24 protein-coding genes and 2 pseudogenes are annotated in these 47032 nt (G+C 38.4%); 3 read left to right on the plus strand and 23 right to left on the minus strand.

Annotated features, from left to right (window positions below):
• The 15 genes from F6K54_RS07200 to F6K54_RS07270 form a co-directional block, all read right to left on the minus strand.
• On the minus strand, window positions 1-586 hold a 586-nt coding region (locus F6K54_RS07200), incomplete at its 3' end, for a hypothetical protein (protein ID WP_293076032.1).
• 40 nt (window positions 587-626) lie between these two features.
• Window positions 627-1124, minus strand: a complete 498-nt coding sequence (locus F6K54_RS07205; protein WP_293076033.1) for a hypothetical protein — start codon at window positions 1122-1124, stop codon at window positions 627-629.
• Between the two features lie 57 nt (window positions 1125-1181).
• Window positions 1182-2108, minus strand: coding sequence for an isopenicillin N synthase family oxygenase (locus F6K54_RS07210; protein WP_293076034.1), 927 nt, complete (start codon window positions 2106-2108; stop codon window positions 1182-1184).
• Between the two features lie 54 nt (window positions 2109-2162).
• Window positions 2163-3686: a hypothetical protein gene (locus tag F6K54_RS07215; protein WP_293076035.1), complete on the minus strand. Its 1524-nt coding sequence runs from the start codon at window positions 3684-3686 to the stop codon at window positions 2163-2165.
• Window positions 3687-3725: 39 nt separating this feature from the next.
• On the minus strand, window positions 3726-4787 hold the full coding sequence (locus F6K54_RS07220; RefSeq protein WP_293076036.1) for an alcohol dehydrogenase family protein: 1062 nt from the start codon (window positions 4785-4787) through the stop codon (window positions 3726-3728).
• A 10-nt stretch (window positions 4788-4797) separates the two neighbouring features.
• Complete coding sequence (locus F6K54_RS07225) at window positions 4798-4950, minus strand: hypothetical protein (protein WP_293076037.1); 153 nt, start codon at window positions 4948-4950, stop codon at window positions 4798-4800.
• Between the two features lie 179 nt (window positions 4951-5129).
• Window positions 5130-6086: an RNA-guided endonuclease TnpB family protein gene (locus tag F6K54_RS07230; RefSeq protein ID WP_293076038.1), complete on the minus strand. Its 957-nt coding sequence runs from the start codon at window positions 6084-6086 to the stop codon at window positions 5130-5132.
• Between the two features lie 58 nt (window positions 6087-6144).
• The gene (locus tag F6K54_RS07235; protein ID WP_293076039.1) at window positions 6145-6285 is read right to left on the minus strand and encodes a helix-turn-helix domain-containing protein; all 141 of its coding nucleotides are present in this window, start codon (window positions 6283-6285) and stop codon (window positions 6145-6147) included.
• 50 nt (window positions 6286-6335) lie between these two features.
• The gene (locus tag F6K54_RS07240; RefSeq protein ID WP_293076040.1) at window positions 6336-6776 is read right to left on the minus strand and encodes a bifunctional 2-polyprenyl-6-hydroxyphenol methylase/3-demethylubiquinol 3-O-methyltransferase UbiG; all 441 of its coding nucleotides are present in this window, start codon (window positions 6774-6776) and stop codon (window positions 6336-6338) included.
• A gap of 1018 nt (window positions 6777-7794) precedes the next feature.
• Window positions 7795-8532, minus strand: a complete 738-nt coding sequence (locus F6K54_RS07245; protein ID WP_293076041.1) for a sulfotransferase family protein — start codon at window positions 8530-8532, stop codon at window positions 7795-7797.
• A gap of 383 nt (window positions 8533-8915) precedes the next feature.
• Complete coding sequence (locus F6K54_RS07250; RefSeq protein ID WP_293076042.1) at window positions 8916-9842, minus strand: isopenicillin N synthase family oxygenase; 927 nt, start codon at window positions 9840-9842, stop codon at window positions 8916-8918.
• Between the two features lie 742 nt (window positions 9843-10584).
• Entirely contained in the window at window positions 10585-11265 is a 681-nt protein-coding gene (locus F6K54_RS07255) for a class I SAM-dependent methyltransferase (RefSeq protein ID WP_293076043.1), read from the minus strand.
• A gap of 1146 nt (window positions 11266-12411) precedes the next feature.
• Entirely contained in the window at window positions 12412-12579 is a 168-nt protein-coding gene (locus tag F6K54_RS07260) for a hypothetical protein (protein WP_293076044.1), read from the minus strand.
• Between the two features lie 195 nt (window positions 12580-12774).
• On the minus strand, window positions 12775-14061 hold the full coding sequence (gene eno, locus F6K54_RS07265; protein ID WP_293076045.1) for a phosphopyruvate hydratase: 1287 nt from the start codon (window positions 14059-14061) through the stop codon (window positions 12775-12777).
• Between the two features lie 346 nt (window positions 14062-14407).
• The gene (locus tag F6K54_RS07270; RefSeq protein WP_293076046.1) at window positions 14408-14863 is read right to left on the minus strand and encodes a hypothetical protein; all 456 of its coding nucleotides are present in this window, start codon (window positions 14861-14863) and stop codon (window positions 14408-14410) included.
• Between the two features lie 1685 nt (window positions 14864-16548).
• Between F6K54_RS07270 and F6K54_RS07275 the strand changes: the two are divergent.
• Window positions 16549-16692, plus strand: a pseudogene (locus F6K54_RS07275) (zinc ribbon domain-containing protein); the annotation flags it as partial.
• Between the two features lie 385 nt (window positions 16693-17077).
• On the opposite strand, the gene F6K54_RS07280 reads toward F6K54_RS07275, so the two are convergent.
• From F6K54_RS07280 to F6K54_RS07300, 5 genes and pseudogenes are all read right to left on the minus strand, one after another.
• On the minus strand, window positions 17078-18325 hold the full coding sequence (locus F6K54_RS07280) for an FtsX-like permease family protein (protein ID WP_293076047.1): 1248 nt from the start codon (window positions 18323-18325) through the stop codon (window positions 17078-17080).
• Between the two features lie 493 nt (window positions 18326-18818).
• Window positions 18819-19832: a polysaccharide deacetylase family protein gene (locus F6K54_RS07285; protein WP_293076048.1), complete on the minus strand. Its 1014-nt coding sequence runs from the start codon at window positions 19830-19832 to the stop codon at window positions 18819-18821.
• 192 nt (window positions 19833-20024) lie between these two features.
• Window positions 20025-21593, minus strand: coding sequence for a bifunctional pantoate--beta-alanine ligase/(d)CMP kinase (locus tag F6K54_RS07290; RefSeq protein WP_293076049.1), 1569 nt, complete (start codon window positions 21591-21593; stop codon window positions 20025-20027).
• Window positions 21594-22398: 805 nt separating this feature from the next.
• A pseudogene (ltrA, locus tag F6K54_RS07295) lies at window positions 22399-24344 on the minus strand (group II intron reverse transcriptase/maturase).
• 576 nt (window positions 24345-24920) lie between these two features.
• Window positions 24921-25976: a septal ring lytic transglycosylase RlpA family protein gene (locus F6K54_RS07300; protein ID WP_293076050.1), complete on the minus strand. Its 1056-nt coding sequence runs from the start codon at window positions 25974-25976 to the stop codon at window positions 24921-24923.
• Window positions 25977-26708: 732 nt separating this feature from the next.
• Here F6K54_RS07300 and purM point away from each other — a divergent pair.
• Entirely contained in the window at window positions 26709-27704 is a 996-nt protein-coding gene (purM, locus tag F6K54_RS07305; protein WP_293076055.1) for a phosphoribosylformylglycinamidine cyclo-ligase, read from the plus strand.
• Window positions 27705-29170: 1466 nt separating this feature from the next.
• Window positions 29171-30946: an AarF/ABC1/UbiB kinase family protein gene (locus F6K54_RS07310; protein ID WP_293076051.1), complete on the plus strand. Its 1776-nt coding sequence runs from the start codon at window positions 29171-29173 to the stop codon at window positions 30944-30946.
• A 66-nt stretch (window positions 30947-31012) separates the two neighbouring features.
• Here F6K54_RS07310 and F6K54_RS07315 read toward each other — a convergent pair whose 3' ends face one another.
• Genes F6K54_RS07315 through F6K54_RS07325 form a run of 3 tightly spaced genes read right to left on the minus strand, consistent with a single transcriptional unit; the run spans window position 31013 to window position 46976 of the window.
• Window positions 31013-37354, minus strand: coding sequence for a non-ribosomal peptide synthetase (locus tag F6K54_RS07315; protein WP_293076052.1), 6342 nt, complete (start codon window positions 37352-37354; stop codon window positions 31013-31015).
• Window positions 37351-42033, minus strand: a complete 4683-nt coding sequence (locus F6K54_RS07320; protein ID WP_293076053.1) for a non-ribosomal peptide synthetase — start codon at window positions 42031-42033, stop codon at window positions 37351-37353. Before F6K54_RS07320 ends, F6K54_RS07315 begins: the two co-directional genes overlap by 4 nt.
• Entirely contained in the window at window positions 42030-46976 is a 4947-nt protein-coding gene (locus F6K54_RS07325; protein WP_293076054.1) for a non-ribosomal peptide synthetase, read from the minus strand. The genes F6K54_RS07320 and F6K54_RS07325 overlap by 4 nt, the downstream gene beginning before the upstream one ends.
• Window positions 46977-47032 lie beyond the last annotated feature (56 nt).

Here is a 47032-nt window from a genome sequence, read left to right on the forward strand (position 1 = left end):
CAGCAAAAACATAGCAGCATTTTTCACAACGACAACACCAAGGTTTTTGGATATTACAAGAATTTGTGGCGTAAGGTAGTTGGTCTCCTAATTTAAAAACTAAGTCAAATATTTTCACATCGTGAATGGCTTTGATTAAACTGGTATAATTAATATTAGTAAACATTCTCGCCATTTGTTTTTCTGTTTTTTCACTAGCTTCTAAGCTTTTTTCCCATTGATGTGTGATTGCTTCTCCTGAGTATTTATCAATTAAATTATGAGCATCAGCACTTTTTTCGTGACCAACTAGCAGAATAGGAATTTTATGAATTGCCTGAATAGGTGCCAGAATAAAAGGTAAGACGATACATTCTCCACTAGGAATAGTCCTAAAAGGTTTTTTGTACTCAAAATATCCTTGGGTGCGAGCAACTATGTTAGAAGACTCAACCCTTTGTTTAAGCCAAGGGTAATAAGAGTCCTCAAAGTAGATATAATGCTGTTTCCTATAGTTTAAATGTTGGCTAGCTTGAGTAAAAAGTTCTTTTTGTTCTTCAATATTGCCATAGGAATTATATAAGCAAGTTAGAATATCGTAATTCATTCCAGCTTTTTGTAAAATTAGACTACATAGTAAGCTATCTTTAACCTGAACCTGAACCTATAATTGTATCTACAGTCTTTTCTTCAGTTTTTAATTTGAAAAGAGGATAGGTAATATCTTGACCAAGTACTGATGTGTTAACTTTTATTTCTGGACCTTGGTATACAATTTTCCCAACTTGATAGCGATTTTCACTCCAGCATTTGAGGATCATCGTTTCCAAGAAATTGAGTAATTCTTGGTCAATGAATTGGCTATATTTGCTGAAGTCAATTTTTTGGGGAAGTACACTAGAAAAGCGTAGGCTAAATAATACGGCAATAACTACAGCAAAACATTTTACCCGAGCAGGAGAGGCTAAATTTGTATCTTCTAAACTGATTGAGTCATACTTGATAGAACAATCAATTTTTTCTCCATCTAGGAGATAGCGAAACCATATTTCATTTGATTTAACTAAAACATTTTCTAGGTAAACTTCCTCAACCAGAAAGTCTTCAAATTCTTCGCAGTTGAAATGATTTTTTGTTTCTAACATTTCTAACATTTGGTTATGGTTCTTATTTTATACAAACCTTAAATGAATCTTTAAACTTTAAGTTAATTCTTTTGCTCGACCTGCCCCTTCATGGGTTTCCCAAATTGATCGGTAATCTGTTAGCATTACGTCCATGGTGCTAATTTTTTCATCTGTGCCAAAAGGTTCAATAATTGAATCAATATTCGGATACAAAAATAGAGGAATTGATATGCGACTTACGGGAAGATTGTGAACAACTTCATGGGGTGTGCTGACAAATTTACCTTTCGTCCACATTTGCAATATATCACCTAAATTAATGACAAAAGCATCCTCTAGACATGGAACGCTGATCCAACGACTATCGGTTTTCACCCGCAATGATTCCCCAGGAAGGTTTTCTTGAATCAATATGGTAAACATTCCACTGTCAGTGTGCTTCCCAGCTTTTCCTGTTTCTGGGGGATAATAAGCAGCACGATGAATTAAAATCGGATCGGTAAAGAAGCGATCGAACCATCTTGCTTCTAGTCCCAATGCTAAAGCAATTCCCTTTAATAAAGGTGGAACCACTTTCGTCATAATCTCGTTTTGCAACCGATAATTACAAGAAGCAAAACCAGGTGCAACGGTGTCATCTGGAAAAATAGTCTTTCCTGTAAAAGGTTTCTCAGAATGAGGACGTTCTAAACCAAAGTTAAAAGATTCTTTCGGGTCAAAACCAGCTGTTCCATTAACAGCTTCACCGTATAGGGGAATGTAACCCCGAGAAGTTTTAGGAGAGACAGTCTGAATATCCTGTCGATACTCCTTTTTAATGGCCTCGGGTAGTTTAAAAAATTGCCTAGAAGCAGCGATCGTTTCTTCTATGACTTCTTTGGCAATACCATAATCATTCAAATAGAAAAAACCGCTATCGTCGCAAGCAAGATACAATCGCTCGATTTCCTGCGCATCTTCTTGTGCTAACTTTTTGAGGGAAATAATTGGCAAATTTTCCATATTGCTCCTGAGATTTTTGTTGTTAATTAAAATAGTTGTTTGTCAGGACTAGAATTATTGCTGGGAAGAGTTCCTTAGAACTGGACTAATTTTTTGCCACAACCATTCTGGCATAGTATGATGATTTTCATACACTTGACCGAATTGATTCTGAATTTGCTGAAAATAATTTTCTACAGACTTACCACTATTTTGCAACGGTGTCAAAATTTCCTGTTCAAACAGAGCGATACAGCTGACGCCACGCTCCGCGATCGCCTGATTTCTCACACCTTGTTGATAAACCTTGTAAAAATAAAGTTGAGTTTCCTCAGGCATTCCTACACATTCCCAAGGAATATAACCTTTTAATCCTAGTAATTCTGACCATATATATAAATTTTCTTCCATGGCGAAGAGGTCTTTACCAAAAGCTTTAATTACCTTTTCTCTATCTCCATAAGCGCAAAAACCAGCAAAAACATAGCAGCATTTTTCACAACGACAACACCAAGGTTTTTGGATATTACAAGAATTTGTGGCGTAAGGTAGTTGGTCTCCTAATTTAAAAACTAAGTCAAATATTTTCACATCGTGAATAGGTTTGATTAAACTAGCATGATGAATATTATTAAACATTCTTGCCATCTGGTCTTCTATTTTTTCATTAGCTTCTAAGCTTTTTACCCATTGATGTGCGACTGTTTCTCCTGAATATTTATCGATTAAATTAGGAGCATCAGCACTTTTTTCGTTACCAACTAGCAGCAGAGTAATTTTATGAATTGCCTGAATGGGTGCTAGAAGAAAAGGAAGGATGATATTTTCTCCAGCAATATTATGAAAAGGTTTTTTGTACTCAAAATACTCTTGGGTGCGAGCGACTATGTTATAACGATCGAACCTTTGTTGAAGCCAAGGATAATAAGAGTCCTGGAAGTAGATATAATGTTGCTTTCTATAGTTTAAATGTTCGCTGGTTTGAGTAAAAAGTTCTTTTTGTTCTTCAATATTGCCATAGGAATTATATAAGCAAGTTAAAATATCGTAATTAACTCCAGCTTTTTGTAATATTAGACTGCATAGCAAACTATCTTTACCTGAACCTGAACCTATAATTACATCTACAGTATTTTGTTCGGTTTTTAACTCGAAAATAGGATAGGTAACATCTTGACCAAGTAATGATTCGTTAACTTTTATTTCTGGACTTTGGTACACAAGTTTACCTACTTGATACCGATTTTCACTCCAGCATTTGGGTATCGTAGTTTGCAAGAAATTCAGTAATTCTCGATCGATGAATTGGCTGTATTTGCTGAAATCAAATTTTTGGGGAAGTACACTAGAAAAGCGTAGGCTAAATAATACGGCAATAACTACAGCAAAACATTTTACCCCAGCAGGAGAGGCTAAATTTGTATCTTCTAAACTGATTGAGTCATACTTGACAGAACAATCAATTTCTTCTCCATCTAAGAGATAGCGAAACCATATTTCATTGACTTTAACTAAAACATTTTCTAGGTAAACTTCCTCAATTAGAAAGTCTTCAAATTCTTGACAGTTGAAATGATTTTTTGTTTCTAAAATTTGCATTTTTTCCTGATTTTTATTTACTTAATATGTGAGTAGTTATTATGGTGTAATTACAACTTTACCAAAGAAGCTTTTGCTTTGAAAAAATTTCTGAGCTTCCTTAATTTCATTCAGGGGAAAAACTTTAGCTACTTGCGGTTTCAAGAGACCTTTTTCAATATACTGAAGCAAGTTTTGAAACACTTGAGGTTCAAAGCGAGTTGCTCCGATCATTTCTGTATCTTTGTAAATCAAATCTCGCAAGTCTAGCTCAACTATGGGAGAAGCGATCGCTCCTGCTGTCACATACCGCCCCCCAATACTCAGCGCTTTGAAAATTATCTCAAAATATTCTCCACCTACCACATCCACGGAAACAGTAATTTCATGCTGCGCCAAATTTGATGCTAATTCATCGTTGCGAGGATAAATATAATCAGCACCTAATTCCTTAACTAAATGTTCTTTATTTTTGCCGACAATTGCAATAACTGTTGCTCCTCTTATTTTAGCTAACTGAACAGCGGAACTCCCCACACCACCAGAAGCTCCCATAATTACAACAGTGTCTTGATAGCTAACTCTTCCTTTTGTTAAGAGATTTTCTGCCGTAGAATAAGAACAAGGTACAGTAGCTAGCTCAACATCTGACAGGGATGAATTAATCGGATAAACATTGGTGGCAGGAATAGCAACATATTCGGCAAAACCTCCATTCAATTCACTGCCCACATATTGATATTTTTCCCGATTTTCTAACCTGATCCACGGATCAACAATTACCCTTTGATTGAGAAATTTAGGTTCCACATCCGCGCCTATTTCTACAACTTCACCGACAATATCTGCACCTTGAATTCTGGGAAATTTTATCCCAGTCTGAGACCAACCTGTAGATTTTTCCTCATCATTTTTCTTAGTATCTTGGAGAATTTCTTGAAACCCTTCATCTGCTGCATACCATCCAGTACGGGTATTTATGTCTGTATTATTAACAGAACAAGCACCCACTTTAATTAAGACTTCTCCCTGCTGAGGAATAGGTTTTGCTACTTGGGTATATTCTAATTTTTCCAGTCCTCCATACCCAGTTAGCAGAACAGCATTCATTAATTGTGTCATAGTTGCTCTATTATTTGTAGCTTACCAAAAATTTGCCATCAATAATCTGATATCCTTGCTTAAATCCAGCATCAGTCAGCGCTTGAGTTGTCTGTCGTCCATCAAAAAAATAAAAACGGCAAAATTGTTCGCCGAGAATTTCTCCATTAGCTTGAGAAAACACATACCACTTATCAAGATAATTTCCCTCTTTCTTGATTTTCTGCTCATAAAAAATCTCTTCTTTGATTTCCTTTTTATAGTTGGTATGACCTCCCTGAATTCCTAATGCTAATAATCCACCGTTCTTAGAAACCTACGATAATCTATAAAAATCTATGATTATCTGTTCCATTCCTGCTTCTACCTGGCAACGTCGGCGTTATCCAGTCCACAGGCTGACACGGACGAACTGCCCGCCATAGCTAAATTTAACGCTGCATTTCCTACGGAATGCTTCGCAAACAAGTCTCGATCGCAACTGAAATTGCAGTGTTCACAATTGAATACACGCTCCGATAAAGACAGAGACTGTTTCACCTGACCACAGTGAGAGCAAGTCTTAGAGCTAGGAAACCATCTATTAACAACGATTAACTCAGAACCGTATAACTCACACTTGTACTCTAACTGTCTTCTGAATTCATAAAAACCCATCTCGCCAACAGCCTTAGCTAGCTTATGGTTAGCCATCATGCCTGATACATTTAAATCTTCTATTACTATCTGGCTGTGGTTTTTAGCCAAGTAAGTAGTTAGCTTGTGCAATGTATCTTTTCTGATGTTAGCTATCCTTTTGTGTAACTGAGCTATCTTAAGTTGAGCCTTTTTCCAGTTCTTAGAGAATTTAGTTTTATGTCTGTTGAGGTATTGCAACCGAGAGAGTTTAGCTTCTAACTTTCTTAAAGATTTAGCACCAACAAAAACTTCACCAGTAGATAACGTAGCTAGAGATTTTATACCTAAGTCTACACCAACTACATCTACTGATTTATCACTAATTTGGGGTATCCTTTCCATTTTGAAACTAATAAACCATCTATCAGCTTTTCTGCTAATAGTTACAGATTTAGGAGTTACATTACCTGGCAAAATTTCATAAGTTTTAATCCATCCAATTCGAGGTAGTTTTATCTGATTAAAACCTACCGATATTGAGCCATCTAGAGTAAAACTATCATCCCTACCTTTTTTCTTGAATTTAGGTTGACCAGACACTCTGTTAAAGCAGCGCTTCCAAGCTTCTGATAAATACCTTAAAGCATATTGAGGTGCTGTTTTAGATACTTCATAATACCAATAGTTTTTAGGTTTGACCATTGCTACTAATAGTTTATGCAAATCAATAGCAGTAGGAAATTTCAGCTTACTCTCAGGATTATTGGAATTGTGCTATACGGATGTTTCTAGTTAGCCATAACCCCCAATTCCAGGCGTGACGAGCTACACCAGAGTGTTTAGCCAGTAATGTTTTTTGTTGGTTATTCGGATGTAGTTCAGTATGATATCCAAGTAGCATAAACAGATAATCCCAGATTTTTATAGATAATACCAGATTTTAGCCAACAGTTACAAACCCTCGTCTAACTGACTGTGTAACTTTGCTAGCAACTGCTTATTTTTCTCTGGATCGCTTATGTGACTACAAATTCTATATTCTCCATTTTCTTCCACTACACAAATAACGCCTCCAGTTGAAACTATAGCTTCAAACTTTTCCTTACTTTCAAATTTTATAATATCTTCACAAATCAACCTAACATCTGAATTCCCTAATCTCTCCTTAGCAATTTCCAACATTCGGGGAGAAAAATCAACGCCAACAATGTTATAGTTTGCCAAAGAAAGCATTTTTTCAGTAAGTAATCCAGTTCCTATACCAATATCTAAAACTTTTCTTCTAGTGCCAAGTAAGTTGTACAAGATATTGCTAAGGGAATCATAGTTAAAGTATCCACTTGTCAATAGATTGTCATAATAATTTACTATCTCAACGTACTCGTTAATCATTTATTTTTATAGTAGGGAGTAGGGAGTAGGGAGAGTAGGGAATAGGGAAGATTTTTTTAGAAAAAAAACACGGAAAATGATTTTTTGAGTTATTATAGCGCTGTGCGCAGGCAACAGGCAACAGGCAACAGGCAACAGGGGGAATAAAAAGCTTATCATATAACACTTTCAGCTATTGGACACCTCCAGCAATTTGTAAATATGCCAGCGCTCATTGCTATACACTCTAGTTTATAGAACCCCTAAGCGTATCTTTTAGCTCTCTCCACCAAATGAGGGAGTAGGGAGTAGGGAGTAGGGGGGAAATAATTGATGACACGCTCTACAATAAAAGAGCATGATTTTTGATGATTGGAAATATCTTTCTCCGAAAAGATATATGCTTAAGTTAAGTATAAAGAGCGTACACCTAAATTTTTAGAGATGCCACTCAGGGGTTCTATAGGAAATAAAGGGCAAGTTTATTTTCTGGAGATGTCTAATACCAAGCGTTAAAAAAGAATGTTATATCATGTCCGGATAATTAGTTATAAAAAAACTTTCTCCTTCAACTCCAGTTCTTCTTCTTTCTTCCCTCTTTCCTCCTGACTCCTGACTCCTGACTCCTGACTCCTCCGTAGTTATTTATTTATCACTGTTCAACCGGACATGATATTACGAATAGTTTGGTCAACAAAAATGGTTAAAGTCAGATGTATATTTGGCACAATAGAACTATTTCAGGGTCAAAAATGATAATAACAGCCCTTTATACTGACTATTGACTATTGACTACTAGAAACAGTTCCAGTATTTGTAGCAAACATTTATCACGCTTGGTATAATAGACATAGCTGTAAAAATCAAAAATAAAATCAATTCTTATACATAAATTATCAATTATTTCTTTCTGTTGCCTGTTGCCTGTTGCCTGTTGCCTCTTTTCTGGAGATGTCTAATCAAAAATCTCAAATCACTCGTTATTGTACAACGCCATTTTTATAATATCTATCGCGATACATAAATAATGCGCAACAGCTTATTCAATACGCAACCGATATTCATAAAGTTTTTGGTAATAAGGTAAACAATACTCGTATGCTTGTTTTAAGTGAGCGTTATCTTCTATCTTCGCATAATTTTTTGGCTTTGGTTCATGGAAATAGGAACTTGAGAGTGCATAAGTATGCCATCCACCCTCCCATTCTTTGATTTGAGTTTGAGACTCAGCTTTCCATTCTAAAGCTTCTTTAATGAACGGTATGTCTACAGCTTTGCAATAAGCCTTAATAGTTGCTTCTGGCTTTTTTACTAAATCGTCCGAATCAATTAAGGTTGGTACTTTTCCACCGATTTCCTTAACCTGATGAAATAGCTGATAAACTCCTTCATATCCAGCTTCTTTTAAAGTAAAATCAGGTCTCAACTCAAAAAGTGATGGGAGCATTTTGATTGGATTTCTAATCAGAAAAGTATTCTCAAAATTAGATAAAAACTCTTGGTTAGCTATATGCATGACATAGTAGCTCATGTCTTTAATAAAAACTGGTTGCTTTTCAGTTTCTTGCTTTAACTTTTCCAAAATAGAGCTGAAATTATATTCAGAGCTTGGCTCTATGTCTGGATAACGAGTAGTATTACAACGTTCTTTACTGTAGTAATAAGATAGCCCAAAAGGTTCGTCATGTACCTCAAAATCTCCCCGTTCCTGCATCATGCACTCAAATGCAGTGGAAGTAGCTCGTGGCGTTGTCCACAATGCTAATATTTTTTCCATTTTTTATAATCCAGTTTAAGCAATTTGATCGCAATTCTCTAATCTGTGAGGTACAGGTATTGGCTCCCTTTTTTAAGAGGGAGCATAGGGGGTAGCTATACCTCGTTTAACAGAGAAAGGCTACATCTATAAAGATGGGAATCGCATTTTGACATTTTTCCGTGGTATTTCAAGTTGCGATTCATGACTTTTTTTGAAAATACAAAAAGCCTTTCTTTTTCTAAACAAATTCGTCAGCATTCAGCTCTTATAAGGGAATTTTAATATACAATGTTTCAGCCAGCTAGAGAGCGTAAAATTTAATTCTCACTCAATTAGTAAAGCTTTTATTTAGAACTAAAAAGAAGCAATAGCTGAAGTGCTGAATGCTGACGGCTGAATGCTTATACTAATTCTTTGGCTCTACCTGCCCCTTCGTAGGTTTCCCAAATTCCCACAAAATTCTTGATCATTACTTCCTGAGAAATAATTTTTTCTTCAGTGCCAAAGGGTTGGATTACTGTATCAATATTCGGATAAACAAACAATGGTATGGAAATCCGAGTTGTATCAGGATTATTATGAATTACTTCATGGGCAGTGCTGACAAATAACCCATTTGTCCATGTTTGTAACAGATCCCCTAAATTAATTACAAACGCATCTTCTTGACAGGCAGCATCTATCCATTCTTCTTTAGCATAAACTCTTAAAGAAGGTTGAGGAAAGTATTCTTGGATTAAGACTGTGAAAATTCCGTTATCGGTATGTTTTCCTGCTTTCCCTACCCCTGCTGGATAATAAATGGCACGATGAATTAATACTGGATCGGTAAAAAAGCGATCGAACCAATTTGCTTCTAATCCTAAAGCTAACGCTAATCCTTTTAATAATTTAGGAACCACATTTGTCATTATTTCATTTTGTAACTGAAAATGAGAACTAGCAAAACCTGGGGCTACACTATCGTCGGGAATAACATTGGGACCGGTGAACGGTTTATCAGACAGAGGTTTCTCTATACCTAAATCGAAAAATTCTTTTAAATCTCCTTGTACTCCATCCAAAAATTCTCCATACAAAGGAGAGTAACCCCTACAAGTTTTGGGATAAACTTTTTGGAGTTCTTGACGGTAGTTTAATTTAACATCTTCAGGTAGTTTAAAAAAATTCCGAGATGCCTCAATAGTTTGATTGATTATTTCTGGGGAAACTCCATGTTCTTTAAGATAGAAAAAACCATGTTCGTAGCAAACATCGTACAATTTTTTAATTTCTTGAGGGCTAGCTTTTTCTAATTCTGATAAGGAGATAATTGGCAGACTTTTCATAGTATCAATTTTATTTACCTATACAGTTCAATTTACCATCTAAATTTCCGCAATAAAGATCATAGAGTTAGCTAATCTTTGCTTTCTTCTATTGCTAGAAAATAGTTAAAGTTTTGGTAAAACCTAGGGAGTTGATTCTATCAGGTTTTCTCTTTGACTTTTTTGCCGTCCTTAGAAACCTACGATAATCTATATAAATCTATGATTATCTGTTCTATTCTTGCTTCTACCTGGCAACGTCGGCGCCTGTCCAGTCCACAAGCTGAAACGGTCGTTCGCGTTAGCGTTGCGGAGCAATCGCAGCTAAGAATTATAGATTATACCAGATTATGGGCAACAGTTACTAGCCCTATAGCGAAATAACAAGGGCTATCTTAAAAAGACTATAGCGCTGCGCGCAGGCAACAGGCAACAGGCAACAGGCAACCCACCCCTAACCCCTCCCAGGAGGGGAATAAATTGCCGATAATATAAGACTTTTAGCTATTAGACAGTTCCTGTAATTTTTAAATATGCCAGCGCACATTGCTATCAGACTAATTCAAAAACAGTACCCGAGCGACACTTTTAATATCCTGTTCCTAGAGAAAAGCAGGAGTAGTGCTGCATAACTTTTCGGGGTAGAAAAATTATCAGAATCAACATCCTAGGTAACACTAGCTATACGCGATCGCTAAAGCTGTATATATGGTTAGCTTTTTTCTTGGCTAGTTTTCATTCTTCACTTACAGCAGCTTGTGGATTAACAAACTGCAAATGCCCAATAGTGCGCCCCTTCTTCGGCAATATATGGACCATCCTTAACATGGTTGACCAATTTGACTTTACCTTCTTGTTGGTAGCGGTTGCAAATCTCTTGGAAATTAGTGCTATCGTAATAGCTCTTGCGGGTACTTACTACCACCCAACCACCTGGTTTGGTAATTCGGATTAGTTCTGATAAAGCAGTTGGTGGCACATGACCTAAAGTGAACACGCCACAACAAATTGTCGCATCATATTGGTTGTCCTCATAAGCTTCATTTTGTTTGGTGAGGTCAATTCCACTTTCCAGAAAATTATAAGCACCTGTCGAACGAGCTTGTTCTACCATTCCTTCAGACAAATCAGCTCCATCTACACCATGATAACCTTTTTGCTTGAGGACAGTACCCACTAAACCTGTACCGCACCCTGCATCTAGAATTTTGATCTGACGATCGCTCGAGTCTACTGTTTTTAAGCCATTATTGCTTTTCAGTGTTGTCAATAAGTTGACAATATATTCTGGTCCTATATACTGTTCATTGGACACATCGCTGTTATATGCGACCGCCCATTTGTCGTAGTATGTTTGGATCTTTTCAGCATCACCAGACAGAGTATGAGCTTCTTTTATTGCGTCAAAACTCTCGTTTTCTTTACTCTTTACTGCTTGATTCATTGTTTTTATTCCTGACTACACTACTTTTGTATAATTTACTGTTTTCATGTTAAGTTTCTAGTTTGTGTTGTACTAAGAACCCATAACTAGATAATGTTTGAGGTGTTTTCGAGCTTGTGCTAAATTAAACTCTCCCTCAACATTTTTAACGCTTTACTTGGCCTAATAAACTCACTCAAACCTAGCCAAAACTGATTTTTTGGGAGACTAGCTTTGGTCTTTTTTTGAAGAGTACTAAGATACTTTTTTTACCGAATTATTAATTATTAATTATTAATAATTAAATAATTCGCGCCTTGAAGCCTCCCCTTTTAAGGGGAAAAAGCGGTCGTTAGCGGAGCTTCCCGTAGGGTGGGATGGCGTTTTGCTCCGCAACATATAAAGCGGAGCGGCTCTGTCAAGAGCGGGTCTCCTCGCCATATCCATGAGACCAAGAGAAAAGAAATAATATCTCCTGATATTCAATTCAGTAACGGTTAAAACCCGAGGTAATTATCAATTATCCATTATCCATTATCCATTAATGAAACCCCCTAGTTGCTTTCTACATGAGGCAGAAATAGTTTAACTAGCTAGTCATCAATTCTGAGGATTCAGCTATCAACTAAAATCACTCGCGCTCAATATCCTCACTATATTTTCCTCCATTAGTGAGTGGTACTGGTGGTAGCGACAGGGATGTAATATCTACGATTTCGTTCTACTAAACTTACCCAAACTATCCCAAAATTACCCAAAATAATATCTTGAACTTTGGCAGATCAGTTCATGCGCGTGCTGACGCAATGCTCCGCAAACACCGAAGAACGCTGACCGCAGTCTGTAACTCATCTTCTCCAAAGGCTTCAAATCCCTTGGAAATCAAGCTACTTACGCACAGAGTTTTCTAGTTACCTAGCTTTACTTGCTGAATGCTATCTTGTTATTCCATATCTTAATTGTATTGAGTACTCAATACTTTGCTGAGGAGATAGCATAAGGCAAGCAGGTTGTCAACAGAGAACTTTTTCATCACTAATTTTCCCTATTTAATATGACAAAGGGCTTCGTCTCGATCATTTTTTGGTGATTTCAAGTATTACATTAGTTTAGATTAATTTTCGCCTTCTATTATATGTGTACAGATAATATATGTATAGCAGGATATCATACTTTCTCGATTACGGTTTTTACGCCTGCCGCAGTCGCTGCTTCTGTTGTTTTTTGATCTCTTTCATTTACTCTATTCCACTCGCTTTTGTCCAGTAATTGAAATATGATTGGACAGCCCATTGTCCCTGTGCCAATGAATGAAACGTTAATTTGATTTTCCATCAAAAATATTCCTGATTGACGATATAACAGGTTTAACAGTTTCAAGTTTAGTTGAGAAAATCACTATAGTCAACAGTCAACTTTTGGCTTAATTGCTAATAAATGGGAAGAAACTCTGGTATTGCGCCATTTGAGTTTCTATCCCTCATAGTTTTCCTATTGTTGCTTAGTTTTTTATGGTATTAAACCACTAACCTAATTTCGGCCTTTTGGTCCTAAACCTACTGTACCCGCATAGATGGCACGATCGCCTAACTCATCCTCGATCCGTAACAGTCGATTATACTTAGCTACTCGTTCGCTACGACAGAGAGAACCTGTTTTGATTTGACCTGCCCGTGTTCCTACTGCCAAGTCAGCAATAGTTGTATCTTCTGTTTCTCCTGAACGGTGACTGATAACGGAGCGGAAACCATTACGAGTTGCTAAGTCAATAGTTTCTAGAGTTTCAGTTAGGGAACCGATCTGGTTAAGTTTAATTAAAATTGAGTTACCAGCACTCATATCAATGCCTTTTTGTAAACGAGAAGGGTTCGTAACAAATAAGTCATCTCCCACTAATTGAATTTTGCTACTTAATTTTTGAGTGAGCTGTACCCAACTGTCCCAGTCGTCTTCATGTAGGCCATCTTCTATGGAGACGATGGGATATCGATCGACTAAACTAGCTAAATAATCAATTAATTCAGTAGGAGAATGAGTTGCGCCGTCGTAAATATAGTTACCATCTTTGTAAAATTCGCTAGCAGCTACGTCTAATGCTAGAGCGACTTGTTCTCCTGGTTTGTAACCAGCTTTCTCTATAGCTGCAATTAATATATCTAATGCTTCTTGGTTTGAACCTAAGTTGGGAGCATAACCACCTTCGTCTCCTACTCCACCTAGTAAACCTTTGTCTTTTAGAACTCCACTGAGGGTAGCGAAGACTTCTGCACCCCAGCGCAGTGCTTCTTTAAATGAGGGCGCACCCACAGGTACAATCATAAATTCTTGAATGTCTACGTTATTAGCAGCGTGGGCACCACCATTAATTACATTCATTAAAGGTACTGGTAGCAGACTGGCTTGTGGTCCACCTAAATAGCGGTATAGTGGCATACCTACAGCATTAGCGGCTGCTTTAGCGGTGGCTAGGGAAACAGCGAGGATAGCATTAGCACCTAAATTACTTTTATTGGGGGAGCCGTCTATTTCAAGCATTTTGCTATCAACTGAGGTTTGGTTGAGAGCATTGATTTTTAGTAGGGCAGGGGTAATTTTTTCTTCAACGTTTTTTACTGCTGTGAGTACCCCTTTACCGCTGTAGCGTCCTTTATCTCCATCCCGCAGTTCGTGGGCTTCAAAGCTACCTGTAGATGCACCACTGGGCACTTGGGCTAGTCCAATTATACCATTGGCTAGGTGGACTTCCGCTTCTATTGTTGGACGACCACGGGAGTCGAGAATTTCTCTAGCGTGGATTGATTCAATACCTGTCTCCATATTTTTTCTTCCTTATTCTGTTAAGTTTGATGGTGTTTGCTAAATACTAATTATGGGTTTCTGACGCTATGGGGAATCGTCTTTGTCAACCCAAATTAGCAAAATTTAGCATTTCCACTGACACAATAGAAGGTTAATCCGGCTTTTGAGCTAGATATCAAAAATGTTTAATAATTTTATTAATTCCCTTGACGTACCACTAATTTTCACTAAATGTGTGATTTTTAATTTTTTTTTAATCATTTTTTGAAAAAAAATATTTCATATGGATATTCTAGAATTTTGACGATTCATAAGTTTTAATTATTTTAAATTATACGAATCATTGAAAATTTTAAAGTTAGGCTTAGGCAGATTTGGGATTAAAGCTAATTGCCGATGACCAACTTTGAAAATCTGGTGCTACACGAATTAATTTTTTATGAATTTCGTCTGTCACCCACAATACCAATGGAAAGTGAAAGTTTTGGAATTTATTTCTGAGTAGGTTAGCTGCTATTAATAATCTATCTAGAGTATTAACTGATTCTAAACTCTTGACCATCAAAGCTTTTGGAGAAATAGGGCCTAAATTTTGGTTGATACTAGAGTAAAGGGTATCAGTAGAGTAGTCTAATGCTAACTCTTGGTATTCTACAGGGTATTCTTGTTTAAGTTTTTCGAGAATCTGTTCTCTTAATTCTGGAGAATTACAACGGACTAGAATTAGGGAAAAATCACCCTCAGACATAGTTAAAGCCCTCGCTAATTTTCTGAGCGATCGCTCATCATATTCAATTTTACTTTTGCTGATGTTAGACATTTTGAGTCTGTCCTCAATTTTATATTTAGATGATCGGCGATCTAAAGTTATTTGATTATTTATATATAACAGTAATTGTATTGTAAGAATATTGATTTGTATCTATGAGTGTTAGTGAGAATTATGGCGTAAATTTTGTTCTGTATCACTAGGTCATAGTGACTCAGCTCAAGGCCAACAACAACCTTTGTAACATTTAATTTTAAAATTAGTTGTATTTATTGATTTATTGTCAATAAATATAACCTAAATAATACATTTAATTATAAGTAATATTACTTATTTTTCAAGTGAATACAAAATCATGAGTTATAGTTGAATATTAATGATGAGTTAATTCTCCAAAATATACTGTTTTTTACTATACAAAAAAAAATTAATTGTTTTATCTAGACTATCTCTATTTGTATAAACAACTAGAAAAATTCATATGATAGCTTTACTGAAAATCAAGAAAAATAAATGTATTTTTAGCTTTTTTTGATTAAAAATTATCCAATTTACCTGAGATTATATATTTTTTATAGGAATATAATAAAGAGAATATTTGTTGGTTTAGCTAGGTAAAAATTGTCAAATATAGTAAAGATTAGATTGATAGTTTAAAAACTACTTTTTGATCGTTAGATTTGATATCAGGAAGATTTAAGCGCTCTTTAATTCAAAGTGTAGAAACTTAATACCAAATGAATATAAAGTTGCATAGAATAATATCTTAATCAGAGTTAACTGTAGATCGAAACAGACAAGTTAATAAATTTAATCATTTTGTGGAGTATCACATCAAATTGGTATAACACCTAATAGGTAACACCTAACTCTGTAGGATTTACGCAAATTTACTTTTAATATCAAATTCGGTTAAACAGTTATATATTGCTTATAGCAGTTTTCATTAACTAGGGTTTGCTGAATTTGTAGGGAGTAGGGAGTAGTTAGGAGGTAGAAGAAATGGGAATTACAGAGTCAGTGGCCAAAACAATAGTCATATCATGTCCGGTTGAATAATTAGACAATGGTTGTCCGAAGGCAGGAGGCAGGAGGCAGGAGGCAGAAGGTTTTCTCAAGAGTGTCACCTTTGGTAGAAGTAAGAAAGAAGGAAGAAGGGATAAATATTGAAAAAAAGGGAAAAATGATATAAATAACTATCTAAAATGAGCTGAATTAGCTATTTTTAAGCATATCCGATCAAGGTCTACCTTTTTGTAGCATTCTTTTTTCAAATTGGTATTAGACCGAAAACAGGCGCACTTTTTTCGACAAAAAAAAGCTGAAACCAATATCAGTCAATGCGCGCGATATTTTTTCAGCCAACCCTAGTTATATCATGTCCGGTAGCATCGGAGCGTGTATAAAATTAAGGTGACACTCTTGAGAAAACCTTCTGCTTCCAGCATAGCTGCCTTCTGCCTTCCTTCCACCAAAGTCTAATTATTCAACCGGACATGATATTATGTCTATCTTTTTTCCCTTTTTTTCAATATTTACCCCTTCTTCCTTCTTCCCTCTTCCTTCTTTCGTACGGACGTTGCATGCAACGTCCCTACCATCTGTAACAAACATTTATCACGCTTGGTATAAGTGGAATGCTCAAAAAGCGGTGCGATCCCGCGACGATGTCAGCTCGCTTGCGGAACGCGCACCAAGACATCACAAATTAGCAAGTGCTATTGCTGCCATACAGATTTTATGAATTTAAGCGTCAGCTTAGATACAAGTGTGAATGGTACGGCAGTGAATTAGTTATAACTTCGAGATTTTATCCAACTTCTCAAATATGTTCAAACTGTGAGCATCAACAGAAAATGCCGTTAAACTTGAGAACTTACAGCGCTTTTCATTTGAGTAGACCACAAAATTATTTTTGGCGCTTAGAGTAGGGAGTAGGGAGTAGGGAGTAGGGAGTAGAAAAATGCTTTTGGGTTGCCCATACTAACTGTAGTCTATCCATGTGAAAAGCGCTATATGAGTGTAGTGATATCATGTCCGGTAGCATCGGAGCGTGTATAAAATTAAGGTGACACTCTTGAGAAAACCTTCTGCCTCCTGCCTCCTGCCTCCTGCCTTCCTTCCGCCAAAGTCTAACTATTCAACCGGACATGATATGAATGCGGTTTTCATGTTGACAGCAGCGTTAAAATCTCTGTCAGCTTGAAAACCCTACTACCTACAACCTTCTTCAAATCGACTTGCGACCAATAATTGAAATTATTTCTAAGCTTTAAATACAATTGCAGGATCGATACGAGTTACTTTTTGAATAGCAAAGAAAGCTGAACCGACACACATAAAAACAGTTACACCTAATACTCCAAGTGCAGACAAAGGTGTAATCAAAATAATAATTCCTTTGCTTGCCACCCAACCACTCAACCCTAAACACACCAACATCCCAGGGAGATAACCTAAAACTGCCATCCAAATTGCCTGCTCCACAATTACTGCATACAATTCCTTATCAGATGCACCCATTGCCTTGAGAGTACCAAATTCTTTCAGGTGATCGGACACAGATGAATACAAAATTTGTGCAACCACTACTATGCCTACAATTATACCCACTACTGCACCCATTCCCAAAACTAAACCAATATTTGTTCGTGCCAACCAAAAAAATCTGGTTTTTTGAGATAATTCATTTTTAGTGTAAGCATTGGTATCTGGCATCGCCTCTTCTATTCTTTGTTTTAATACTTGTAAATCTTCACCTGGTTTAGCTTTGACTAATATATAGGCGATCGGATCTGCTACTTCTAATTCTTTTGGTGCTGGTGTTTCTTCCAACTTTTGAGTGAGGTCTTTTTGTTCTACTACTTTTGTACATTGAAAATTTCCTGCTCCTACAAGTTTGCACTTAAATTCGGCGTTAATACCTGCATTAATATATGTATTCGCGTTTTCTAGGGATGTAAATAATAAGGTACTTGATACAATTGACTGGGTACCTTTTGTCACTGCGACTAATTTTGCTGGTAGGGAACCTGCCTTCGCTGTTGTTCCTACTCCTTCTGCAAGCATACTGGATAATCTACTTTGGTCGGCCATCACTGCGAATGGTTGTTTCAGGTCGCTGACTTTACCCTCAATGACATTTCCTGGGTTGAACAGTTGTCCATCTTGGTTAAATCCCACCACCATTAATGGACTCATTTCTCCATTCTGAGGCCGCCATCTGACTGATCCTAAAATTAAAGCTTCTGCTTGCTGGACACCTTCTATAGTTTTAGCTTGATTCAATTGACCGTAAATTAGGGGGTCTGTCAGCTCGAAGTTGACCATTTCATTAGAGGCGATCCAAATATCTGCATTGGATTTATCTATTAGTAAGGTTGTGGAACGAGCAAACCCATTTAATATGCCTGTTTGAATTGTCACTAAGCTGACTGCAAATAATATTCCTGCTTGGGCTACGATAAACCGAGGAATATCTTCTAATAAATTTTTGCGAGCTATGGAAGCCATTTTGTTTTAGCCAAAAGTCCTAATAGATAGGTTTACCAACAATATAACAATATCAATTTGCGCTACGCGCTAGGGAATAGGGAATAGGGAACAGGGAATAGCAAACTTTCAACAATTAATAATTAACAATTACCTCTCCTTGAAAAGAAGAGGATTGACTCAAAAGACAATTTTTTCTTGTTTCTCCTTTAAAGGAGAGGCTTTAAACCTTAATTATTCGGTAAGTAGGAAATCAAAAATAAAATCTTTCTCTTTCGTCGTTGGATTTACAGCGTATTTCATATTATTCAGGTACACAAGTCTAACACTTCACCATTCATAATTTTTACAACTAATAACTAATAACTGATAACTGAAAAGGGAGAGGGTTGAAGCTCAAGGAAAAAAAGAAATTTTTTCCCCTTGAAAGAGGAGGGTCTTAACCTGAATTATTTAATTATTAATTATTAATTATTAATTATTAATTATTAATTATTCGGTAATATCTTATAGTCTACTCCTTGTCCTCTTGTGCATTTGTTTCTTGCTTTTTCACTTCTCTTTTTTTTGCTAATTCTGCTTGATGTAGCTCTCTATCTTTAATTGTTAGTAATTCTGGTATAGTAACAAACTCATAACCTTGTTTTTTCAAGCCAGCAATAATATTGGGCAGAGCTTCAACAACGTGACCTCTTGGGCCACCTCCATCATGTAGTAAGACAATTCCGCCATTACTGGCTTTATTCAAAACTTTTTTCGTAATTTTTTGGGCCGATCTATAATACCAGTCTACAGAATCAGCAGACCATAAGACTACAGTGTGTTTCCGTTCTTTGGCGTAGTCGGCTAAACCATTAACGAGGACACCTCCAGGAGGACGAAATAGGTTAGTAGTCCTACCTGTTATTTTATATATCAGGTCTGCTGTACGTCCAATTTCGCTTTTGATCCGGTCTGGACTCATTTTACTACTTTTAGAAGGGTGGTTCCATGTGTGGTTAGCAATAACGTGACCTTCTTCTACAATTTTTTTGCCTATTTCTTGACGTACATTTAAATGTTGGCCGACTACGAAAAAAGTTGCTCGAATATTATGTTTTTTGAGAATATCTAATATTTGTTCTGTAGTATTGTTCCACGGGCCGTCGTCAAAGGTTAAGGATATTACTTTTTGTTTGCTATTGAGAGTAACATTTTTAACTGTTTGACTTTGGAATCTTTTGGGGACACTAAAATTAAAGGTTTTTAATTCTAATTCCCTCAGTTCTTGCTTAGTATTATTAATTTTTTTAGCAACAACAGAACTAATTTTAATTACTTCTAATGGAGTTTCTTTGTTATTTGTTGATTGATTTATTTGCTTTGTATTTGTACTTGTTGCTGTTTTTACTGTAGTTGCTTTTGTTGTTGTTTGTTGATTTGTCCAGATTTCCATGGGCAATAACATCCCGATTAAGAAACTTCCACTAGCAGCTATCAGTGTTGCTAAAGATTTTCCTTGTCTGGATAGTGAACCTAAGTTTGTCATATTTTTCCTACACACCTTTATAGTTATAGTTGCTTGAAATTATTCAGTGATTTTTTCAAAGTTTTTCTATTTTTTAGGTAATTTAACTATTGTTTTAACTCTGGAATAATCACTATTATTCAAAATATTTTTATTTAGATTGATAAAATACTTAATTCTCCTCCTGAGTTTCATGTAACTAATCTTAATCTACTAAGTACTTTCCGGATTTTTTTGTGTGTAAAGATCTACAATTTTCTGAGTAACTTCAGCTATGCTTAAACCATCGGTGCTAATTTCTATAGCATCTGGAGCTTTTCGTAAGGGAGAAATTTTCCGGTTAGCATCTTTTTGGTCTCGTTGAATAATATCTTTTTTTACCTGTTCTAAGCTGATATTAGTTTGACCTTTTTGTTCTAACTCTAGCAGTCGTCGTCGCGATCGCTCTTCGGCAGAAGCTGTTAAAAAAATCTTTAGTTCAGCATTGGGAAATACATGGGTTCCAATATCTCGTCCTTCTGCTACTATTCCTCCTTTAGTTCCAAATTTTTGTTGTTGCTCTACCATAAAATACCTGACAGTTGCCTGAGCTGCAATAGCTGAAACATTATTTGTAACTTCTCTGCTCCGAATTGTTTCTGTAACATCCTGGCCATTAATCAGGACATGGTTATGTTCAGGGCCATTGAAGCTAATCTGACATTGACTTACTAATTCTGCTACTTGAGGTTCATCTTCTACTGGGATATTAGCTTGTAAAACCATCCATGTTACGGCTCGATACATTGCCCCGGTGTCTAAGTACAAAAGTCCTAATTTTTGTGCTACTAATTTGGTTACTGTTGATTTGCCAGCTCCAGCGGGGCCATCAATGGCAATTATTGGTTTACGGTTTCTCAAAAGTATATTATCTATTAAACGGCAAGATCCAATATGAGCAGCGATCGCTAATAAACCTATATCTTGAATATTTTCTAAAGGTTGTAAACTTTCTGGATCTACTATTTCTACATACTCTAGTTTTATAAATGGTAAAGTTGCTAATTGTTCCTGCACAGCATTTTTAATTTTTTCGACAATATTTGCTGCATTTCGATTTTCTAAAAATACTTTTCTACCATGACAAAGAGAACTATATAATATGGCAGCTTGCTGTTTTTGTTCGACAGTTAAATATTGATTGCGAGAACTAATAGCTAATCCTGAAGCTTCACGAACTATTGGACAAGAAATAATATTAACTGACAAACTGAGGTCTTTTACCAACCTTTGAATAATTGCTAATTGTTGAGCATCTTTTTGCCCAAAATAAGCATTATTTGGCTGAACTAAACTCAATAATTTAGTTACAATAGTAGCAATTCCCTGAAAAAAATCAGGTCTAGAAAGACTACACATAATTGATGTCATGCTAGATGGGGGAATAACTGTAGTTGTCTGATTTTGAGCGTTAGTAGACAACTCATTTTCCATGCCCATCGTTTCAGGACTGGGAGCAAAAATAATATCTACTCCTTCTTGTTCGCATAGTTTTTTATCTGTTTCTAACTGCCGAGGATATTGTTGGAAATCTTCAGTAGGAGAAAACTGTAAAGGATTAACAAAAATAGTTACAACAGTAATTTTATTCTCTTCTCTAGCACGTTTAATTAAGCTTAAATGTCCTTCGTGTAAAGCTCCCATTGTTGGTACTAAACCAACAGTATGTGGAGATTTTTGTAGATCATTTTTCAATAAATTTAAGTAGCATTGCAAAGCTGCAATAGTGGTAAATAGACGCATTTTTTAATAAGTATAATATTGATAATTGGCAATTGATAATAGGAACAGAAAGATTAAGTAGTAGCGTGACATACCTAAAATTTTGCAATAGTAGGGGCGGGTTCCACGTTAAATTAATAAGTCTTAACCAATTAGATTAACCCGCCCCCACCCCAATAATCTAATGCTCTTTTAAATAAGTAAGGAAATTTATTTTTAGACCGACTGCTCAAACATAAGCATATTTTATTTCTTATTCCCTATTCCCTATTTCCTAATGACAAATGTTAAATTAATTTTGCACAGGTACTTACTTAACCAACAGAAAAAAGGAGGGAAAAGATAGACTTTTCCCCCTAGCTATTTCTATCAAAAATGGAGCGAGTGAAGACTCCCGGTATAATCTCCGATTTACCGGGATATGAATCGCGACCAAACAGACAATAAGCACTCCATTGAGATAGACTTATGATGCAATAGAAACATGACAATACTGAGGTCTCACTGCGACCTTTGCAGATCGTAGAGTAAATTGACAATCGTTGGCGTACTGTCGGAGACTGGCAAAAGTCTAGATAAGTGCCACTCAAGCATTAAACCGCGCCGATGTGAGGTTTGGCAATCTCCCATTATAATCTTTGATTTAACGGAAGAGGATACCAATAGAGTCACTACTCATGTAGTCATGTAGAGTGAAAAATTAAATAAATAAATTAGGACTTACGCAGAAACTCTACTTATGGCTAGGGCGAATGCCATTCGCCCCTACAGATGGTGCTTCAAAGGTCAATTTGCGTAAGTCCAGTAAATGCCAAAATTAGTTAAACTAAGCCAGTTTGTTACCAAACCGACTCGTCTTCAGAACCGGACGTGAGACTTTCACCTCCAAATCGGCTCCTCTCTTAAACGTCCCTTGTCATGGGTACACCCCTAACTTAAAATCAACATATCGTCAACCCATAAATAACCTTCAGGTAAGTCCTGTAACTTTGGCGCATGAATATGTCTTTTTATCTAAGGCAGTTTTAGTATCGTGGCAATGTCGGTGCAACAATTGTTTATTCTTATATGTGTTGTCACCACCCTTAGACCTTGGTATTATATGGTCAACTTCCAGTAGGTCAGTCGGTCTAAAGGTTAGTCCACAAAATGCGCATTTATTATTTTGCCGTTTTAACAGCGTTGTAACTTCTTTCCTTACGCCCGGATATTTACCAATTCTATTACTCCAATAAGTCCAGTCGCCGTCATAAGGGGATTTATTACCTTTAACTTTTATGTGCCTTATGATAGGTACATCAGAGTGTAGGTTTAGTATATATTTGCCGTCATTAAGTACCCAATCTCGGATTTCTTTGCAGCAAGGATAATACTTTTCTTTCACCCATTGAGCTGACTTATTTGGATGCCTTCTACTTGACCATCTCCATAATCTTTTCCATAAGAGATTGTCTAAGTTATAGAATATCTCTTTACTGACTGTTGCTGAGTAGTAGTTAGCCCATCCTCTGATTATCGGATTTAACTTAGCTATTAAAGCTTTAGCAGGAGCGGTTTTGTGAGAATCACATATACCCGCCAATTTCCGATAATGAGTTTTTATACTTTTAGATGATGGCTTAATCAGCGTTTTATACCCCCGTTTGGTTGACTTTATCTTCCATTGCCTGATTGTGAATCCCAGAAAGTCAAATCCGGGTTTATTTCCCTCGTACTCTTCCAAGGTGTGGGCAATTTTGGTTTTTTCTGGTTTTAGTTCTAATCCTACCTGGCTTAACCATTCCTGTATTACGGTTTTTGCTTTTAACACTACTTTGATGTCTTCATGTAGGATAACAAAGTCGAGACTCATAGCGTACTAAGCTGAGGCTATTACGTTTTTCCTTTTTATTCTTTTTGCTCCCAGATGGGTGCTTGAGTTCAAGTTTTTCTGCAAACTTTTTAAGTCTTTCCTCCATACCGTGCAGGGAGATGTTTGCGCTTTTGGGGACTTATTACCCCTCCCTGTGGTGTACCTTCCACAGATTTTAGGAATTGATTATTATCGAACACTCCAGACTTTAACCATTGTTTGATTAATCGTCTGTAAGGAGATTGTCCTATCTTTCCTAAGAGTGCATCGTGGTTAATTCGGTCAAAACATTTGGATATGTCAGCATCTAACACATATTTTGGTTTTTTATTGATGCTGCTAAAGATGGCCTCTATGGCATCATGTGTTGACCACCGGAAAAGACCATAGCTATTAGGCTCAATACGTGCCTCCCACTCTGGTTCCATACCCAACTTAACCAAAGCTTGTAACGCTCTGTCGTACATCGTAGGGATGCCTAATGGACGTTTTTCATTTTTACCTGGTTTTGGTATATAGACCCTGCGGGTGGGACTTGCTTTGATGTGGCGTGATGAAAGTAGGTCCACCAAGTTTAGTCGCTGCATAGGAGGTAGGTTTTTGATGCCATCTATCCCCGCAGTTTTCTTACCTTGGTTATCCTGTGTCACGCGTCTGACAGCCAGCAACCTTGCGTAATAACTTTTTAAAAGAAGTTTTTGGTATCTGCGCATCTTGCGGAGTTCGCCACGGCTGGATGCAATGTATATCAATTTTTGTAATCGAAACACAGATTTCTCTACCTTCTTCCAATTAATATCCTTCCATTTAAAGTTAGGATTGATTGAAACTTGTGAGGGTATATCCTCTGTATCCCATGCTACGCTTAAAAATGGCTTAGGGTTTCCTAATCTTCTTTTTAGTGTCTGAGCTTTATTCATTACTATTCATTGCCTTACATTACGTCTAACAGTGGATAAGTCTGCAAATAAAGCTTTTTACCCAATCCTACTCTCCCTTTGACCTGCAACCGTTGTGCAAATTGACTTTGAATAGCGCACCTTCGTTCTCGACCTATATTCTTAGGTGTCAAAGAGAGGTTTCTTCGTTCCCTTATACCTTTAATTACGACTGATTTAGTGGGGCAAATTCTCCCGGAGGGTGCGATATGATTGTTGATGATTCCAGATCTATAGAATCACCCATAGACCCTCTGACTTACGTCCTACATTCTATAGCTGCCTTGAGAATGGATTTCACTAACGAGAGTTTAATTGCCTTCCTGTTCGTCCACTTGTCAGTCTCTGTTAGGAGTCTCACTTATTTGGTAGTTAAAGCTTTAACCCCATTTAGACCAGCTTCACAGATTGATGTTCATTCGCTACCGTGTGGTCTACACTGTCAACCCAACAACAGGGCGGATGGAATTTCACCACCAAGGTAATAAGAGTTATTCACAAGTCGAGGTTATCCTCATGTGTTGACTTGGAACGGCCATTTATATCTAGTTTCCTAGTTTAGTGACCAACGAGTCGCACAGATCCACGAGAATCAATAACCTCAACTTTCACAGGAGCAACTCCACTATGAACCATACCTAAAATACGAGCCGCCGCAGCGGATAAATCAATAACTCTGCCTCGAATAAATGGGCCACGATCGTTAATTCTGACAACGACTGAACTACCATTATTGAGATTGGTTACTCGTACCTTTGTCCCAAAAGGCAAAGTTTTATGGGCTGCTGTCATGGCATATTGATTGTAACGTTCGCCACTGGCACTTAAGTTACCATGAAATCCAGGGCCGTACCAAGAAGCCCAACCTTGATATTGGAAAGTAATAGGTCCAACAGCTATTTTTTGTGGTTCTGGCTGTGGTTTTGGTTTTGGTTTGCCCGTTATTTCTTTTAAAGGAGGAGCGTTATTAACTTGTCGTCTTAGACGGTTAGTTGCTTGTAGAGTATCTGTTGCTAAATCGTTAGTAGTATCTGGCAGAATAGTCTGCTCATCTATTTCTACTAATTTTTGGTCATTGACCAGAATCATGTAGCTTTCAGTATCTGTGTCCCACTTAGCTGTAATATCCAGATTAGGGTTTTCCTGCATTAGCTGATTTAGTTGAGAGGCAACTATTGATGCTCGCCACACAGGATCTTTTTGTTGGTTTGAATTAGAAGATTGAATAGTAGCTACTTTCACCGAAGAGTCTGAGTTAGACTCTGGACTAATATTATTTACCTTCTTACTCTGAGAGTCAAGAAAAGTCAGAACTGGAATATTACGAACATAGAGAGTTGCAGCTTGACGACCAGTTAGTTCATGGGCAAAAATTTCAGTAACAGTATCTTCTCCCTGTTGTCTGTTTAACTGGTATTCTCCAACTTTCAGCACGTCTGCCTGTCTATTGGCAAGAGTTTTCTGTAAGTTATCATTTGTTTCTAAGCTTTTATCTGTTGGTTCGTTTTTTTTATAAAAGTTGTCTTCTTGAAGAGTATCTGCATAAGAGTAACCTACACCTACACTAGAAAATATCAAGAAAGTAGTCAGAAAAGTCCAAATTTTGTACTTCATAAACCTATTTTTTTTAAGCTCTTTTTTTTAAGAAGCACCCATTGAGTTGAACTTATCTGGGCATAGTCCAGCTAAGACTATTCCAGATAACCCAAACTCTTCGATGTTTAAGTATTATTAAGAGACTGGAATAGAGTATCACAAACTTTTAAGATTGGGAATCAAATTAGAAAAAAAATTTGGTTAATTTCATCGTAAAAATTTAGGGATGTGGGAAACTAGTGCAGGATGGCAGAAATAACTAACCAGTTACAAAATCCTAAAAGCCTTACCAATCAATACTTTTGACTTTTGACTTTTGAATGCATGACTTCCGCGTAGCGGCACTAGGCCGTTTTAACCCCTGGATGAAAACTAACTGACAGGTTTTAACCAGTCGTCTAAATATTGCCTTTCATAATTATTTTCGCTATACTTATACTATATGGCGATAATAGTTGAAATGTATCTGACCCAAAAGAACAAAATCAGGAACTTGTCCGCGGCTATGCCATTAAGGGTTAAATTTGACGTGGATTTATCCCGGCAAATTTATTCTGCTTAAGAATCCGCGTGGATTTATCCTGCGGAGTGTCAAAGAGACAATACAGATGGTAAACTTCTAAAGGCTAGACATCCTGACAAAAATAGGGATTTATGAAATTGCCTTTGCCAGATCGAGAATCTTTCAGAAATTGGTTTCTTAATCTTTATGTTGTCTAGCGCACAATCAAAGTTTTGGCCTAAGACATGATGGATTATAAACAAGCTGGTGTTGATGTTGAAGCGGGTCGTGAATTTGTAGATAATATCCGCAATATGGTTATTAGTACCCACCGACCAGAGGTTTTAGGAGCATTAGGTGGGTTTAGCGGTTTATTTGCTTTGCCAAGTGGTTATACAGAACCTGTTTTGGTTTCTGGTACTGATGGTGTGGGCACAAAATTAAAACTAGCAAATATTCTTAATTGTCATCATACTGTTGGTATTGATTTGGTTGCTATGTGTGTCAATGATGTGTTGACATCGGGGGCGGAACCTCTATTTTTTTTGGATTATTTAGCAACTGGAAAATTGGATCAGCAACAGTTAACTGAAGTGGTTTCTGGTATTGCTGAAGGATGTCGTTTAGCGGGGTGTGCTTTAATTGGAGGAGAGACTGCTGAAATGCCTGGTTTTTATCCACCTGGTGAGTACGATCTGGCTGGTTTTTCTGTGGGAATTGTAGAAAAAAGTTTAATTTTGGATGGGTCTCAGGTAAAAGTAGGTGATGTGGCAATTGGATTAGAAAGTAGTGGAATTCATAGTAATGGTTTTAGTTTGGTTAGAAAAATTATTGATGAATGCAATATTTCTCTACAAGATAGCCCAGATTTTTTGGAGCAAAAAAGTTTAGGAGAAGCGTTATTAACTCCAACAAAAATTTATGTCAAGCCAATTTTAGCAGCGCAAAAATCTGGTTTAGAAATTCATGGTATGGCTCATATTACTGGGGGTGGTTTACCAGAAAATTTACCTCGTTGTTTGCCAAAGGGAATGTATATTGATATAGATAAAAGTAGTTGGGATATTCCTCCTATTTTTAGGTGGATTTCCGAAGTTGGAAATGTTGAAGAAGAAGCAATGTTTAATACTTTTAATATGGGGATTGGTTTTGTGGTTTTAGTGTCACAGAGTCAGGCAGAAATAACGATTAATTGGTTTGCTTCTCAGGGAATAAAAGGTTATTTTATTGGTGAAGTTAGTTAGTTTTTGAGTAAGCATTTCCTGCGGAATGCTGCGCAAACAGCTATTAGCTGTCAGCTAGCCTCCTGCGGAGGAACTGCGGACTTCAGCAACAAGACTCTCTCTTATGGGACAGTGTTTAAATTAACAACTGACTTTAAGGACAAGAAAGCTAACTTTTGTAGTAAGACAATTAATAAAGCTTTTATCTTATAACTAAAAGCAATAGCTGATGGCTGATAACGCAGTTCCTCCCATAGGAGGCTGGCTGACGGCTGACGGCTGACGGCTGAATGCTTACGTTTTTGATCATGGGTTTAGCAAAAAAATAGGGAGGGATTTATTGATGAGAGAGTAGGCGTTTTGCTAGCGCACAACTACGTTAACGGCTGTCGCTGATATGTTTGCGCAGCATGACCTAGGAAAACGCGGAGCGTTGCGTCAGTAGTATTGCCAAAGTAATTTATTCAATTATCAATCTTTATTTATTGTCCTCACACCTATAATTTTAAATTACCTAAATCACCGAAATATATTTAAGTTTTTTATGAAAAAAAGATAAAAATCAGCAAGCAATTAGTATTATATTTGCATCATATAAATTGATGCAAAGAGTTGATTTTGTTATTGATATCATGTCCGCTGGTATCGTTTGTGTAAACCCAAGGGTGAATATCTGCAGGAAATTTAAGTTTTTTTTTATTGCTCTTAAGTATTCCTTCCTGTTCCCTGTTCCCTGTTCCCTACCTTTGCTATACAATACTGATGCTACCAGACATGATATGAACTATAAATCCAAACCTAATTAAAATGAGACTTTAATATTGCGACCGCAATATTTCATCTTAGATTTGCTAAATTTACGATGGTTAATGATGATTTATTTGAATAAAAATTTCCTTGATTTGAAACCTAAGTAAATAAGTATGAAATGAAAAACTGGTTAGCGATAATTGTTGCATACAATATCTGATATCCAGCAATTTTTCCCAAATTATTAAATAGTTTTCACTATCTAGTTAATTAAATATTAATCATTATAATAATTTCATGGCCAATACTTAGTTTAAAAGTGTAATTTATCTATGATTTTATCTCTAAAAAATTGTATTTTTAAGAAATTGAGGTATTTAAAATTCTGAGTGTTTTTAAGATGAATTCCGAGTAATTTTCTAGGATTTAATTAAAAGTAAATCTAAAGTTAAATGAAATATAGCAATCCGCGCAGAGGTTGCGGGTAATCAAAAACGTAGATAAAAAAACTGAAACTCCCGCCTGTTTCCTGTTCCCTCTCTTGGTCAGCATTCCCTCTCTTGGTCGGCATTCCCTTGCGACTGGCGTCGTCGCGGAGTCCGACCGCTTGCGCCTGACGGCGACGCGGGGTCTGACCGCTGTTCCCTAAAAGCGGTAAGATTTTTATACACAAATAAAATAGGATTGCTATAGTAAAGTACACAATTAATTAATAATTTATTTTTCTAGTTTAAAAGATGATAAAGAAGAAGTATATTCCTACCCCTATAATTGAGAAAAAAGACCGAAAAACAGTCAAAATTGTGGATAAACTAGAAACTCGTCGGTTATCAACCCCCTACATTATTTGGCGATTCATAGTTTATTTTTTAGGAATACAATACCGCAAGTTTACTGGTAAGTCAGATGTGCAAAAAACAGCCACTCAATTACGAGAAATCTTTGAACAGTTTGGTGGTTTTTGGGTAAAAGCAGGTCAGCTATTAGCATTGCGAAGCGACTTATTTCCAGATGAAGTATGTGATGAACTACTCAAGTTACAGTATGAAGCTATTGGATTTCCTTTTGATATAGCACAGTCAACTATTGAATCAGAATTAGGCAAGCCAATAGATCAGATATTTGCAGCCTTTGATGAACAACCTTTGGCTGCTGCATCTATTGGTCAAATTCATAGAGCAGTTTTGCGGAAGAAGAAAAAACTAATTCCTGTGGTTGTTAAGGTTCAACGCCCTGGTTTAGCAGAGTCTTTTAAGCGAGATTTGGATGTGATTAAGCTTTTTGTCAATGTGTTGATCACCTTGAATATTGGTAGTTATTTACGTTTAGATGAAGCTATTGCAGAACTGGAGAAAACTTTTAGAGAAGAGTTAGACTTCCGCTATGAAGCAACAAATGCTCGTAGGATGAAAAAAACGTTAAAAGAGCACAAGATATATGCTCCGAAAATTTACGATAAATATTCTAAACGTCGAGTTTTGGTAATGGAATTTATCGATGGTGTATTAATGGCGGATTATATTAAGACCTATCAACGCGATCGCGCTAAAGCTAGAAGATGGGAGGACGAAAACGATGTAGACCCCAAAAAGGTAGGTGAAGGCTTATACTTATCATTGTTGCGACAAATCTTTGAAGATAATCTCTATCATGGTGACCTACATCCGGGTAACATTATTTTGCTGCGTAAGAACAAGTTTGTATTGATTGACTTAGGAAGCACGGGTTCTCTAGACAAAGAATCAAGAGATACCTATATGAAGTATAATAATGCCTTGGGAGAAGGGGATTTTGCCAAAGCTGCTGACTACACTATACGATTTGGTGTAGATGTACCGAAGGCTAATATTCCCAGAGTACGGGTAGAAATGGCACGGGCAGTAGTGAATTGGGCAGCTCAGTCAGGGCTTAAGGGCTTATCATACAAAGAAAAATCCTTGGGTGGAGCTACCGCTGAGCTTTCTCAAGTTCTAATTAACTATGGTATCCCCACTAACTGGTCATTTCTGAAAGTTAGTCGGTCTCTTTTAACATTAGATGGTTCGCTTCAGTATTTGTTACCAGAGTTCGATTATTTCAAGATTAGTAAAAAGTATAATAAAGAATCGGGGCGCCGTGCTTTAACTCAAAGTCTACGCCCTGAGAGTATTATGGCATCAATGAATAAGTTATCAGAAACTGTTGCTGAGTATAACGATCTGATTCTGCCTCAAGTCCGACAGCGAACTATACCTTTTGAGTTAACAGTTAACAAGTTTGCTTTATCGTTGGCAGTGATTTTGCGTACTTTGTCATCTGTATTGCTGATAGGTGGGTTTGGAACACTGTATGTATTCCTCTATCAGCAATATTTTGGGGTTATTCAACCTATTAATGTTGAAGTTGTTGATGAAGTTGTGAGACAGTTGCCATATATACCATATTTAGAGTGGGTAGGGATATTAATTGGTGGGGGATTGACTTTCAGAATTTTATTAGCTTGTGCAAATATTTTAGAGCGTAAGGAGTTTTGAAACAAACCCGGTTTCTGCGCTTTTTTATAGGGAAACCCAAAAAAAACTATCTAACTTGCGCGTAGATTAGCATCTGCTGTTATCATTGGTAGGTGGTATATGCACATGGGAATCCCTCAATCGCTTTTCAGCAATTTTACGCTCCGTCTCATTGTCAGTTACTGGGAAATGCGCTAACGCTACTTCGTCTACTTTTCCTTGGTGAGTCAAAGGTAAACTTGATACAGGAACATAAGCTCCTGGCATCATGTATGGAGGTAACTGTTGTTGAATTTGGGAGTCTAATTTTTCGGGATTCCAGACTCCGGCCACCACAACATAAGCTACTAGGAATGTTTGATGAGCTAATACATAAGCTTCTTCTACTCCGGCAACTGATAACAGAGCAGTTTCTATGTCTGCTAGTTCTATTCGCTTTCCTTGAATCCATGTATGCCGTTGTTTTGTTCCGACTATTTCTAGATAACCTTTGTTGTGATAACGACCTATGTCTCCTGTTTGAAATAGTTTACCTAATTGTGGGTGTTCTATAAATTTCTGTGATGTCTGTTGCTGTTGATGCAGATAACCTCTGGCTAAACTGGAACCTCCAATATAGATTTCTCCTGGTACTCCAGTGGGAACAGGGTCTTGGTGTTGGTCTAGTACATAAACTGATAACCGACCAGGGTTGCCTAGGGGTACATTTTCTCTCTTGGGTTCTTCTACCCATTCCCAGTGGGTAACTTCTCCTCCTGCTTCTGGGAGACTGTAGAAATTATGTAATGAAACTGGGTAAGTTTCGACAAATTTGTTGGCTATTTCTGTTGATAGGGTTTCTCCACTGCTAAGGAGCGATCGCCAACTCTTCAAAGATTCTGCCTGGTTAGTTGTATTTAACCAGGTGGGTAGTTCTGACGGATACAGGTGAAGTATGGTAACTTTGTGCTTGCCGATTAATTGCTGTAATTTTGTTGGCTCGTTATTTGCAGCTATAACGACAGTACCACCACTGATTAGAGGTAAACCTATTTCTAGAAGAGCTACATCTTGAGTCAGAGATGTTTTATGTAGTAGAATATCTTGATTAGTTATTTTCAGTGTTTCTTGTAGCCATTGTAAACGTTGAGCTACAGCTTGATGTTCGACTAGCGAGCAGGATGCTCGCGCTGGGGTTTGATTGAGGATATAGGCAAGGTTGGTGGCTGTTGTTCCTGTATTTGGGTTGTCTGTATTGTGTTTAGCTATTGATTCCCACTCCGTGTCTAGACACAGAATTTGAGCATTGGAGTCAGGAATTTCTGATTTGAGGTCGTTTAGGGTTAATATTACCGAAATTGACTGTAAATCCTGTGATTTGTCCGTTGGATCTATTGCTACATAAGCTCCTCCTGCTTTGAGTATTGCTAATAAACCAACGACTCTTTCTACAGTAGGGTCAATATATATGCCTATTGGTGTTTCTGTGCTTATGCCTAAACCTAATAGATGGTGGGCAAGTTGGTTAGCTTTGTAGTTGAGTTGGGCGTAGGTTAATTGTTGGTCCTCAAATATTAAAGCTACTGCATTTGGGTTCTTTTGAACAACATTCTCAAATAATTGATGGATACATTTGTCTGTTGGATAATCTATTTTGCTGTTATTCCATTCCTGCAGAATTTTTTGTTTTTCTGCTGCTGTAATTAGGGGAAGTTTCGAGATTTTTTCTTGGGGGTTGGCTACTATTGCTTCTAGTAAAGTTAGGAAATGTTCCATCAACCTAGCAATGGTTGCTCCGTCAAATATGTCTGTGTTGTAACAAACATAAGCTTCGTGTTCTGGTCCTGATGGTGCTTTCCAGAGATATATTTCTAAATCCATTCTACTAGCAATGTCTGGATAATCTGCAACCCTAGGAGTCACTCTTAATCCTGGTAAATCCCAAGAGTTCAGTGATTTTATATTTAGAAAGTCAAAGTACACTCGCATTAGACGATTTTCCTTAACTTCCGTACCTGGAATAAGTTCCTCTAATAGCTGTGGAAATTGTAAATTCTGATGTTTATAGGCATCTTCAGTTGTTTGTTTGACTTGAGTTAACAATTCGGTAAAGCTAGAGTCATCTGAGAACTGAGAACGAATTGGAAGCATGCTTGCAAACATACCAATTAATGGTTCGATTTCGACTCGGTTGCGGTTAGCAGTTATTGCACCTACTATTAAGTCAGACTCTCCACTATAACGATACAATAAGACAAAAGTTGCACTCAGCATAGTCGTAAATAATGTTGTACCTAACTCTTGACCAAGTTGCTCAAGTTTCTGTATTAAGTTCTGATTGAGTTCCAATGTTTCAAATCTTCCCTCGCGACTTTGCACTTCTGGAGGTCGGCGGTCTGTTAGTAGGGGTAATATTGAGGAAGTTCCTGCTAGTTTGTGTCTCCAGTAGCTTAGATGTTCTTCTAATACCTCTGCTGTTTGTTGTCGTTGCCAGTGGGAGTAGTCGGCATATTGAATGGGTAGTTCTGGTAATGGGGATGGGTTTCCTTGAATGTAGGCTTCATACAATTTATATAGTTCTGAGATTAGTATGTTTATAGACCAACCGTCATATATTATGTGGTCTATGACCAATATTACTACATGAGTTTCTGGGCTAAGTCGTACGAGGGTGACAGACAGCGGGGGGCTTGCTAGGTCAAAGTGTTTTTGGGCTTCAGTTCTGACTAGCTGTTCAAGTTTGGTTATCTGTTCTGCTGATGATGGTAATTCTATTACCGACAGATTAATTTTGGCGACGGTCGAAATTACTTGTATGGGTTTTCCGTCTATAGAGGGGAAACTGGTCCGTAGACTTTCGTGTCGTCGGATGATTTCGTTGAGGCTTTGCTCTAAGACTGCTTTATTTAGAAAACCATCCACGGTAAAACTAAACATACCGTTTAACGGACGCCAGCCCAAAATAATTTCTTGAGGGTAAGAAAGGGGAATTTCCTGTTCCCTAGAAACCCTTGGAATAACTTGACTTTCCTTTGGTTCCAACTCTTGTTCAACTAAAACTTCTGCTAGTTGAGCGATAGTAGGATTTTGAAATAGCTTACTTATAGAGAACTCTACTGGCAATCTTTGTTGCACCCGAGACACAACCTGAGTGGCATTCATAGAATGGCCACCTAAATCAAAGAAGTTATCGTGTATACCTATCTGTTCTATACCCAACACTTCTCTCCAAATCTCTGCTAATGCCTTCTGTGTCTCCGTCTCAGGAGCTACATACTCCGTTGACACACTACTGAGATTATCCGGTACAGGTAATGCCTTCCGGTCTACTTTTCCACTTGGAGTCAGAGGCAGTTGCGACAACACTACAAAACCGCTCGGTATCATATACTCCGGAAACTGCTCTTTCAGATACTGTTTCAATTTCTTGATTTGTTCTGCCTCTGATATCTCTTGGTTTGAGCTAGCTAGAGTTTGGGTTTCTAACACTATATACGCCACTAAACGTTTATTACCTAGGTTGTCTTCGGTGGCTAATACTACTGTTTCTTTAACTATATTATGTTGAGTTAGGGTCGCTTCTATTTCCCCCGTTTCTACCCGGTATCCTCTGATTTTTACTTGGTTGTCTATCCGCCCTAAAAACTCTATGTTGCCATCAGCTAGATAACGACATAAGTCTCCTGTTCTATATAATTTTGTGACTTTTGAGTTATCAAAAGTATGAGGGATGAATTTCTCAGTTGTTAATTCTCGCCGGTTCAGATAACCATTTGCCAGACCGACTCCACCAATGTAAAGTTCTCCTGGAACCCCTACTGGCAATGGTTGTTGCTCACCACTGAGAACATAAAGTTGAGTATTGGCAATCGGACGACCTATCGGGGGGAGTTTCGGCCAGTTATCCGCATCTCCTTCTAATGTGTAAGCAGAAACTACATGGCTTTCTGATGGTCCATATTGGTTTTGCAGTCTACATTCAGGCAGTCGCTTCATCATCTCCACCAGGTCTGCTGTCACCTGCAATTGTTCCCCTGCTGTTACTATTTCTCGCAATGGTGGCAGATTTTGGCATTGAGATGCCACTAAGGCCAACTGTTGTAAAGCTACAAAGGGTAAAAATAGTCGCTCTACCTGATTGTGAGTTAAGAATTCCATCAATCCTAACGGATCACGCCTCAGTTCTGAAGACACTAATACCAGAATCCCTCCTGAACAAAAAGTGGAGAATATTTCTTGGAAGGATACGTCAAAGCTAATAGGAGCAAATTGCAGAGTTTTTGCTCCTTGACCAACTATTGTTTCCTGCTGTTGCCAAAGGATTAGATTCACCAGAGAACCTTGGCTCATAGCCACTCCTTTTGGCTTACCTGTGGAACCAGACGTATAAATAACATAGCCCAAGTTCGATGGTTTGACTTCACTAATTAAATTGCCTTGAGAACAGTCTGACCATAGGTTGTCGTTACTATCTAAACACACTATCTGAGCTTCATATTCTGATAATAACGTTACTAATGATTGCTGAGTTAGCAATATGGATACTTGGGAATCAGAAATCATATAAGCCAAACGTTCTGATGGATAATTGGGGTCTAGTGGCACATAAGCTCCTCCAGCTTTGAGTATGGCTAATATACCTACTACCATTTCTACTGAACGCTCTACACATATACCCACTAGGGTATCTGGAACTACTCCCAACTTTTGCAAGTAATGTGCTAGTTGATTAGCTTTGCTATTTAATTCCGAATAGGTCAGCTTTTGTTGTTCAAATACTACTGCTGCTGCATCTGGGGTTTTCTCTACCTGCTCTTCAAATAATTGACGGATACACTTGTTATTTGGGTAATCTGTTTTCGTATTGTTCCATTCCACCAGTATTTGGTCTCGCTCTGCCTCTTTCATTAATGGCAGCTTGCTCACAGGTTGCTCGGTCGTCTCTACTGCTGCTGATAGTAAGTTTTCATAATGTGACACCATGCGACTAATTGTTTCGGCTGAGAACAAGTCTCGGTTATAGGCACAGAATCCTTTGATTTCCTCTCCTACTGGCCACAGATGTAACTCTAAGTCAAACCTCACTGTCATCTCAGCTCCTCCCCCTTCATACCAACCTACTTCCAAGTTGGGTAAGCTAAAGGATGGTTTTAATACTTCCTCCTGCTGAACGGCAAACATTACCTGAAACAAGGGGCTTTGCGATAAAGAACGTTCTGGTTGCAACTCTTCTACCAATTTCTCAAAGGGTATGTCTTGATTACCATAAGCTTCTAGAGCTGTTTGTTTAACTCGATTTAATACCTCTGTGAAACTAGGGTCTCCTCCTAGGTCTGTGTACATGACTAGGGAGTTGACAAAGAAACCGATCAACCCCTCTATTTCTCGGCGGTTGCGGTTAGCTATAGGTGAACCTACTGCTATACTTTCTTGACCACTGTAACGAGACATTAAGACTTTGAAGGCTGCTAACAGGGTCATAAATAGGGTAGTTCCCTGCTTTTGACTCAGTTGTTTAACTTTTGAGGTCAGCTCTGCTGGTATGTTTATGGGTATACCTGCTCCATTAAAAGTTTGAACTGGAGGTCGGGGATGGTCTGTGGGTAGTTGTATTTGAGGTAAGTCTTGGAGCTTTTGCCTCCAGTAACTTAGTTGACTTTCTAGGGTTTCACCTTGTAAATAGTTCCTTTGCCACACTGCAAAGTCCGCATATTGTATGGGCAACTCTGGTATTGGGGATGGTTGGTCTTGCACTATGGCAGTGTAAATAACTGAAAGTTCCTTGGGTAATACTGTAAGTGACCAGCCATCGCTTGCTATGTGATGTAATATGATTTGCAGTATGTGTTCTGCTTTTCCTAGTTTAAACAACTGAGCCCGTATGGGGGGGTCTACTTCTAGATTGAATGAAAGTTCATTTTCTTGTTGGAGTAGTTGTTGCAGTTTGGTGGTTTGCTCAGATGGTGTTAACTCACTTAGGTCTTGTATAGGTAGTTCTAATTCAAAGGGGGATTGAATTATTTGTACTGGTGTGTCGTTGATTTCACTGAAAGTTGTTCTCAGAGTTTCATGGCGAGCAATGATTTGGTTGAGACTTTTTTCTAGGGCTAAATAGTCGAGTTTTCCTACTAGCTCTAGGGTTAATGGCATATTGTAGGCATTCCTACTCAAAGCCATTTTTTCAATAAACCATAGCCTTTGTTGCGCAAAGGATAATGGCGGAGGATTGCCATTTCGCTCAATAGGATTAATTAAGTCTTCCTTGAATTCTCTCTTTAAATTAGCTTGTTGCAAAAAAGTAATAATTTCCTGCTTACGATCGCTTAATTTAGTTCGTAGCTCTGATGTCAAAACTCCTTCTGGAGCATTACAGCGCAAGCGTTGACCTTCAAGCCATAATTTGATATCTTGATTAGCCAGATCGTCTAAAAATTTTTCTAATGTTTTCATAGCTCTATTTCCTCCCGTTTTTCTGGATTATTAGAGGTTGTTTGTAGTCGTTGTGCTAGAGATACGTTAATATTACTAGTATTTTCAAGGTAAGTACTTAATTGTTCTATAGTTGAATATTCAAATATACTTGTTATAGGTAACTCAATATTAAAAGTCTCCCGAACTCTAGACACAACCTGAGTTGCCATCAAAGAATGACCACCTAAATCAAAGAAGTTATCATGTATTCCCACCTTTTCTATTCCCAACACTTCTTCCCAAATCTCTGCTAAGTTCTTCTGTATCTCCGTCTCAGGAGCTACATACTCCGTTAACACACTACTAGCCATATCTGGGACAGGCAAAGCCTTACGGTCTACTTTACCGTTAGGAGTCAGAGGCAGTTGCGACAACACCATTAACCCTGATGGCACCATATACTCTGGCAACCTCGACTCCAGATACTCTCTCACCTGCGGTATCAATTCCTTTCTCAACTGGGAACTCAACGGATTATTCCCATAATTATTCCATTTACCTCCTATCACCGATTTTTGAGTCAGGGGTGTTAACACGATTCCCTCTTTTGCTAACTCACTCCGCACAAATACCGCATCCATCAATTCCGGACTTCCCTGAGCTGACCAACACAACTCTAAGCTATACCCCAAAGATGGACTTAGTTCATATAACCTCTCTGGATCGATACCCTTGTTTTCGTTTGACTCTAACTTCTGCCTCAACTGCTGTACATTCAGTTTTGATTCTAGCTGTGATAGCAACTCTACCAATTCTACATCATTAGCTACTCTGGTATTTACTAAACCACTAAAGCAAATTGATTCTGGCTCTTGCTCTCGCAGATAAGTTTCTATCTCTTGAACACTCAAAGCCTCTCCACTTTCTACAGTCGGTGTTATTACTGTTCCTGGTTTGGCCTCTATATGCAACAGTACGCTATACCTATATTTACTCAGTTCATTGTGTTCTGTTCCCCTCTGCAAACGTATTTGTACATGAGTTATTTCTGGATGTTTTTCCTTGAGAGCTACAAACAACTCTGGTGACACTAACAACTCCGTCTCGGTCTCCATTTTTCTGTCTATTTTGGCCTTGAGTTGTTCTAGCGATAGTGATGGAGTTCCTTGATACAGTTGCACCGAAGAGTGAAATGCTTTCATTAATGGAAAACTGCGGATATCCCCTAGGAAAATCGTTCCTCCTGGTTTGACTACCCTGATACTATTTTCTATGACTGACAACAAATACTCCACACTAGGGAAATACTGGACTATAGAACTCAGAAGTACCACATCGAAACTATTAGGAGCTATATCAGCCATGTCTTCGGCTCGTTTCTGTGCTAAGGATACATGACTATATTTGTCTGGTTGCTCTTCTATTTGTTTTTTAATATATTCTAATGATACCTTGGATATATCTGTACCATAATATTTTTCTGTCTGCGGTGCGATTTGAAATAGCAGCATTCCTGTGCCACAACCTATTTCCCACACACTCTCTGGTTTGGCCGCTAATACTTGAGTTACTATATCCCCTGCCCAGACGCGCATTTGCTCTACTGGTATCGGCTGGTTATCGTAGTTGCTTATCCATCCTCTGGTGTTGAATAGTGGGTCACTTACTTCACTTAGTTGGTCATATATTTGTTGGTTAAATATATCTTGCCAACTATCTACTTGGGTTTCTGACAGTTCGGGGTTGGAACTGGTTGTGCTTTCGGTTTCTGGTACTATGTATGCTACTAAACGTTTATCTCCTGGGTTGTCTTCTCTTGCTAATACTACCGTTTCTTTAACTTGAGGGTATGAATTGAGGACTGCTTCTATTTCTCCTGTTTCTATTCGGTATCCTCGCACTTTTACCTGATGGTCTATCCGCCCGATAAATTCTATATTGCCATCATCTAGATAACGGCATAAGTCTCCTGTTTTGTATAATTTGGCTTTTTTTGATTCCTCAAAGGGATTAGGAATAAATTTATCCGCTGTCAGTTCGGGGCGGTTGTGGTAGCCTATTGCTAAACCATCTCCTCCTATATGAAGTTCTCCAGGCACTCCTATGGGCACTGGTTGATTCTTTGAGTCCAGGATGTATGCCTGGGTGTTGGATATTGGCTTGCCTATGGGCAGATTTGTTGCTCCTTGTGCTACTTTAGTCACGTTGTACCATGAAGAGAATGTAGTGTTTTCTGTTGGTCCATACACATGAAGTAATCTTTCTGGTGCCCCTTTCTCTAGTACCTGTTTCACTGATTTCGGGTCTACTGCCTCTCCTCCAAATAACAAATGTTTCAAGGTACTGAATGCTTCTGGTACTGAGTAGGCCAACTGATTAAATAAAGCTGTTGTCAAAAACAGTGTAGTGATTTTTTCAAGTTTGATATAGTTGACAAACTCTTGAGGTGAAAGGAGTAGAGATTTGGTAATTACTACTACCACACCTCCGTGTAATAAAGCTCCCCAAATTTCAAATGTGGCTGCATCAAAAGAGGTATTGGAAACTTGAGCTACTCGGTCTGTTGCTTCCAGTTGCACATAGTTAGTGTTGCTAACAAGCCGAACTACTCCTTGATGAGGAATAGTTACCCCCTTTGGTTGACCCGTGGAACCTGAAGTATAGATAACGTAAGCTAACTGATTAGCTGTTACCTGATTTTCAGGCGTTTGCTGACTCTGTTGATTAATAATTTCGGAATCTGTATCCAAACAAATTACTGATGCTTTTGTGTCCGATAGATGATGTTGCCATTTTTCTTGAGTCAAGATGATGGATAGTTGTGCATCTTCTACCATGTAATTGAGACGCTCAGTTGGATAATTAGGGTCTAATGGCACATAAGCTCCTCCGGCTTTGAGTATGGAGAGTATACCTATTACCATCTCCACTGAGCGCTCTACACATATTCCCACTAGCATTTCTGGAGCTACTCCCAAGCTTTGCAAGTGGTGGGCTAGTTGATTAGCTTTGCTATTTAATTGGGAATAGGTCAGCTTTTGCTCTTCAAATACTACTGCTACTGCATCTGGGTTTTTCTCTACCTGCTCCTCAAATAACTGATGGATACATTTATTTTTGGGATAATCTGTTTTGGTATTGTTCCACTCCACCAGTATTTGGTCTAGCTCTGCCTCTTTCATTAATGGCAATTGGCTAATAGGCAGTTCTGGAGTCTGTAGCGCTGCTGATAGTAAGTTTTCATAATGTGACAGCATCCTGCTAATAGTTTCGGCTTCAAACAAGTCTCGGTTATAGGCACAGAATCCTTTGATTTCCTCTCCTACTGGCCACAGATGTAACTCTAAGTCCATCCGCACTGTCATCTCAGCTCCTCCCCCTTCATACCAACCTACTTCCAAGTTGGGTAAGCTAAAGGATGGTTTTAATGCTTCCTCCTGCTGAACGGCAAACATTACCTGAAATAAGGGGTTTTGCGATAGTGCCCGTTCTGGTTGCAACTCTTCTACCAATTTCTCAAAGGGTATGTCTTGATGACCATAAGCTTCTAGAGCTGTTTGTTTAACTCGGTTTAATACTTCTGTGAAACTAGGGTTCCCTCCCAGGTCTGTGTACATGACTAGGGAGTTGACAAAGAAACCTATTAACCCTTCTATTTCTCGGCGGTTGCGGTTGGCTATGGGTGAACCTACTGCTATACTTTCTTGACCACTGTAACGAGACAGTAATACCTTAAATACTGCTAACAGGGTCATAAATAGGGTCGTTCCCTGCTTTTGGGTGAGTTGTTTAACTTTTGATGTTAGTGCTGCTGGTATATTTATGGGTATACCTGCTCCATTAAAAGTTTGAACTGGGGGTCGAGGATGGTCTGTGGGTAGTTGTAGTTGAGGTAAGTCTTGGAGCTTTTGCTTCCAGTAACTTAGTTGGGTTTCGAGGGTTTCACCTTGTAAGTAGTTCTTTTGCCAAACTGCAAAGTCTGCATATTGTATGGGTAGTGAGGGTAATGGGGATGGTTTCTCTTCCAGTGTGGCAGTATAAATAGCCGAGAGTTCTTTGGGTAATACTGTCAGTGACCAGCCATCGCTTGCTATGTGATGTAATGTGATTTGCAGTATGTGTTCTGTTGTTCCTAGTTGAAACAACTGAGCCCGTATGGGGAGGTCTACTTCTAGATTAAATGTTTGTTCATTTTCTTTTTGGAGTAGTTGTTGCAGTTTGCTGGTTTGCTCAGATGCTGTTAACTCACTTAGGTCAATTATGGGTACTTTTAGTTCAAAGGGGGGTTGAATTCTTTGTACTGGTGTACCGTTAATTTCACTGAAGGTGGTTCTCAGAGCTTCATGACGAGCAATGATTTCGTTGAGACTGTTTTGTAGGGCTACATAGTCCAATTTACCTACTAGACGTAGGATTAATGGCATATTGTAGGCATTGCTACTCAAGCCCATTGTTTCTATAAACCATAGCCTTTGTTGTGCAAAGGACAATGGGATGACTTGCTCCCTAGAAACTGATTGAATGGAACTAGCTACAGATTTCTGAGTTATTTGTACTTCTCGAAGAAACTCTAAAATTTCTGTCTTGCGCTCCACTAGATTCTGTTTTAGCTCTGCTGTCATTGCTCCCTTGGGAGCATAACATTCGAGTTGCTCTTGCTCTATCCAAAGTTTAACACCCAGATTTTGCAGGTAAGAAATAAAATCAACTGTTTTCATAACACAAACCTCTCATATTCTTCTGTTTCTGAAATTAACGTAGTCTTATCTTGGGGTAGCTGACGCACCACTTCAATATGTTTAGCTATGCCAGCAATAGTTGGTGACTCAAATAAACCCTGTAAAGTCAGTTCATTGCCAAAACCCTGTCTTACCCGAGACACAACCTGAGTTGCCCTCAAAGAATGACCACCCAAATCAAAGAAGTTATCGTGTATACCTATCTGTTCTATACCCAACACTTCGGCCCAAATCTCTGCTAATATCTTCTGTGTTTCTGTCTCTGGAGCCACATACTCCGTTAACACACTACTTGCCATATCCGGCACAGGCAAAGCCTTACGATCTACCTTACCGTTAGGAGTCAGAGGCAGTTGCGACAACACCATCAACCCTGATGGCACCATATACTCTGGCAACCTCGACTCCAGATACTCTCTTAGCTGCGGTATCAGTTCCTTTCTCAACTGGGAAATCAACGGATTATTCCCATAATTATTCCAGTTACCTCCTACCACCGATTTTTGAGTCAGGGGTGTTAACACTATTCCCTCTGCTGCTAACTCACTGCGTACAAATACCGCATCCATCAATTCCGGACTTCCCTGAGCTGACCAACACAATTCTAAGCTATACCCACAAGAAGCACTTAGTTCATATAACCTCTCTGGTTCAATGCTCTTGCTTTCCTTTGACTTGAAAAACTGCCTCAACTGCTGCACATTCTGTTTGGATTCTGGCTGTGATAGCAACTCTACCAACTCTACATCATTAGCCACTCTGCTATTTACTAAACCACTAAAGCAAACTGATTCTGGCTCTTGTTCTCGCAGATAAGTTTCTATCTCTTGAACACCCAGAGCTGCTCCACTTTCTACCGTCGGTGTTATTACTTTTCCTGGTTTCGCTTCTATATGCAACAGTACGTTATACCTATATGTATTCAGTTCATTGTTTTCTTTTCCCCTCTGTAAACGTATTTGTACATGACTTATTTCTGGATATTTTTCTTTGAGACCTACAAACAACTCTGGTGACACTAACAACTCGGTCTCCTGCTCCATTTTTCTGTCTATCTTTGACTTGAGTTGTTGTCCTGACAGTGATGGGGTTGCTTGATACAGTTGTACCGAACTATGAAATGCTTTCATTAAGGAGAAATTGCGGATATCCCCTAGGAAAATCATTCCCCCTGGTTTCACTACCCTGATACTTTCTTCTATTACTTGCAATAGATATTCCATACTCGGGAAATACTGCACGATGGAACTTAGTAGCACGACATCGAAAGTGTTAGGAGCCACATCAGCCATGTCTTCGGCTCGTTTCTGTGCTAAGGATACATGACTATATTTGTCTGGTTCGGGTTCTATTTGTTTTTTGATGTATTCTAATGAGACGTTAGAAATATCTGTGCCATAATAGTTTTGTGTCTGGGGTGCAATTTGAAACAGCAGCATTCCTGTGCCACAACCTATTTCCCACACACTCTTTGGTTTAGCCGCTAATACTTGAGTTACTACATCTCCTGCCCAGAGCCGCATTTGCTTTTCTGGTATGGGTTGGTTGTCGTAACTGCTGCGCCAACCTGAGATGTTGAATAAGGGGTCAGTAATTTCTCTGTCCTCATTCTCTATTTGTTCATTGAATACTTCTTGCCAATTACTGAGTTGATCATTTGAGAGTTCTTGGTTCAAATTAGTCGCAGTTTCAGTTTCAGCTACTAGGTATCCTACTAAACGTTTATCTCCTGGCTGATCCTCTCTGGCAATTACAACAGCTTGTTGGACTTTGGGATGTTCATTTAAAATTCCTTGAATTTCTCCGGTTTCTATGCGGTAGCCTCGGATTTTTACTTGATGGTCTATTCTACCGATAAATTCTATGTTGCCATCAGATAAATAACGTACCAAGTCTCCAGTTTTATATAATTTTTTCTCCTGCCAAAATATGAATTTTTCAGCGGTTAATTCTGCTTGTTTTAAGTAACTTCGTGCTAGTCCTTCTCCTGCTATGTGTAGCTCTCCTGCTACTCCTATGGGTACAGGTTGTTGATGAGCGTTAAAAATATATACCTGGGTGTTCGCTATTGGCCTACCTATGGTTGGTGACTTGGTTCCTCCTTTTTCCATTAAGCCATATGTTGAGTAGGTTGTGTCTTCACTAGGACCATAAAGGTTGTATACTGCTTTAATTGTTTGTTGCTCATACAGTTGTTGAACCAGTTGATTATCTAGGGGCTCTCCTGCCAGATTCACTGTTGTTACTCCAGTGGGAATAGTTTGGTTTCTAACTAATTCTCTGGCTGCTGATGGTACTGTGTTGATTAGGCTTACTTCTCCTGCTGCTGGTAATTCGGGTAGATGTAAAGCATTTTCAGCTAATATGACTTTTCCTCCCCAACTTAAGGGGACAAACAACTCAAATACTGATAGATCAAAGCAGATAGAAGTGGAAGCTAATACTCCTGATAATTCCTCTTGGGTATACACTTCTCGTGCCCAATACAATAGGGACACTGGACTGCGGTGTTCAATTGCTACTCCTTTAGGTCGGCCTGTAGAACCAGAGGTATACAATACATAAGCTAGGTTCTGGGGATTAACATTACTGACTACATTAGCTTGTATTTCTACCGTATTAGCTTGGTTTATATCTATTATAGGTGTTTGAGTTTCTGGTAAGTGAAACTGGGAGTTGGAGTCACTTAATACCAGGTGTAACTCCCCATCTTCTAATATCTGAGCTAGACGTGAAGTTGGATAATTAGGGTCTAATGGCACATAAGCTCCTCCGGCTTTGAGTATGGCTAATAACCCTACTACCATCTCTACTGAGCGCTCTACACATATTCCCACTAGCATTTCTGGTTTGACTCCCAAGCTTTGCAAGTGGTGGGCTAATTGATTAGCTTTGCTATTTAATTGGCAATAGGTCAGCTTTTGCTCTTCAAATACTACTGCTACTGAATCTGGGTTTTTCTCTACCTGCTCCTCAAATAACTCATGGATACATTTATCTTTGGGATAATCTGTTTTGGTATTGTTCCACTCCACCAGTATTTGATCTAGCTCTGACTCTGTCATTAATGGCAACTGGCTCACAGGTCGTTCTGGAGTCTCTACTGCTGCTGATAGTAACTTTTCATAATGTGACAGCATCCGACTAATTGTTTCGGCTTCAAACAAGTCTCGGTTATAGCCACAGAATCCTTTGATTTCCTCTCCTACTGGCCACAGATGTAACTCTAAGTCAAACCTCACTGTCATCTCAGCTCCTGCCCCTTCATACCAACCTACTTCCAAGTTGGGTAAGCTAAAGGATGGTTTTAATACTTCCTCCTGCTGCACAGCCAACATTACCTGAAACAAGGGGTTTTGCGATAGTACCCGCTCTGGCTGCAACTCTTCTACCAATTTCTCAAAAGGTATGTCTTGGTTTCCATAAGCTTCTACAGCTGTTTGTTTAACCCTGTTTAATACCTCTGTGAAACTAGGGTCTCCTCCTAGGTCTGTGTACATGACTAGGGAGTTGACAAAGAAACCTATCAACCCTTCTATTTCACTCCGGTTGCGGTTGGCGATCGGTGAACCTACTGCTATATTCTCTTGACCACTGTAACGAGACAGTAATACCTTAAATACTGCTAACAGGGTCATAAATAGGGTAGTTCCCTGCTTTTGGGTGAGTTGTTTAACTTTTGATGTTAGTGTTGCTGGTATGTTTATGGGTATACCTGCTCCATTAAAAGTTTCTACTGCGGGTCGGGGATGGTCTGTGGGTAGTTGTAGTTGAGGTAAGTCAAGGAGCTTTTGCTTCCAGTAACTTAGTTGACTTTCAAGGGTTTCACCTTGTAAGTAGTTCTTTTGCCACACTGCAAAGTCCGCATATTGTATTGGTAGTGAGGGTAATGGGGATGGTTTCTCTTCCAGTGTGGCAGTGTAAATAGCTGAAAGTTCTTGAGGTAATACTGTCAGTGACCAGCCATCGGAAGCTATGTGATGTAATGTGATTTGCAGTATGTGTTCTGTTGTTCCTAGTTGAAACAACTGAGCCCGTATGGGGGGGTCTACTTCCAGATTGAATGAAAGTTCATTTTCTTGTTGGAGTAGTTGTTGTAGTTTGCTGGTTTGCTCGGGTGGTGTTAACCCACTGAGGTCAATTATGGGTACTTTTAGTTCAAAGGGGGGTTGAATTATTTGTACTGGTGTGCCGTTGATTTCACTGATAGTGGTTCTCAGGGTTTCATGGCGAGCAATGATTTCGTTGAGACTTTTTTCTAGGGCTACATAGTCCAATTTACCTACTAGATTTAGTGTCAATGGCATATTGTAGGCGTTGCTACTCAAGGCCAGTTTTTCTAGAAACCATAGCCTTTGTTGTGCATATGATAACGGGGGAGGATTTTCATTTTCCTCCCTTGGTTGAATGGCTACGGTCTCTACTGACTGGCTTTGAGCTAAATATACCTCTATTTCCTGAGCCAGACTCACTAGCTGGGAATTCTCAAATAGCTTTGTGAGGGGGAACTCTATATTGAGGACTTGTCGCACCCGAGACACCACCTTCGTTGCCATCAAAGAATGACCACCCAAATCAAAGAAGTTATCATGTATTCCCACCTTTTCTATTCCCAACACTTCAGCCCAAATCTCTGCTAAGACCTTCTGTGCCTGAGTCTCTGGAGCTACATACTCCGTTAACACACTACTGGCCACATCTGGGACAGGCAACGCCTTACGGTCTACTTTACCGTTAGGAGTCAGAGGCAGTTGCGACAACACCATTAACCCTGATGGCACCATATACTCTGGCAACCTCGACTCCAGATACTCTCTCACCTGCGGTATCAGTTCCTTTCTCAACTGAGAACTCAACGGATTATTCCCATAATTCTCCCAGTTACCTGCCACCACCGATTTTTGAGTTAGGGGTGTTAACACGATTCCCTCTTTTGCTAACTCACTGCGCACAAATACCCCATCCATCAATTTCGGAC

The organism is Okeania sp. SIO3B5 (assembly GCF_010692555.1).
Classification (GTDB): Bacteria; Cyanobacteriota; Cyanobacteriia; order Cyanobacteriales; family Microcoleaceae; genus Okeania.

Coding starts and splice junctions, on each gene's coding strand:
- F6K54_RS07205 (WP_293076033.1), bottom strand. CDS start 1,124: ATGTTAGAAACAAAAAATCATTTCAACTGCGAAGAATTTGAAGACTTT.
- F6K54_RS07210 (WP_293076034.1), bottom strand. CDS start 2,108: ATGGAAAATTTGCCAATTATTTCCCTCAAAAAGTTAGCACAAGAAGAT.
- F6K54_RS07215 (WP_293076035.1), bottom strand. CDS start 3,686: ATGCAAATTTTAGAAACAAAAAATCATTTCAACTGTCAAGAATTTGAA.
- F6K54_RS07220 (WP_293076036.1), bottom strand. CDS start 4,787: ATGACACAATTAATGAATGCTGTTCTGCTAACTGGGTATGGAGGACTG.
- F6K54_RS07230 (WP_293076038.1), bottom strand. CDS start 6,086: ATGGTCAAACCTAAAAACTATTGGTATTATGAAGTATCTAAAACAGCA.
- F6K54_RS07235 (WP_293076039.1), bottom strand. CDS start 6,285: ATGCTACTTGGATATCATACTGAACTACATCCGAATAACCAACAAAAA.
- F6K54_RS07240 (WP_293076040.1), bottom strand. CDS start 6,776: ATGATTAACGAGTACGTTGAGATAGTAAATTATTATGACAATCTATTG.
- F6K54_RS07245 (WP_293076041.1), bottom strand. CDS start 8,532: ATGGAAAAAATATTAGCATTGTGGACAACGCCACGAGCTACTTCCACT.
- F6K54_RS07250 (WP_293076042.1), bottom strand. CDS start 9,842: ATGAAAAGTCTGCCAATTATCTCCTTATCAGAATTAGAAAAAGCTAGC.
- F6K54_RS07255 (WP_293076043.1), bottom strand. CDS start 11,265: ATGAATCAAGCAGTAAAGAGTAAAGAAAACGAGAGTTTTGACGCAATA.
- F6K54_RS07260 (WP_293076044.1), bottom strand. CDS start 12,579: ATGGAAAATCAAATTAACGTTTCATTCATTGGCACAGGGACAATGGGC.
- eno (WP_293076045.1), bottom strand. CDS start 14,061: ATGGAGACAGGTATTGAATCAATCCACGCTAGAGAAATTCTCGACTCC.
- F6K54_RS07270 (WP_293076046.1), bottom strand. CDS start 14,863: ATGTCTAACATCAGCAAAAGTAAAATTGAATATGATGAGCGATCGCTC.
- F6K54_RS07280 (WP_293076047.1), bottom strand. CDS start 18,325: ATGGCTTCCATAGCTCGCAAAAATTTATTAGAAGATATTCCTCGGTTT.
- F6K54_RS07285 (WP_293076048.1), bottom strand. CDS start 19,832: ATGACAAACTTAGGTTCACTATCCAGACAAGGAAAATCTTTAGCAACA.
- F6K54_RS07290 (WP_293076049.1), bottom strand. CDS start 21,593: ATGCGTCTATTTACCACTATTGCAGCTTTGCAATGCTACTTAAATTTA.
- F6K54_RS07300 (WP_293076050.1), bottom strand. CDS start 25,976: ATGAAGTACAAAATTTGGACTTTTCTGACTACTTTCTTGATATTTTCT.
- purM (WP_293076055.1), top strand. CDS start 26,709: ATGGATTATAAACAAGCTGGTGTTGATGTTGAAGCGGGTCGTGAATTT.
- F6K54_RS07310 (WP_293076051.1), top strand. CDS start 29,171: ATGATAAAGAAGAAGTATATTCCTACCCCTATAATTGAGAAAAAAGAC.
- F6K54_RS07315 (WP_293076052.1), bottom strand. CDS start 37,354: ATGAAAACATTAGAAAAATTTTTAGACGATCTGGCTAATCAAGATATC.
- F6K54_RS07320 (WP_293076053.1), bottom strand. CDS start 42,033: ATGAAAACAGTTGATTTTATTTCTTACCTGCAAAATCTGGGTGTTAAA.